The 57,671-nt window shown below is 46.1% G+C and carries 42 protein-coding genes and 2 pseudogenes (1 of these 44 cut by a window edge); 3 read left to right on the plus strand and 41 right to left on the minus strand.

The window, feature by feature from the left end; all coding sequences use genetic code 11:
* Positions 1-584 precede the first annotated feature (584 nt).
* The 8 genes and pseudogenes from PUT07_RS21360 to PUT07_RS35640 form a co-directional block, all read right to left on the minus strand.
* Positions 585-1,028, minus strand: a complete 444-nt coding sequence (locus PUT07_RS21360; RefSeq protein WP_274470462.1) for a GNAT family N-acetyltransferase — start codon at positions 1,026-1,028, stop codon at positions 585-587.
* A 217-nt stretch (positions 1,029-1,245) separates the two neighbouring features.
* The gene (locus tag PUT07_RS21365) at positions 1,246-1,554 is read right to left on the minus strand and encodes a hypothetical protein (RefSeq protein ID WP_274470463.1); all 309 of its coding nucleotides are present in this window, start codon (positions 1,552-1,554) and stop codon (positions 1,246-1,248) included.
* A gap of 96 nt (positions 1,555-1,650) precedes the next feature.
* The gene (locus tag PUT07_RS21370; RefSeq protein WP_274470464.1) at positions 1,651-1,914 is read right to left on the minus strand and encodes a hypothetical protein; all 264 of its coding nucleotides are present in this window, start codon (positions 1,912-1,914) and stop codon (positions 1,651-1,653) included.
* Positions 1,915-2,116: 202 nt separating this feature from the next.
* Positions 2,117-2,998, minus strand: a complete 882-nt coding sequence (locus tag PUT07_RS21375; protein WP_274470465.1) for a phosphotransferase family protein — start codon at positions 2,996-2,998, stop codon at positions 2,117-2,119.
* 597 nt (positions 2,999-3,595) lie between these two features.
* Complete coding sequence (locus PUT07_RS21380) at positions 3,596-9,355, minus strand: hypothetical protein (protein ID WP_274470466.1); 5,760 nt, start codon at positions 9,353-9,355, stop codon at positions 3,596-3,598.
* A gap of 281 nt (positions 9,356-9,636) precedes the next feature.
* A complete protein-coding gene (locus tag PUT07_RS35465) occupies positions 9,637-12,753 on the minus strand; it encodes a methyltransferase domain-containing protein (RefSeq protein ID WP_338000765.1) in 3,117 nt (1,038 codons plus the stop codon).
* Complete coding sequence (locus tag PUT07_RS21395) at positions 12,746-13,852, minus strand: glycosyltransferase (RefSeq protein ID WP_274470467.1); 1,107 nt, start codon at positions 13,850-13,852, stop codon at positions 12,746-12,748. The genes PUT07_RS35465 and PUT07_RS21395 overlap by 8 nt, the downstream gene beginning before the upstream one ends.
* Positions 13,853-14,206: 354 nt before the next feature.
* Positions 14,207-14,434: pseudogene (locus PUT07_RS35640) on the minus strand (DUF6882 domain-containing protein); the annotation flags it as partial.
* Between the two features lie 458 nt (positions 14,435-14,892).
* On the opposite strand from PUT07_RS35640, the gene PUT07_RS21400 reads away from it, so the two are divergent.
* Positions 14,893-15,288, plus strand: coding sequence for a DoxX family protein (locus tag PUT07_RS21400; protein ID WP_274470469.1), 396 nt, complete (start codon positions 14,893-14,895; stop codon positions 15,286-15,288).
* 196 nt (positions 15,289-15,484) lie between these two features.
* Here PUT07_RS21400 and PUT07_RS21405 read toward each other — a convergent pair whose 3' ends face one another.
* The 6 genes from PUT07_RS21405 to PUT07_RS21430 form a co-directional block, all read right to left on the minus strand.
* A complete protein-coding gene (locus PUT07_RS21405) occupies positions 15,485-18,133 on the minus strand; it encodes a glycosylhydrolase-like jelly roll fold domain-containing protein (protein ID WP_274470471.1) in 2,649 nt (882 codons plus the stop codon).
* 72 nt (positions 18,134-18,205) lie between these two features.
* Positions 18,206-19,786: an extracellular solute-binding protein gene (locus PUT07_RS21410; protein WP_274470472.1), complete on the minus strand. Its 1,581-nt coding sequence runs from the start codon at positions 19,784-19,786 to the stop codon at positions 18,206-18,208.
* A gap of 63 nt (positions 19,787-19,849) precedes the next feature.
* Positions 19,850-20,719: a carbohydrate ABC transporter permease gene (locus PUT07_RS21415; protein WP_274470474.1), complete on the minus strand. Its 870-nt coding sequence runs from the start codon at positions 20,717-20,719 to the stop codon at positions 19,850-19,852.
* 2 nt (positions 20,720-20,721) lie between these two features.
* On the minus strand, positions 20,722-21,618 hold the full coding sequence (locus tag PUT07_RS21420; RefSeq protein WP_274470921.1) for an ABC transporter permease: 897 nt from the start codon (positions 21,616-21,618) through the stop codon (positions 20,722-20,724).
* Between the two features lie 297 nt (positions 21,619-21,915).
* A complete protein-coding gene (locus PUT07_RS21425; protein ID WP_274470475.1) occupies positions 21,916-23,499 on the minus strand; it encodes a response regulator in 1,584 nt (527 codons plus the stop codon).
* Positions 23,477-25,180 (minus strand): cache domain-containing sensor histidine kinase, encoded by a 1,704-nt coding sequence (locus tag PUT07_RS21430; protein WP_338000766.1) that lies wholly within the window; start codon positions 25,178-25,180, stop codon positions 23,477-23,479. Before PUT07_RS21430 ends, PUT07_RS21425 begins: the two co-directional genes overlap by 23 nt.
* A 628-nt stretch (positions 25,181-25,808) precedes the next feature.
* Between PUT07_RS21430 and PUT07_RS21435 the strand changes: the two genes are divergently transcribed.
* Entirely contained in the window at positions 25,809-27,467 is a 1,659-nt protein-coding gene (locus tag PUT07_RS21435; protein ID WP_274470478.1) for a hypothetical protein, read from the plus strand.
* Between the two features lie 294 nt (positions 27,468-27,761).
* Here the strand turns inward: PUT07_RS21435 and PUT07_RS21440 are convergent, their stop codons facing one another.
* The 10 genes from PUT07_RS21440 to PUT07_RS21485 all read right to left on the minus strand — a co-directional run bounded on the left by PUT07_RS21440 (position 27,762) and on the right by PUT07_RS21485 (position 40,593).
* Positions 27,762-29,795 (minus strand): YjhG/YagF family D-xylonate dehydratase, encoded by a 2,034-nt coding sequence (locus PUT07_RS21440; protein ID WP_379240217.1) that lies wholly within the window; start codon positions 29,793-29,795, stop codon positions 27,762-27,764.
* Between the two features lie 24 nt (positions 29,796-29,819).
* Positions 29,820-30,605, minus strand: coding sequence for an SDR family NAD(P)-dependent oxidoreductase (locus PUT07_RS21445; protein ID WP_274470479.1), 786 nt, complete (start codon positions 30,603-30,605; stop codon positions 29,820-29,822).
* A gap of 26 nt (positions 30,606-30,631) precedes the next feature.
* Positions 30,632-31,603 carry a sugar phosphate isomerase/epimerase family protein gene (locus PUT07_RS21450; RefSeq protein WP_274470480.1) on the minus strand — a complete coding sequence of 324 codons (972 nt, stop codon included), beginning with the start codon at positions 31,601-31,603 and terminating at the stop codon, positions 30,632-30,634.
* 24 nt (positions 31,604-31,627) lie between these two features.
* Complete coding sequence (locus PUT07_RS21455; protein WP_274470481.1) at positions 31,628-32,389, minus strand: SDR family NAD(P)-dependent oxidoreductase; 762 nt, start codon at positions 32,387-32,389, stop codon at positions 31,628-31,630.
* Between the two features lie 165 nt (positions 32,390-32,554).
* The gene (locus PUT07_RS21460) at positions 32,555-34,192 is read right to left on the minus strand and encodes a response regulator (protein ID WP_274470482.1); all 1,638 of its coding nucleotides are present in this window, start codon (positions 34,190-34,192) and stop codon (positions 32,555-32,557) included.
* A 6-nt stretch (positions 34,193-34,198) separates the two neighbouring features.
* Positions 34,199-35,971 carry a sensor histidine kinase gene (locus tag PUT07_RS21465; protein WP_274470484.1) on the minus strand — a complete coding sequence of 591 codons (1,773 nt, stop codon included), beginning with the start codon at positions 35,969-35,971 and terminating at the stop codon, positions 34,199-34,201.
* Positions 35,972-36,036: 65 nt separating this feature from the next.
* Positions 36,037-37,323 (minus strand): ABC transporter substrate-binding protein, encoded by a 1,287-nt coding sequence (locus tag PUT07_RS21470; RefSeq protein ID WP_274470485.1) that lies wholly within the window; start codon positions 37,321-37,323, stop codon positions 36,037-36,039.
* Positions 37,324-37,457: 134 nt separating this feature from the next.
* Positions 37,458-38,300 (minus strand): carbohydrate ABC transporter permease, encoded by an 843-nt coding sequence (locus tag PUT07_RS21475; protein ID WP_274470487.1) that lies wholly within the window; start codon positions 38,298-38,300, stop codon positions 37,458-37,460.
* Between the two features lie 18 nt (positions 38,301-38,318).
* Complete coding sequence (locus tag PUT07_RS21480; protein WP_274470488.1) at positions 38,319-39,200, minus strand: carbohydrate ABC transporter permease; 882 nt, start codon at positions 39,198-39,200, stop codon at positions 38,319-38,321.
* A 43-nt stretch (positions 39,201-39,243) separates the two neighbouring features.
* Positions 39,244-40,593 (minus strand): ABC transporter substrate-binding protein, encoded by a 1,350-nt coding sequence (locus PUT07_RS21485; protein WP_274470489.1) that lies wholly within the window; start codon positions 40,591-40,593, stop codon positions 39,244-39,246.
* Positions 40,594-40,653: 60 nt separating this feature from the next.
* On the opposite strand from PUT07_RS21485, the gene PUT07_RS21490 reads away from it, so the two are divergent.
* Positions 40,654-40,914 carry a hypothetical protein gene (locus tag PUT07_RS21490; protein ID WP_274470490.1) on the plus strand — a complete coding sequence of 87 codons (261 nt, stop codon included), beginning with the start codon at positions 40,654-40,656 and terminating at the stop codon, positions 40,912-40,914.
* A 37-nt stretch (positions 40,915-40,951) separates the two neighbouring features.
* Here PUT07_RS21490 and PUT07_RS21495 read toward each other — a convergent pair whose 3' ends face one another.
* The 17 genes and pseudogenes from PUT07_RS21495 to PUT07_RS21570 all read right to left on the minus strand — a co-directional run.
* Positions 40,952-41,695, minus strand: a complete 744-nt coding sequence (locus PUT07_RS21495) for a glycerophosphodiester phosphodiesterase (protein ID WP_274470491.1) — start codon at positions 41,693-41,695, stop codon at positions 40,952-40,954.
* 44 nt (positions 41,696-41,739) lie between these two features.
* The gene (locus PUT07_RS21500) at positions 41,740-43,110 is read right to left on the minus strand and encodes an ABC transporter substrate-binding protein (RefSeq protein WP_274470492.1); all 1,371 of its coding nucleotides are present in this window, start codon (positions 43,108-43,110) and stop codon (positions 41,740-41,742) included.
* Positions 43,111-43,187: 77 nt separating this feature from the next.
* A complete protein-coding gene (locus PUT07_RS21505; protein WP_274470493.1) occupies positions 43,188-44,012 on the minus strand; it encodes a carbohydrate ABC transporter permease in 825 nt (274 codons plus the stop codon).
* Positions 44,009-44,938 carry a carbohydrate ABC transporter permease gene (locus tag PUT07_RS21510; protein ID WP_274470924.1) on the minus strand — a complete coding sequence of 310 codons (930 nt, stop codon included), beginning with the start codon at positions 44,936-44,938 and terminating at the stop codon, positions 44,009-44,011. The genes PUT07_RS21505 and PUT07_RS21510 overlap by 4 nt, the downstream gene beginning before the upstream one ends.
* Positions 44,939-45,308: 370 nt before the next feature.
* Entirely contained in the window at positions 45,309-45,758 is a 450-nt protein-coding gene (locus PUT07_RS21515) for a VOC family protein (protein WP_274470495.1), read from the minus strand.
* Positions 45,759-45,932: 174 nt separating this feature from the next.
* Positions 45,933-46,598, minus strand: a complete 666-nt coding sequence (locus tag PUT07_RS21520) for a YoaK family protein (RefSeq protein WP_274470496.1) — start codon at positions 46,596-46,598, stop codon at positions 45,933-45,935.
* A 46-nt stretch (positions 46,599-46,644) separates the two neighbouring features.
* The gene (locus tag PUT07_RS21525) at positions 46,645-48,258 is read right to left on the minus strand and encodes an ATP-binding protein (protein ID WP_274470497.1); all 1,614 of its coding nucleotides are present in this window, start codon (positions 48,256-48,258) and stop codon (positions 46,645-46,647) included.
* A gap of 427 nt (positions 48,259-48,685) precedes the next feature.
* Entirely contained in the window at positions 48,686-49,483 is a 798-nt protein-coding gene (locus PUT07_RS21530) for a helix-turn-helix transcriptional regulator (protein ID WP_274470498.1), read from the minus strand.
* A gap of 119 nt (positions 49,484-49,602) precedes the next feature.
* A complete protein-coding gene (locus tag PUT07_RS21535) occupies positions 49,603-51,807 on the minus strand; it encodes a hypothetical protein (protein ID WP_274470500.1) in 2,205 nt (734 codons plus the stop codon).
* A gap of 81 nt (positions 51,808-51,888) precedes the next feature.
* The gene (locus PUT07_RS21540) at positions 51,889-53,679 is read right to left on the minus strand and encodes a hypothetical protein (protein WP_274470501.1); all 1,791 of its coding nucleotides are present in this window, start codon (positions 53,677-53,679) and stop codon (positions 51,889-51,891) included.
* A 42-nt stretch (positions 53,680-53,721) separates the two neighbouring features.
* Positions 53,722-54,690, minus strand: coding sequence for a carbohydrate ABC transporter permease (locus tag PUT07_RS21545; RefSeq protein ID WP_274470502.1), 969 nt, complete (start codon positions 54,688-54,690; stop codon positions 53,722-53,724).
* On the minus strand, positions 54,687-55,610 hold the full coding sequence (locus tag PUT07_RS21550; RefSeq protein ID WP_274470503.1) for an ABC transporter permease subunit: 924 nt from the start codon (positions 55,608-55,610) through the stop codon (positions 54,687-54,689). The genes PUT07_RS21545 and PUT07_RS21550 overlap by 4 nt, the downstream gene beginning before the upstream one ends.
* Before the next feature lie 364 nt (positions 55,611-55,974).
* Positions 55,975-56,244, minus strand: coding sequence for a dockerin type I domain-containing protein (locus PUT07_RS21555; protein ID WP_274470504.1), 270 nt, complete (start codon positions 56,242-56,244; stop codon positions 55,975-55,977).
* 85 nt (positions 56,245-56,329) lie between these two features.
* Positions 56,330-56,503: pseudogene (locus PUT07_RS35645) on the minus strand (sugar-binding protein); the annotation flags it as partial.
* Positions 56,504-56,785: 282 nt separating this feature from the next.
* On the minus strand, positions 56,786-56,998 hold the full coding sequence (gene tatA / locus PUT07_RS21560; protein ID WP_274470505.1) for a twin-arginine translocase TatA/TatE family subunit: 213 nt from the start codon (positions 56,996-56,998) through the stop codon (positions 56,786-56,788).
* A 21-nt stretch (positions 56,999-57,019) separates the two neighbouring features.
* Complete coding sequence (locus tag PUT07_RS21565; protein ID WP_274470507.1) at positions 57,020-57,580, minus strand: RidA family protein; 561 nt, start codon at positions 57,578-57,580, stop codon at positions 57,020-57,022.
* Between the two features lie 20 nt (positions 57,581-57,600).
* A protein-coding gene (locus tag PUT07_RS21570) for a flavin monoamine oxidase family protein (protein ID WP_274470509.1) crosses the window boundary here: on the minus strand, positions 57,601-57,671 show its end. The gene runs 1,537 nt beyond the window's last position; 71 of the gene's 1,608 nt are visible here — the last part of the coding sequence; its start codon lies beyond the right edge, outside the window; the stop codon is at positions 57,601-57,603.

The raw sequence follows: 57,671 nt of genomic DNA on the forward strand, positions 1-57,671 counted from the left end.
ACTTCAACTATTGGATCTATTAAGCTTAACCTCCTGTTGCACACTATAAGACTTTAACAGAAGCAATTTCCTTCCCAGCCTATCCGCTGACAAGAAGATGCCAAGACTGCATGATCGATTCGACAAGCCCAAATACAGTTGTAGTTATTCCACGAATTTTATCCACAAAGCAACATTTGAGTCCTCGCAACGGTGACAATCAGTTTATGACTCTTTCCTACGTTGAATACCTAACGCATACCGCCACTTTGCGCCGATTCCCAACCCCTTCTGACTTATTGCAGCTATCTCCGTAGCGAATGGTACAGATCTGGATGCAACATTACTGCCCGGATTGATTGATGGCACGGCAATCACCGCTCCGGGTGGTCATTCGGATCGATGAACTCAGAAATGTAATTATTTTAGGCAATGCTTTTTTGGCATATTTGATATGCCTGTAAAGTCTTTCTTTCGCCTCTTTATCTACATGCCAATCGCTTGATATGGAATGGATAAATCATTAAACTTCTGTGTGCTGTCAAAAAAGATATTCAATAGTTATTTAAAAGGCTGTCGATTTCTCGACAGCCTGGACAGAAGAATTACTTCTGCTGTTCATTGTATTTCAAATGTAAAATGGGGTAAGGGCGGCCTGCTCCATCCGTCAAATCTTCACCGATTATTCCGAAGCCGCTTTTTAAGTAAAACCTTGTCGCATTCTCATTTTGTTTATTCACATCAACGGACGTGATCCCAAAACCATTGATGCATATTTGCATAATTTGTTTCCCATACCCTTTGCCAATTTTATCGGGATCGAGAAATAGTGCTTCCAAGTGATTTTCATTGATGGCGGTAAATCCAATGATAGAGTCTTCGATATACCAGAGACGTACATCAAGATGAGGAAAATACATGGGTAATTCTTTTTTGATTTCCTCTTTATCCTTAAAATTCAAAAAATGATGAGTGGCCATTACCGATCTTTCCCAAAGATTTATAATAATATCATAGTCATTATCGGTTGCTTTTCTGTTTTGTATCATTTCGTTCTGCTCCTTTTTCTTATTAATTTATCACGCTCCTTTCATCACATTTTTGAAGATGATGATCGTATATCTCCAATTGATATATGTCTTCATGCTTACCACTCTTTTCGGAATTATATTAATCGATTTACAATCGCGGCGATCTGTCCCTTGTTTTTGCACTATCGTCTCCCGATAGCGTAATGAACTCTGTCGGATGCCACTGAATCTCATTTTACAAAAATCCATCCTCGGGTTCACCAACATTAAAACCTAATACTTTTGTTGCTTCCGATTTAAAACTTTCAATCCAAGAATTCCAGTCGCTATCATTCAGCTGTGCAAAGAATGATAATCCACTTGGTTCGACTGAAGCATAAATAAATATGTCATTATCTTCTTGTCCAAACCAATAAGGAACTCCATTTTTATACCCTATCCATCCTGGCATACTTTCATATAAATTAGAAATTTTATTCCATATTTCGTCGGGTAGATAATACCAAATATTTAGATTGCAATTATGGGAGCTTTTATTAGTCAATGTTTATTCTCCCTTATTCTGAGAGTTATACTAAATTCATTCTTGCTGTTGATGTCGTAGATTATCTTGCCCTTTAGCTTAAAGCAATTGCTTTATTCAAAAATAACCTGGGGCTATTAAAGAAAGAAATATTGTTCCAATAAAAAAGTAAATTGTCGAAGCCATATACCCAAAGTTCTTTTTAAAAATTGCAACAAAAACAACTGAAAGAAGAGGTATTGCCCAAACAAAACAAATCAAGTATTTCATTCCAAAATGTGCTGCTAATGAATTAATGTACATTGGAATTCCAAGCATTAACCATAAAACAGAGAAAAAGAGTCCCACCATTATAGATGTAAGTAATTTAGGTTTTCCCACTAAATTCCCCCTCACTTCCTCTTCGTTAAAACTCTATACGATTCCATTACTTGGTAGTTGCGTTAATCTGCCCGTTACTTCAATGAAACAAGGGACAGCTACCTGGCGAGGCGATCTATCCCTTGTTTATGCACTATCGTTCATAGTTAGCGGAATGATTTAAATCAATGCAACATCAACTTCAATCGAGAGGGAACTGCCCTTACACAAGCAAACGCTCATTTAAAAATCGATTATCCCTGACGATTTTTCTTACCTTCTTCATCGTATCCGCGTGTTTGGGCACTCCAGCAATTCGGTCAAGCAACAGCCACCTCAGGCAGGCAAGCGCTTCAAAGATCCCCAACTCCGCCGTCGCCAGGGGCATTTCCTCTTGATATTTGTATAAAAACGTAAGGCTTTTGCTCTCGCTCAAATAGATACGCAGAAGCAGACAAGCCCATGACAGATCGTATCTAGGATCCCCTAATTGCCCGTTCGTCCAGTCGATCACTGTGTATTGTCCATTCTCTTCTAGAATATTCCCTAAATTGAAATCGCCGTGAATCAACCTGTCCATTTTCATATCCGCGGAAGCGACGAGCCGGATCAGTTCCTCTTTCATCGCCGGAAACGCCTCGATCCCCTGGAAGAAATACTCAACAAAATCATACCTAGCTAGCGCCCTACCCTCCAATCCTTCCGGAGATAGCCGGTGAATGTCGGCAAAGGCAGCAGCAATTTTCTTAAAAATGCTCGGGTTCACCTTCGTCACAGCAGTACCATGATAGAGGGTCAGCAGCACACTGTCCCCAGTTTTGGTCCGCCCATAGCCGATCGGCTCGGATACACTGATTCCTTGACGACGAAGAGCTTTCAAAAGGCAATATTGACGTAGGACGTCGGGTTTCGAGTGTTTGTTCCACACCTTCAGTACAAAATGCTCTTCCCCTTTTGTGATCTTAACCACATCTGCCTCAAACCCCGGTGAAAGCGGGACAAACGTCAGTTCAGCTCCTGAAATAACCAGATTGTTTAAAATTGGGTTTTGTTCATGCCATTCAATATTCGCCAATGAGTCGTATATAGTTTTTCCTGCTATCATACCTCACCTCTGGTTATTTACTCCTTCCAGGAAATTCAACATTTAGCCGCGTTATCCTGCCCGTTACTTCAATAAAACAGGGAGCAGCTGCCGGCCGTGGCAATCTACTCCCTTACTTTTGAACTAAAGTTCCCTGTTAGTTGAAAAATTATCATTTGAGTAGCGAACTGCGTAATTGTTGTTGCACCTGTCGTTTGACAAGAACATGCAGCGGCGCTGGTTCACCATCTTTCTTTTTTCGAGAAACGAATAACGGATCATTGGAGAGATATTCGCCGCACTCGGCCAGATGTTCCCGGATTGCTTTAGCCGAAACATCGCCAATTGGGATTAAGGGTCTTGTTAGTTTTTCTTCTCGCAGTGGAACGATATGGGTCCCGAATCATCCTTTTCTCATCCAGCACATCCGAGATTCGCAGCTTGAGTAGATCGCTAAATTTAATTGAAAAGAAACAGCGGCGGACTATGACTTGAGGAAATTTGCCGCCGCTGCTTTTATTGAGCTAACAGTTGCAAGGTAAGCATTTGTTGTCATCTCCAGCTTTTATCGGGCCAGAAAACAAGTATTTAAAATCCACATTACCATAAGCAGGCATGTTATGGGGTAAATGTTATAATGTTTAAATCACGATTATTGGCTGTACTTGAAGTAAGGTTGGTAGCTATCGTAAAAATGACTCTAACGGAGTACGTCGAGGTAGTAGTAGCTGGTGCAACATCTACCTGGGTACTTGCTAATGGGTATCTATGAGTCCCTGCACTTGGTTGATTTGCATTAAAAATCCTTGTATCAATTAATGTTGCATCTCGATATAATCGCAGTTCAAAACGCACTGACCAGTTCGCAGTAGTAATTATTTCAATAGATAAAGAATAATCAATTTTTAACAGCTGGTTAACCACAACACCTTGAGTAACACTTACAACTGTTACTTCTGTGTTTAATGGTGGAAAAACATTTATTGATCCTGCGTTTTCAGCAAAAGCTAAAGTTGGTGAAATACCAGTTGGACCGGTTGCACCAGTGGCTCCTGTTGCTCCCGTTGGGCCTGTTGCTCCTGTTACCCCCGTTGCTCCGGTAGCTCCAGTCGCTCCTGTTACCCCAGTTACCCCTGTTGCTCCTGTTGCTCCTGTTACTCCTGTTGCTCCGGTTGCTCCGGTTGTTCCTATTGCACCCGTTGCTCCGGTTGCACCCGTTGCTCCAGTTACTCCAGTCGCTCCTGTTGCTCCGGTAGCTCCAGTCGCTCCTGTTACCCCTGTTACACCAGTTGCTCCGGTTGCTCCTGTTGCTCCGGTTGCTCCTGTTGCTCCGGTAGCTCCAGTCGCTCCTGTTACCCCTGTTACACCAGTTGCTCCGGTTGCTCCTGTTGCTCCGGTTGCTCCAGTTGCTCCGGTTGCTCCGGTTGTTCCTATTGCACCCGTTGCTCCGGTTGCACCCGTTGCTCCAGTTACTCCAGTTGCTCCAGTCGCTCCTGTTACCCCTGTTACCCCTGTTGCTCCGGTTGCACCCGTTGCTCCGGTTGCTCCAGTTACTCCAGTTGCTCCGGTTGCACCCGTTGCTCCGGTTGCTCCAGTTACTCCGGTTGCTCCGGTTGCTCCGGTTGCACCCGTTGCTCCAGTCGCTCCTGTTACCCCTGTTACCCCTGTTGCTCCGGTTGCACCCGTTGCTCCGGTTGCACCTGTTGCTCCGGTTGCACCCGTTGCTCCAGTCGCTCCTGTTACCCCTGTTACCCCTGTTACCCCTGTTGCTCCGGTTACTCCTGTTGCACCCGTTGCTCCAGTTACTCCTGTTGTACCCGTTGCTCCGGTTGCTCCAGTTGCTCCAGTTACTCCAGTTGCCCCAGTTGCTCCTGTTGCTCCTGTTGCTCCTGTTTCACCCGTTGCTCCGGTTGCTCCAGTCGCTCCTGTTACCCCTGTTACCCCTGTTGCTCCTGTTACACCCGTTACTCCGGTTGCACCCGTTGCTCCGGTAGCTCCATTCGCTCCTGTTACCCCTGTTGCTCCTGTTACACCCGTTGCTCCGGTTGCACCCGTTTCACCAGTTGCTCCTGTTGCACCCGTTGCTCCAGTTACTCCAGTTACTCCAGTTGCTCCAGTTGCTCCAGTTGCACCCGTTGCTCCTGTTACCCCTGTTACCCCTGTTGCTCCGGTTACCCCCGTTACCCCTGTTGCTCCGGTTGCACCCGTTGCTCCAGTTACTCCAGTTGCTCCAGTCGCTCCTGTTACCCCTGTTACCCCTGTTGCTCCCGTTTCACCCGTTGCTCCGGTTACCCCCGTTGCTCCGGTTGCTCCTGTTGCTCCTGTTGCTCCAGTTACTCCAGTTGCTCCGGTTGGACCGGTTACACCCGTTGCTCCGGTTACACCCGTTGCTCCGGTAGCTCCAGTCGCTCCTGTTACACCAGTTACCCCAGTTACCCCTATTGCTCCGGTTACACCCGTTGCTCCGGTTGCACCCATTGCTCCGGTTGCTCCAGTCGCTCCGGTTGCTCCAGTCGCTCCGGTTACCCCAGTTACCCCTGTTGCTCCTGTTACACCGGTTGCACCCGTTACTCCGGTTGCACCCGTTTCACCAGTTGCTCCTGTTGCTCCTGTTGCACCCGTTGCTCCAGTTACTCCAGTTGCCCCAGTTGCCCCAGTTACTCCGGTTGCTCCAGTTACTCCTGTTGCCCCAGTTGCCCCAGTTGCTCCGGTTGCTCCTGTTGCACCCGTTTCACCCGTTGCTCCGGTTGCACCCGTTGCTCCAGTTACTCCTGTTGCTCCTGTTACCCCAGTTACCCCTGTTGCTCCCGTTTCACCCGTTGCTCCTGTTGCTCCTGTTGCACCCGTTTCACCAGTTGCTCCTGTTGTACCCGTTACTCCAGTTACTCCGGTTGCTCCGGTTGCACCCGTTACTCCGGTTGCCCCAGTTGCTCCGGTTGCACCCGCTTCTCCGGTTGCTCCCGTTACCCCCGTTGCTCCGGTTGCTCCTGTTGCACCCGTTGCTCCGGTTGCTCCTGTTGCTCCTGTTGCTCCCGTTGCCCCGGTTGCCCCAGTTGCTCCGGTTGCACCCGCTTCTCCGGTTGCTCCTGTTGCCCCGGTTGCCCCAGTTGCTCCGGTTGCACCCGCTTCTCCGGTTGCTCCTGTTGCTCCCGTTGCCCCGGTTGCTCCTGCTGCACCCGTTGCTCCGGTTGCACCGGTTGACCCGGTTGCTCCAGGTACTCCAGTTGCTCCGGTTGCACCCGCTTCTCCGGTTGCTCCCGTTACCCCCGTTGCTCCGGTTGCTCCGGTTGCACCCGTTGCTCCGGTTGCTCCTGTTGCTCCCGTTGCCCCGGTTGCTCCTGCTGCACCCGTTGCTCCGGTTGCACCGGTTGACCCGGTTGCTCCAGGTACTCCGGTTGCACCAGTTGCTCCTGTTGCACCCGTTGCTCCGGTTGCTCCTGTTGCACCCGTTGCTCCGGTTGCTCCTGTTGCACCCGTTGCTCCGGTTGCTCCGGTTGCTCCAGTTACTCCAGTTGCTCCGGTTGCACCCGCTTCTCCGGTTGCTCCCGTTACCCCCGTTGCTCCAGTTACCCCCGTTGCTCCGGTTGCTCCGGTTACACCCGTTGCCCCGGTTGCGCCCGTTTCTCCGGTTGCACCCGCTTCTCCGGTTGCTCCCGTTACCCCCGTTGCTCCGGTTGCTCCTGTTGCACCCGTTGCTCCGGTTGCTCCGGTTGACCCGGTTGCTCCAGTTACTCCGGTTGCCCCAGTTGCTCCTGTTGCCCCCGTTGCTCCGGTTGCTCCGGTTGCTCCGGTTGCACCCGTTACCCCCGTTGCTCCGGTTGCTCCGGTTGCACCCGTTACTCCAGCTGCACCCGTTACCCCAGTTGCCCCGGTTGCTCCGGTTACACCCGTTGCCCCGGTTGCTCCTGTTGCACCCGTTGCTCCGGTTGCTCCGGTTGCACCCGTTACTCCAGCTGCACCCGTTGCTCCCGTTGCACCAGTTACCCCTGTTGCTCCCGTTTCACCAGTTGCTCCGGTTGCACCCGTTACCCCCGCTGCTCCCGTTGCTCCGGTTGCACCCGTTACCCCCGTTACCCCCGTTACCCCCGTTGCTCCGGTTGCTCCGGTTACACCCGTTGCCCCGGTTGCGCCCGTTTCTCCGGTTGCACCCGCTTCTCCGGTTGCTCCCGTTACCCCCGTTGCTCCCGTTTCACCAGTTGCTCCGGTTGCTCCTGTTGCTCCTGTTGCTCCCGTTGCCCCGGTTACTCCTGCTGCACCCGTTGCTCCGGTTGCTCCGGTTGACCCGGTTGCTCCGGTTGCCCCAGTTGCTCCTGTTGCACCCGTTGCTCCGGTTGCTCCGGTTGCACCCGTTACCCCCGTTACCCCCGTTACCCCCGTTACCCCCGTTGCTCCGGTTGCTCCGGTTGCACCCGTTACTCCAGCTGCACCCGTTGCTCCGGTTGCTCCGGTTGCACCCGTTACCCCCGTTACCCCCGTTGCTCCGGTTGCTCCGGTTGCACCCGTTACTCCAGCTGCACCCGTTACCCCAGTTGCCCCGGTTGCTCCAGTCGCTCCTGTTACCCCTGTTGCTCCCGTTTCACCAGTTGCCCCGGTTGCTCCGGTTGCACCCGTTACCCCCGATGCTCCCGTTGCTCCCGTTGCTCCCGTTGCACCAGTTCCCCCTGTTGCTCCCGTTTCACCAGTTGCTCCGGTTGCACCCGTTACCCCCGTTGCTCCGGTTGCTCCGGTTGCACCCGTTACTCCAGCTGCACCCGTTACCCCAGTTGCCCCGGTTGCTCCCGTTGCACCAGTTACCCCTGTTGCTCCCGTTTCACCAGTTGCTCCGGTTGCACCCGTTACCCCCGCTGCTCCCGTTGCTCCGGTTGCACCCGTTACCCCCGTTGCTCCGGTTGCTCCAGTTACCCCCGTTGCTCCGGTTGCTCCGGTTACACCCGTTGCCCCTGTTGCACCCGTTGCTCCTGTTGCACCCGTTGCTCCAGTTACTCCGGTTGCCCCAGTTACTCCGGTTGCCCCTGTTGCTCCGGTTGCTCCAACTGCACCTGTCGCGCCAGTTGCTCCGGTTACCCCGGTTGCTCCCGTTACTCCTGTTGCCCCAGTTACTCCGGTTGCTCCTGTTGCTCCAGTCGCTCCTGTTACCCCTGTTGCTCCCGTTTCACCAGTTGCTCCGGTTGCCCCAGTTACTCCGGTTGCCCCTGTTGCTCCGGTTGCTCCAGCTGCACCCGTTACCCCAGTTGCCCCGGTTGCTCCAGTCGCTCCTGTTACCCCTGTTGCTCCCGTTTCACCCGTTGCTCCTGTTGCACCCGTTGCTCCTGTTACTCCTGTTGCCCCAGTTACTCCGGTTGCTCCTGTTGCTCCTGTTGCTCCTGCTGCACCCGTTGCTCCGGTTGCACCAGTTGACCCGGTTGCTCCGGTTGCTCCGGTTACACCCGTTGCCCCGGTTACACCCGTTGCCCCGGTTGCGCCCGTTTCTCCGGTTGCACCCGCTTCTCCGGTTGCTCCCGTTACCCCCGTTGCCCCAGTTGCTCCGGTTGCACCCGTTGCTCCTGTTACTCCGGTTGCCCCAGTTGCCCCAGTTACTCCGGTTGCTCCGGTTGCTCCAACTGCACCTGTCGCGCCAGTTGCTCCGGTTACCCCCGTTACTCCAGTTACTCCGGCTGCCCCATCTGCCCCCGTTGCTCCGGTTGCTCCAGTTTCACCCGCTGCTCCGGTTGCTCCGGTTGCACCCGTTACTCCAGCTGCACCCGTTACCCCAGTTGCCCCTGCTACACCTGTAGTTCCTCTTGCTCCTCTTGCTCCTCTTGCTCCAGTCGCACCTGTTGCACCTGTTGCACCTGTTGCACCCGTTGCTCCGGTTGCTCCGTTTACCCCCGTTGCTCCAGCTGCACCCGTTTCCCCAGTTGCCCCTGTTACACCTGTAGTTCCTCTTGCTCCTCTTGCTCCAGTCGCACCCACTGCTCCTGTTGCTCCGGTTGCACCCGTTACCCCAGTTGCCCCTGTTACACCTGTAGTTCCTCTTGCTCCTCTTGCTCCAGTCGCACCTGTTGCACCAGTCGCTCCGGTTGCACCCGCTTCTCCTGTTTCCCCCGTTGCTCCAGTCGCTCCGGTTGCACCCGCTTCTCCTGTTTCCCCCGTTGCTCCAGTCGCTCCGGTTGCACCCGCTTCTCCTGTTTCCCCCGTTGCTCCAGTTGGGCCGGTTGCCCCCGTTGCTCCCTTCGGCCCTTTTTCACCCGCAGCCCCTTTAAGACCACATGGCCCTCGTATACCCCTTGGACCTCTTATTAAGATTAAATTCCTGACCTTCTTTTTTCGTTCCCTTTTGAACTTAAATTGTACTTCAACTCTTGTTTTTTTCTTTTTTTTCTGCTTATGATACTCCATCAATATTCTTTTGCCAGGTTTCTTTTTTTTCTTATGTTTGAATTGCGAACGTTTAAGTAATCTTGTTTTCGGTTTTTTTCGTTCTTTTCTCGATTTCTTTTTTTTTTCTAAACAAAATACAGTCAATCTCCGCTCACCTCCATACAAACAAAGTATGAGGATAAACGTCGACTGGAATAGACTAATTTCTCAATCTGAAAAGAAATACATGTATATTACCATAGTAATTGCGAATAAAATGTTTAGGCTCCTTCCATTTTACTATAGCTCTATTCCCGTTTTTACTCATCTACTCTTCCTACGCTAAGGAGTAAGTAACCAGGAAACAAACTCTTCTCCTTAACTGATAGTCCCTCAAACCAGTCCCCAATCCATTTTTTCATAGGCTGTGCATCCGGAATAAAATCAAGAAAATCCAAACTATTCATAAACCCAATATCCGTCTCTTCCAATAAGGTAATTCCGCTTTCATCAAATTCTTTTTTTAAGGTCATTACAGGCTCTTCGGCGCCATACATCCAAGTGCCGTTACTTTCAGAGAAAGCTTTACCCACACGGTAAGGCAAGCATTTAGCATTAGGAACAAATACCAGAACAATCCCTCCTGGTTTCGTAACTCTAGCCATCTCCTTCAAAATTTTCACTTTCTCATTAAAAGGAAAGTGCTCCAACACCCCTGCATTCCAGGTGATATCAAAATCCCCATCAGAAACATCCATGTTACGGACATCGGATTGCACAAAACTTCCCGTTGCATCTATGTTTCGAAATGCTTCGCGGCTATTGTTTAGAGCCTTCTCTGAATAATCCACTAGCGTCACATCAGCGCCTTCTTTTGCAAAACGCAAAGAAATTTTCCCTGTACCCGAGCCGGTCTCGATAAAGCTTTTACCTTTTACTCCTCCTTCAACGCGCTCAACAATGGCTTCAAAAATGATTTGACTCAAAGAGTCCCACTCATACGAAACATTTCCTGACCACAGTTGGTCCCACACCTCTTTTTGTTGTATATCCGACATGTTTTCATCCGCTCTTTTCATTAAGGGAATTTCGATAGACTCTTGAATGCAGTGAAGCTTCGCTAATTTCTTAATTCCGTAAGCCCCATATTGATTAAATAACCCCTCTTCATTCAAAGAGAAATCCAAATGTTTATCAGCTAATGACATCCGTTGAGCCATTGTGGCATGATAAACCCACGATTGAAGATTGCATTTGGGTTTCCAGTTCATCCGGGTTCCCATATAATAATGATAACTTAAGAGCAAGCTATCATCCTCGTAGCCCTGTTTGCCTTTTAAAAACTTGATATCGTATCCCCCAACCTCATGTAATACCTTCACTTTATGAATAACTGGATGAACAAACCCTTCATAAATTTCATCTCGAGCCAACCCCTCCAATAATAAACACAAATCCGATAAATGTGCAGGAACTTCTATATGCCCTCCAATTGGCTGCATATCCCCAACTTTCGTCACAATTCCCGGTGAAATCATAGGCTCGTCGGAATGATCCAAATAATCAAGTAGCGGCATGAACCAATTTTTAGGAAAGACCATATCCACATGGATTTCAGACAAATAATCAACATTCGGGTAATGTTTCCAAATGTACTCGAAACAAATTTGCCTTGCATGGGCAATACCTATATTCTCACCTTCACCAAGAATAACAGCCGGAATATCTAATGATGATAAAATGGCTTTCCACTCGCTATTTTTCATACAACCTTGGTTATAAATGACGACAAGTTGATTCTTTGAACCGCGAAGACTTTCTAAACAAGCTAAAGCCATAGTTAAGTCATCATTTATAGATTCACCTCGAATCCATAAAGGTAATGTATGAATGATATCCAGATTCCGCTTCTTTTCTCTTTCGACCCAAGCAACCAAATTTGGATTCACATCCAAAATGGATTCATATTGTTCCCTAGAGCCATATGTCCCTTCAGGGTCGAGCTGCACATATCTCTGATATTTCGCCAATCGGTACTTAAATTTAGACCATCCTAAATGTTTAACTCGAAGCTCCGACAATCTGTGGGGAAGTTCGAAAACGTTTTCCGGGAACCTCCCACAATGCAGTGGGGTTTCTTTCCATTTATAATCGAAGTCTTTACGGTAACGCAATAAAAATGGGCGATAGGCGAAATGTGATTGCCACATAACGTCTTCTCTATAATGGATTTCATCCCAGAAGTCATAAAGCCTGAAACAAAATACATCAGCATCCTGCTGCTGTATAAGATGATGTATTTCTGTAGCAAACCGATGCTCAAACATTTCATCAGCATCCAGATTTAATATCCAATCCGGTTCAGTTGCTAGAGTTTCTAGCCACTGCTGCTTCCGTAAATTGATTTCATTGTGAAACTTTGAATGTTCATTCCTTACCAATCGAACAGGGATACCTTTCAAAGTTTCGAGGCAAACACTGACCGTATCATCGGTACTTCCATCATCGATGATGACAGCTGCATCTATATATTGCCGGTGCTCCTGAAGCACTTCTTTTAAAAATCTATTGCTTTCGTTTTTGACCACCATGGAAAGGGTTAATTTGTTTCGCATTTTGAGACTCCCCCCAGATTCTTGGAAGAAGTGCTCTACACCGTCTAAATCACTTTCTCGATAAATATGGTAAGCAGGGTAATGTGTGTCCACATATAAAGAAAAGCCCAGCGCAGCGGCTCGAATGCAGAAATGACGGTCCTCCCCCCAGAAGGAAACATTGTTAATCGGTTTAAAATTCACACCTGACAGAAGTGCACGGCGACTAATAAGCGTACAAGCCCCTAAACCACCTACCTCATAAACACCAGGTACCTTCAGTTGTGAAATAAATCGATCGGATCTAATCACGATTTCCGCCTCGCTCAATACCTCACCACGCTGTTGTTCCCACAGTGTATACTCGTCACGTAACCATACTTGAGGTTGGAGCTTAGAATCCGGCTGCCACGATGTCCAAAAGATTTCCGAAACGATATCCTTTTCAGTTTGGATGAGACATTCCAACGTATCTATATGAAGAAGTAAATCAGAATCAATCAAAAATAAATAATCGTATTCCTCATTAATTGCATGTTGAATGATCCGGTTTTTAAATTCTGCAACCTTCCATATCAGCTTTTCGTTCCAATGATGTGTAGTTTCATTTTGCTCGTAGTTGTCTCGCTGGTTTGAACGGTAGATCGTCACTTTTTTATTCGCACACGAAAACCGCTGCAGCATCTCACTAGCGAGACCATCTACGTTATCATCAATGAAGAAGAAACCTAATTCCACATCTCGATGTTTTAACCGAATCAGAGAGGTTAAAAATTCGGATAGTATATTTGGCTTTTGATGGACAGGACTTCCGATGAGCACTCGTTTCATTTTCTTAAACACGCCCTGTCTCCCCTTTGCCACTGGATTCTCGACCTAATTTGGACTCTAAGTATGACTTGTTTTGGATAATACGCTTATCATTTGGCCGGTAACGACGCGCAGCTTCATTCTGCTGATATGCTAACTCGTATTTGCCAATTCTGTCGTAACACACACATAACTGTAAGTGGGGTAGCCATGTGGAGTATACTGGGTTTACCACTCCCCAGGTTTCATTAGAAAGTTCCAATTGGGTTGCTAGTGTGTACCAGAAGATGGATGATTGTATGTCATTTCGGTCCAAAAAGTGGTACCCTATTCGACAACAAAACTCAGCACGTGGGGGCCCAAATTGAAACGATCTTAAAGAAGAGTGAAACTCGTTCTGGTGATCTCCGAGTTTATGGAAGGCATCCGCAAGTTTCCCACAAGCTGAGATATTGTCTTCTACCCAGCCCTTTCCGGTGGCTAAAAACTTTTCATAATAGCTAATCGCCTCTTCGAATCTCCGATGATCTAAAAGTTCATTTGCAAAGTAATACAAATCCCTTGGTGAAAATTGTTCACCATGGCTTAAACGATTTTCATATATGCGGAGATTTCTATCGTTATCATGATGAAGGCTACTGTGCGTAACGGCTATATCGCTATTTATAATGACCCCCCACACTTCCAGATACTCATGTACAGCACCAATCCATTGGAAATGATTGCTTCTTTTTACTAATCGATTACGTCTTAAGCTGGTGGTCAATTCACCAAATTCATCGAATGCTAGATGATAATTCATCGTAACTGAATCAATACTTGGTGCAAGTGTCTCCTTTAGAGCAGCAAACATAATGCGATCTTTTTCCATCAGAATGTCATCCGCATCTAACCAAAAAATATATTGCATACTCGCTTGATTAAATGCATAATTACGGGCAGCTGCAAAATCATCAACCCAAACAAAATCGTATATTCGTTCCGTGTATTTTCGCACAATGGCTTTCGTTTGATCGTTAGATCCGGTATCTACAATAATAATTTCATCTACAATATCACAAACGGAATTTAGGCATCTCTCGATGCTATCCTCTTCGTTTTTAACAATCATACAAAGACTTACGGTAATCAATTGGCTCACCTCGTATTAGGTATATTCGCGAGGAAATTCCTATGTGAACAGGTTCTGGCGTTAAAATGATTAATAAAAAAGAAATGCTCAACTGCGAGGCCACTGAAGAACTGTAGTTTTTCTGAACATCCTAAAAGATACGCATAAAAAAATGACCATCATCCCCAGTATTTGGGGTGATGGTCGTTCTTTCATTAGCTATAAAGGCCTTTTTAGTCGGCTTCAGGTAAATTTATGTCAAATGACAAAAATGGGAAAATCTGGTAACCTCCCCAAGGAATTTAGGAGGGTTATTTGCCATCATGAGCGCTAACGATCCGTTTTATATCTTCCTACTTCGGTTATTTTCCTTCATTAACTCAAGGTAGCCGGCTCTGAGTTAAAGGATTCCTTCGTAAAGATGCCAAACCCTGTGATGGACTCTAATTCTTTCAAAACTGAAGGCTGTACCTTGGTTGGATCCGTCATGCTGTTGTTGGCCCACACCCACATCCAAGTGTTGCTTTTACTTGACCATGAACCAATAAAAACGACGCTAAATTCAAGCATTACTTTACCATCATTTTTAAATTGAATTTTGCTTGACTTCTGGTCATTAAGTGTTCATAACAAAATTCCAAGTATTCATCGAACTGGCTATCTGTCATCGACATAAACTACACCATACTTTCATAGCCGATTTGTTATATTAATAGTTCGCCCATTGCTCGCAAACTCCTTTGATCAATCAGGGTTATTAGGAAACTGCCTCTTAATCACCGATTGCATAATACAAATCGATACCGCGATGGAAATAAAAATGAAGCTGAGTCTTCCAAGAGCTTCAGTCCGAATACCAGCACCCATGCCCGGGAAGAACTCCATCCGCCTCTGGCAGCGGATTAAACTCCGGGAAACATGACTTTTGGCATAGAGCATGTAAACTTTCACCAAAAATCATGATCGTTCTTATGTGAATATCTATCTTTTCGCAGATTTGCCTCCTTCCGTTTCTTGATAGCATAAAGGTGAAAGAAAAAACAAAACGAGGAGCTATTAAAATGAAAAATATTAAAACCATCAATTGGATTCTTGCGGGCATTGTTGCTGTATACTTCTTCATATCTGCTTTTTCAGATTTGTCTCATGCTTCCCAAGCTGTAGAGATTGTCAAGAAGTTGGGTTATCCGGAGTACTTTTTGAACATACTTGGAATCGCAAAATTTCTGGGAATTATCGCGTTGCTTGTTCCAAAATTTAATACATTAAAAGAGTGGGCGTATGCCGGTTTTACTTTTGATGCCATCTCGGCTGTCTGGTCAAACATTGCCAGCCACTACCCTTCGGAAAGCATTGCAGGTGTAATAGCGATTGTAATTCTTATTCCCTCCTACATAATGTTCCGCAAGCTGAACGGAATCCGTGTGCAACCCGCCAACAAACAGTCGTCCTTATGAGAGAAACAAGACAAGTAGAGGCCAATATTGCTCGATATGTTGGCACGGCTCAACAAGCTAGAAAGCATATCTCAAAAACACCCATTTTCTTAAAGAAGAAAATGGGTGCTTGGTTTCGTCAAGTTACGGCGCACTTACGAGCTGCCACTGCTGTATTGCTGACATAATTCAGCCTATTTCAATAGGTTGCCATACCTTACTCTTTGATGCTATTTATCCGAACAGGCCCGATAAGTCCGCTCGGTTCCTGCTGCGCGAAGGCCGATAAGAAATCATGCTGATCTTTCGCGAGCGTATTCGTTACTTCAATGACTAACTTGTTTGTGCCCCTCCGAATTAGGCCATTGATCTCCAAGCGGTAAGGCGGACAGATGCGTACTCCCGCTTGCACGCCGTTTAGCCAGACTTCCGCTGTTTCATAAACCTCGCCCAAATCTAAAAGAATATCGTTTGTTGTTTCATTCCACTCAAATTCCGTTTCATAACGAAAGGTGCCCGTAAATCGAGGCAGGCCATCAGGCTTGCTCAAATTCGTTAAAGACGTCAAGGTCCCCCATTCTTTGAAATGAGGATAATGTTCAGCCTCAGCGGTGGCTACGGTCCATTCTCCCTTCAGCTGAAATTCCGAACCTGTCTTGTACTGCGGGAACGCAGCAAATTCTGCAAGAGCCGCTCCATGAAGCAGGACGATGGATTCATACGGATGAAGCTCAAGCTGCACCGTTGTCGCATCTCCCTCCCTGATTGTATGCAGAAGAGTCAATTGATTCAGGAAAGCATTATAGGCATAAACATCGCCTTCGATGGGTAAAATAATCTCTGTGCGTACTATTTGATGCGTGTGTTCGTTAAAAAACATAAATACATCCAAACCGTCATGCACATAATGATAGTTCCGCAGATACGGTTCGTGTTGGCCCACTTTAATATCATAATGTCCGTCAGCATGAAGTTCTTCCGCCAGTTTGTCTAAAGCTACAACCTTTACATGCTGGTGATCGGCAAGACGAGACAGTTCGCTGGAAACCTCTCTCCCCTCGCTGGCTCGAAACGGCATTCCATCAACAAATCGTATGGCTAGTCCTTGGTCGGCAAGAAGGTTCAAACGCCGAATCATCTCCTCCGGAAGCGCTTCTGCATAGGGCACGATCAGGCAATCGTATGCCTCCAGATTTACATGAAGCTTGCCGTCTTTTACGAATGCCGCTTTTAGAAGAGTATCAACGGGAACCACTTCACAATCGATCTGACGTTGCATCAATTTCTTTACGGGCTTCTGAAATAACATCGCTTCCCCCGACCATTCGGCTTCGGCATGATACATAACAGCCGCAGTCGCCACATGGCTTCCACCTGAAATCAGATGACTAATCCGATTCATATACCGGTTTAAATGCTTGTAGTAACGATATTGCGGATTTTTACCGTTAGCATACAGATGCGGAGGACAATCCGGATCGAGAGCTTTCTGGGTAAACGCATGTGGGACGAAATAGTTGACTCCACGGACCAGCATATGGTCTGTAATCCATTTCATCAGCTTTAAGCCTTCCGCCCAGCCATAAGCCCCATACACTTCACACATCGTTCTTCCTTGTTTTTTGGGATCTATGTGTCCAAGCGATACGCCAAGCTTCGCGAGACCGTAGTGGAAAAATTCGCTGTCTGTATCTCCACCCGGCTTGCTGTAAGACAATTCATCGAACCCGGGGACGATTTGCCACAGTACCACGTCGAGGCCCGACATGTCTTGTCCCCACATCGAACGGAAGAAGTGGCCGGGGCCGGGGCCAAGCCTTGCATGTACGTTGTTGTCTTCGAGCACATGTCCGATATATGCTACCCCTCGTGCCCTGCACCATTCTCCGATTTGATTGCAAAAATTATCCTCGTAGAGCTTGCTGACGGTATTCATATAGGTATAACGTATGATATTGGACCTTTCTCCATCATGCCAAAGAAGATAAAGGTGCTTACGGTAGTCCTCACCCAGCGCCTCCTCAAGCAGAGTCGGCATTTCGCTGCTCCATGGCAGCGGCACCGCTTTTTTACCAGGCTTCGAATGGAAGTCAAAGGTAGTCTTATCATTGTAAAATCCGGGCTCATCCGAAAAGAATCCGGCAAATGTCTCCCCAAAATCATCCTTATATCGAGTATAAACCGCCTCATAAACCGTATCGAGCAGGATACGAACGGAATCACGATCCAACGGGTTCAGATAATCCTCCTGTTGCTGGCTGCCGCCCCCCTTATTTTCGGAAATAATAAATACTCGCCAATACCCGTCAGGTATATCCCAATAAAGGATCCCGTCTTGCACAAAGTCGGTGATATCTACACTTTCACTGAGTAGTACGCCATCAGACGGATTTCGACGGACCGCAACAACGGAAATCAGCTTATTGATGCCACTCGCGTATCGGCTATGCGAGAAGGTAGGTCGAAGCCCACTCATCAGCAGGGTATCCAGCAGCAAAGAGGTACCTTGGGCAGGACCAACGGTATCGATATAACGCTCTCCCAAAAACTTGCGATGAAGCTCTTCCGGAGCATCTTTCACCTTCCCTGCAGCATGTCCCGTCGGAAAATGATCGTCATCCAACAGCCATACTTTCATGCGGCGCTTTCGAGCTTCGTCCATAATGATGTCCATATCCGTCCACCATTTCGGACCGAGGAAATCCGGATGAGGCCGCGCCTCGACGCAAACGGCACCAATGCCGGCTTCATGAACACGGGCAATCTCTTCCCTGATTACCTGCTCCTCCTCACCATGCTGCCATAGAAAAGGAAGGATATAATTATGTTCTTGACCATCAAGTACTTCCCTAAGTCGATTGCTCATGCTAGCCTCCTATTATTGAAATATCCGCCCGTCTTCGAATCGAAGCAAGGCGGATATTTTTTGATTCATCGATTATTTTTTTAATTTCGCATACCATTCTCTCGCGCGCTTCGTTGCTTCTTCGCCGCCTGACTTGTTCCATTTGTCTACAAATTCATCGAATTTGCTGATCGGGTACTGCCCCGTAATAATCTTGCTGGCGTATTCGATATACAAGGTGCGATTTTTGATGTCCGGGAAGCCCTCATAGATGGTGGCCGGCAAGCCATCACCGGCAATAGGTTTGGCGTATTTCTGAGCTTCTTGCATGTTTTTGACGGTTTGATCAATCTCCCACATAGTGTCTGCCGATGCGGTACTCTTCAGAATGTCCATTGTAAAGTCAAGTGTCGCCAGACTTGATGACGTATTAAACAGCCCAATATTCTCTTGGGTGCTCTTGTCCTCCGGAAGCTTGACGGCTTTTCCATCTTTCATCGTATAGTGCATTCCTTCTACACCAAGGTAAAGATCCTTCCAAATCTTCTTATCGTACATATTGTTAAGCAGCTTTAAAGTAGCCATCAGTTTCGTCTGGTCCTTGTTGTTCTTAACAACCCATTGTGGATCAATCCTTCTCTTCTGCGTATAAAAGCCCTTAAATCCTTGGACTTCTGGCACGGGAAGTATAGAGAACTGGCCCTTCACACCAGTGTTCTTTTGCAATGCATCCAAGTTAAGATTAAGTGTCTCCACCCATTGAAAGTAGTTCCCAGCCTTGTCCGCGTTAACTTTGCCCTCCCACTTGGACTTGTCGTTCAGAAGTGTTTCCTTGTCCAATAATCCGTCTTTATACAATTTTGCAGCGAATTCCAAAGCAGCCTTCATATTCGGCGTTACCGCAGAATAAGTCAGTTTACCGTCGTACAAGTCCCAATCCGGATAACCTTCGAGCATGGCTACGCCGTACATAGCAAACAGATGGTCCATCCATCGCGCCTCTTGACGCCCGCCGGTCGGTTGCTCATCCTTCTGTCCGTTTCCATTGGGATCTTTATCCCGAAAAGCCTCAAGTACTTTGACATATTCCTCTTGTGTCTTTGGCATCTGTAAGCCCAGCTTATCCAGCCAATCCTGACGAATCATGCCAGCGTATCTTCCGTAGTCTACGACTAAAGGAATATAATAAACTTTCCCCTGACCAGTAGGGTCATTGGCTTTGACGACATTCCAAACATCTTGTGGAATAGCTTGCCACACATTCGGCGCATATTTGGGCAGTAGGTCGGTCAGATCGGCGATAGCCCCGTTTTGAGCCAAGGTGCTTTCTGTGCCCCCATAAGGTAGAAACAAATCAGGCGTTTCGCCGGCTGCGATCTTCAGGTTCAACTGGTTTAAGTAGTTTGTGCCTCCCCCCCATTCCACATACGGGTTAATCACGCCAACTCCAAGCTTCTGCTTAAGAAATTCATACGTCTTGCTGTCTTTGGTGATCGGTTTAAAACCGACATTGGTTCCCCATACTTCAATATCAACAGACTCATTCCCACTAGTGGTTTGGTTCTGAACGGAAGAAGACGGACTTGCTGATGAGTTCGCATTCCCGCTACACCCTGCAGCAGTAATCGCAAGGGCGCCTACCACTGACAATAACCCCATCTTTTTAATATTCATGTATGATTTCCCCCTCAAAATAATATGTTTAAGGCTGTTTGCCTATAAACCGGTAATGACGTTTCACCCTTTTACAGAACCAATCATGGCTCCTTTAACAAAGTACTTCTGCAAGAAAGGATATACCAAAACAACTGGAATAATAGCAAAGATAACCGTCGCAGCTCTCAATGTACGTTCGTTATAGTTCAAATCCCCTATTGTAACGGGCCCCGCCATAATCACGTTATCGTCGGTGATGAACTGCCGGATCTTGATCTGCAGCGGGAACCAATCCGGATTTTGCAAGAAGAAGAGCGGGTGTTGGAACTGATTCCATAACACGACACCGTAAAATAGCGCGAGTGTCGCCAGTACCGCTTTGGACAGCGGAATAACGAATTGGAACAACATTCGGAAGTATCCACTGCCCTCAAGGAAAGCTGCCTCCTCCAATTCCTTAGGAAATTGCTTAAAGAAAGTTCTCATGATGATCAAATTAAATGGATTCAATATGTGCGGTACGATCAAGACCAGCGGGTTATTATAAAGCCCGATGCCCCGGACCGTCAGAAAGTAAGGAACAATAGGCGCCTTGAAAATCATCGCGACCACCACTCCGATCATAATGACGGGTCCCCAGCTGAACTCCGTCTTCGATAACGGGTACGCTAGCAAAGCGGTCATCAGCAACGCAAGTATCGTGCCGATTACCGTCGAACCGAGCGTTAAGAAGAACGCCTTCCATAGGTCGGGACGATCGATCATATGTCCCCAGGAGGCTAACGTAAATTGCTTCGGCCAAATCGTTACCAGATTCATATCGACAGCGCTCTTGGAGCTAAACGATGTAGAGATCACGGACAGCAGCGGTATGAGAGCAATGATTGACAACAGGATGAGAATAATCGTTATGGCTGCGGCGAATGCTTTTTCCCCTCTCGATTCAAACATGTCTACCAGAGCCCCCCATCCGAAAACTTCTTCGATAGCTTATTGAAGATGAATACAAGAATAAAACCGATCACCGATTGAAACAGGCCTACCGCGGTAGCGAAGCTATACTGAGCCTGCTGAATGCCTGCTCGGAACACATACGTATCGATGATATCTCCAACGTTGTAAGTCATCGGCGTGAGAAGATTAAAAACTTGATCGAAGCCTAGATCCATGAAGTTACCGATCTCCAATAAGAATAGAACCAGCACGGTAGGCAGCAGAAGAGGTAACGTAACGTGTCGAATTTGTTTGAACTTGGACGCGCCGTCAATCATAGCTGATTCATAAAGCTGAGGGTCGATAGAGCTGATCGCGGCCATATATACCACGGTGCCCCAACCTGCATCTCTCCAAACAGATGTAATCACGTAGATAGGCCTGAAGTATGCGCTTTCCTGCATGGCAAGCACAGGATCAACACCAAACCACCCCATAACAATATTGAACAATCCACTGGTAGAAAAGATGTCGAAGACGATGCCTGCAACAATCACCCAAGACAAAAAGTGCGGAATGTAGAGTGCAGTCTGGATTCCTTTCTTCAGCGCAGATCTTCGAATTTCATTGATCATCAGCGCCAACAGAACCGGCACTGGGAAGACCATAACAATCTTAAGAAATCCTAGCATCAGTGTGTTGCCAAACACCCGGACGAAGTCGGGGTGGTGAAGCAGGGTCTTAAAATGTTTGAGTCCTACCCATGGACTATCAATAAAACCTTTGAAAACCGAATAATCCTTAAAGGCGATAACGGCACCTGCCAAGGGTATATATTTAAAAATTAAGAGAAAAATCACCCCCGGAATCGCCATGACATACAGCGGCCAATATACCTTCATTCGATGTAAAGCCATTGCTTTCAACTTGTTCCCCCCAGTATCTAGTTGCTGAATTCGCTTACACAGTTACTATACATTCTGGTGGAAAAGCTCTCAACGGGTCAAAAATGTGTAAAAACAGGTCATTTTTAAGGTCCACTTAATAACCACTCCTCTTGGAGTGTCCAGATTGCCCATTTGACCCCAAGATTATCCAGATAATGAGCGTTGGCATTTTTAATGACAAATAAAAAGATTGCTACTATTCGGCTTTCTAGCCGATGGTTGCAATCTTTACATGTTTTAAGCGATGGTTGTCATCTGCAAAGACATTTATATTTTAGGAAGATTTTTACGGTATTCACTCGGTTTGCACCCTGTCAGCCTCTCAAACAATCGGGCAAAATGCTGTGAATCGGAGTAGCCTACCATATGACTGATCTCGTACACTTTCAAATCGGTATTCTCAAGCAATTCTTTCGCTTTGTCGATACGAATCCCCGCCAAAAAATTCACATAAGTATCCCCCGTTTTTTGTTTGAAAAACTGGCTTAAATAATGGGGACTGATGAAAAATCTTGCGGCCAAATCGGCAAGGCTGATCGGCTCATTGTAATGAGTCGAAACGTATTCCTTAATCTCGGCGATGATGATCTTTTTCTTAGGAATATTATGCTTCAATTTGAACGAAATTATTCCCCGGATCACCTCTACCATCCATTCCTCCAAATGCTCCAGCGTCCGAAACCGCGAGATGCCCTCTAAAGACAGGATATGGCGGCTGAGGAAATCGTTTTGCTGCAGCTGCTGGAAAGACATCTTGCGTACGCTCGATAAAAGGATGTTTAAGCAATGAAGTTGGAGATCTGCCGGACTTATGTCAGCCTGCGCTTCCATCCGACGAAAAACCTCTCGGATAATGTCCACGCAACCCACTTCGTCCATGTTTTCGAGACAAGCCTCCAGTTTGGCTATCATCTCTTCAGGAACAAAGTGACTCCGTCCAGTCAGAGTCACGATCTCTTGAAACGGGATCACGGCACCGGCTCCCTTGACAATTTTGTAGCTTAATGCATGACGTGCTTCATCAAAGGATAGGCCGACTTCGAATGCCTGCTTCTTAGGCGCACCAATTCCTACGGTCATAGATAGGTTTAACTCCTGGTATACTTTTGCCTTCATAACCGATATCGCCCGGATCAGTTCTTCGTACTTGATGGATCCCTCATGAGCAATCACCACGGCCACCTGAGCTCCTGTGTAACGAAACCGGTACACTTTTCGGTATTGACTCAAGGCACTGTCTATTTGATAAAAGACGGGTTGAAGTCCAAATTCCTTCAAGGCATCCACATTACCGTCAAATTCAAGCAAGAAACAAGCAAAGCTTGTTCCTTCCGTTGGGATTTGAGCAATCTGAAGAAGCTCTTCCACAAGGTCCGTAAGATCGCTTCCGAGATCAAGAATGTCCCGCAATGCGTTCTCCTGTATCCGGCTGTGAACCTCTTGCTTCAAATCGTCAACCTCTCGAAGCTTCTCCCTCTCCCTATGAATCGACTCCATAACCTGATGAACGCAGTCACGCAGCTGCTTCTCATTCACAGGTTTGTTAATATAGAATTGCACGCCGAGCTGCATGCCTCTTCGAGCGTACTCAAAATCGGCATATCCGCTTAAGATAATGAATTTAGTCAGGCTGCCCGCGTCCTTCAACATTTTGATCATGTCGAGACCGTCTGCTTGCGGCATTCGAATATCCGTAATGACAATATCCGGCTGCAGTTTTTGAATGAATTGGAACCCTTCCAAACCGTTATAAGCCGCACCAACAACCTCGACTTCCGGAATAGAGCGACCGATCATTTTTTTGAGCCCGTTTACAATGCCTTTCTCATCATCCACCAAGATCAATCTCATCCCACAGCACCTCATTTCTATTTTCGCACCCTACATCCCCCTGAATCTTGGGGATTAAAATCTCAACCATCGTTCCGCGGTCAACGCCAGAACGAATCGTCAAATAATATCGATCTCCATATTGAAGTTTTATGCGTTCAGCGATATTTTTGAGGCCTAACCCTTGACTTCCTGGCTCATCGATCTCCCCGAGCTTGTATTTGTCCGACTGTGCATTCTCTAGAGAAGTCAACAGCTGGGCTTGCTTGTGTAAAGACATACCGCTCCCGTCGTCTGTAATCCGGATAAGGATATCCCATTCTTCGGTCCAGACACCCTCAATGTCAATATGCATTTGCCGACTGTAGTCCAGGAATCCATGATTGATGCTATTCTCCACAATAGGCTGAATGACAAGGGGGATGATATGGCAATTCAGCATCTCCTCGGGCACTCTGATGTTCAGTTGAAACATATTGTCAAATCGGATATTTTGAAGCTGCAAATAATTAGCCGTATATTCCAATTCATGCTTCACCGAATGGTGGCTGCCTTCCTTGCCTAAAGCAAGCCGAAACATGCTGGCCAAAATCGCTATCATATCGGCTGCTTCTTCGTCATCATTGACCAGCGCTCTCATACGAATCGATTCGAGCGTATTGTAAAGCATATGCGGGTTGATCTGATTCTGGAGCGCAATGAATTTGGCTTGGCGCTGTTTGATCTCCGCGATATAAACGTCTTTAATCAAGGAGCGAATCGTTAAAATCATATTGTTGTAACTGTGTACCAGACTTCCGATCTCGTCACCCGCCTGCTCTTTCTCTATGGGCACATATTGGCCTGCTTCCGCCTGCTTCATGCTTCTACGTAGCGCTTTTATAGGTCTTGTGATCGTAAAGCTTAATCCAAATGAGATGAGCGTTAGGATCAGACTGCTCAATAGAATGACGATCACGGTCATTCCTTTGATCTGGTTAATTTTCTGCAGCAGCTTTGCGCGCGGGATCTCCGTTTTAATTAACAAATTTCCATGATCGGTACTTCCGGATAAAATAATCCGATCTTCGACTCCATTATTCTTGAAGTCTTCGAAGCCGGGTTCGAGAACCTGCTTCCATGACAACTGGCCGCTGGCCGCACCGGAATGATAAACGACTTCTCCTTGACGATTACTTATGATGACACTCATCCCATATTTATCCCGGGCCAAGACGAATTCGTGATCAAGCTGCAGCAATGCGAATGGATCCAAGTCAATGAGAAGGAGGCCCGCATACGCTCCTCCCGAGCTGTACAACACCCTTCCTACCGTCACGACGGCTCCTGATCCTTTATCCTCATAATAGGATCGGTCATGCAACCCGGTAATAAAAAACGGCTCGGCTGAATTGCGAAGTTGCTTGTACCACTCCTGGGATAATAGTGCTTCCCTATTCACTCTGCTCGTTGCCGTCGTATATTGATAGACGCTGTCATCTCGGCTGACCAGCATCACGGTACTGATTTCCGATTTGAGCAAGGTAACCCTCATCAGCATGCTCTGAACAGCAACACTTTGGTTAACCAACTCGTTCATGGATAAACTTTGTTTATCTCCGAGACTGTAAATCAATTTGTTATCGACCAGAACCGACTTCGTGACCTTATCATATTCTTTCACAAAGTCATTTAAGGAAGTTTTAATTTGTGACGTGTACAAAGCAGCGAATTCTTGTGAGGAATTCTCCAGACTAGCTGCCGATTGGTGAAATATAATGGCGCTTACACAGAGGAGAGGGAGTAGACAAGCCAGAAGATAGCCTGCCATTAGTTTGTTTTGGAACTTCATATTCCTTATTATTAAAATTGCCCGTCGTCTCCAACTATTTCCCATCCTATTCGACCCTTCCTTTGCTGCGTCTTCTCTTGTTATTGTACATATCTAGAAGTAACGACGCTACCGAAGAAACTTATGTAAAAGGTGGATACTCATTTGTTCCTGAGTTTCAATACAGATATAAAGCAGCACCTTTTGTATTCGCTTACACAAAATATACTTTAATACTCTTTATATATCAAAGGGGCATTTGTACGTTTCTGCCCCGTCATTTTTATGATTTTTTCGATTTTATCTTAAAAATGACTATGGAAAAACGTAAAAAAGACCTGTTGAGGTTTCTACTGAAAGTAATATATTGTTAATTGTAAGCGGATACAAACGCTCATGTTCAAGTCCTTCATGCCTGCATAACTAAAAGGAGGGTGGTGATACAAAATGAGGAAGAGTTAAGTTCTCTGGCTAGATTCATTGTAATTTGGGATAGAATCACTAAATTGGAGGCGAAACTATGAAAAAAGGTCTGATTTTCATTTTAACTATTCTGTGTCTTTTGTTGTCAATGGTAACACCGGTATTTGCTTCAGATGGCGTCTCCGACACTGCTAGATCGGAAACCAGCAATGCTGAAATCGGAAGAATAAACATAAGCACCATCCCCTTACCATCTTTTGCAAATAAAAACCTTTCTGGCACCTATACATACTCTGGAAAAGTACTCGTGTCTTATAAAACAGATAACGATCTCAACATATCCGATTTTTATAATATGGCTGTTCTCAACGATGATGGAACTGATTTCCAAGTTATATATTCTGGTGTAATACCGACAAAGCGCATCCGATATATGCCATTTCAGGATAATAAACGAGTCTTATTGGGTGATTATGTACTGGAGTGCATACCTAATATTGACAAATGCAACAAAACCAACCTAATCCCCATCATTTACCCTTCGGCCATTACAGATAATCCAGAAACCTATTGGTCAGAAATAATTATTGCACCTGACAACAAACATATGAGTTGGACTATACTCATGCCTGGTTGGAATGCTGCATCCCTTATTGGTGTCTTGGAACGTAAAAAGGATAATTATGTTCTCGAAAACGTGCAAATCATTAGTTCTGTGCAAAGTTTTAAAAATGACCCGAATAATCCGGGATTTATTATTCCACTTGCAGTGCGAGGTGGTGAAGTTAAACAATTTGTAAATGGAGGAAATGCAATATCCATTGCAGGAGCAAGGGATTTTAGTACAACGGATTCGATTTTGCAGGATTTGAATACAGGGAATGTTAATCAAATCACAAGAACACCTGGATATGATGAAACAACTATATTCTCTCCAGATGAACGTTTGGGAATCGTAATGAGCACGAGATTTTCAAAACATACAGACCCCGCCATATTTGGACTCTTGCCACGGCCGTACGGCGTAAAGACCTCCGCTGTTCCTAACGGGATTCTATACCAATATGCAGTAGATGGTATACGCAAGTTCAGGCATGGCAACATTGGACCGGTATTAATTGATATTAACCGTTCAATGCAACAACCGGGATATCAAGGAGTACAACTCACAACTGATGAAAATTGGGTGTACTACTCCCCAATGTCTTGGCATCCGGACGGAAAACGTGCCATGTGGGGGGAGGGTTTTAGGGGGAGTAACGATTTACAAATGAGGCTTCAGAAAGTGGATCTTCTGGATTATAAGCCAGGGAAGCCTATACCTATTAAAAAAACGACTGATAACATTCCTTATGGCATCAAAGACCTGTCTGTATTAAATTCTAATGATTCCCCTGTAGAAGGGAAAATTGCAGGAAAATATTCTGGATATATTTCTATACTTAATCATAGTTCCCCGAATTTCACAGGATATTCAGACACACAGTATGTAAACTTTAGTGATGATGGCGTCAATTTCTACAATGGGTACGAGAAGGCAAATTATAATTATTTAGGTGAAAGCCGATATGAAGCGAACATTCAATTGACCGGCGAAAAGCAGGGGGTAATGAATTTTAGGGCAACCTTCGGAGTAGCTTTTGGATCCAATCCTGCTAAGCTGTTATTTGGACCAGATGTTGACGGCAAGCCTAAGAGTTACGGATATGCTACCTATAACGGCGTCATGTTAAATATCGAGGACTTGTACGAATAGGACAAATAGGGCGCCTACAGTTTAGCCTATGATCAATGTCCTCATTTTTGATCGCTATTTTTCATGCCCCTTTGTCTATGATGGCAAAACTTAGCTGGCTTTCATACGACTATGGAGCTCTGCTTCCTTAATTAATAAAAATATAATAGGCGTTCACCCAATAGAGTGAACGCCTAATTTTACTTTCGCTAGTTTCTACTAGGAGGAACAGCATTATCAAGGATATATTAAATGAAGAAAGGAGTCCCAAACTCATCTATGACTTTGGGACAGCCACATTCTGGTTTATTGCCGCTATGTGCCAAGATGCTCCATATGGCTGTTACCGCCTCCGCTATTTTTCCGCTCGCGTTCCAGCATGTCCAAATACGTATGTCCGGCATTTAGTACTTCAATAATGCGATCGACATCGTAAACGCTCCCCCGCCACGTCCCCCCGCTTGCCGCTTGCAGCGCTGCCCATAGACGAGTATCATCCGGCAGCTTAGGATCAGGCGAGAGCTCAGGGTGGGACGAACGTTTGGCCAGTATGGCAGCTCCCTCCTCAGGACTAAAACGCTCTTCTCCTTGACCGATAAAGTGGACGGTTCCTTCCAGCCGGGTTATATCGATTTTCACTTCTAGTAAATCCCCGTTACACAGCTTTCCGATCGGTCCGCCCGCCAGCGCTTCAGGACCTATATGGCCAATGCATGCCCCCGTCGATACGCCGGAAAACCGGGCATCCGTAAGCAATGTGACATATTTGCCGAAGGGCAGATGTTTTAATGCCGAGGTAAGCTGATACGTCTCTTCCATGCCTGTACCGGACGGCCCTCTGCCGATTAGCACCATAATATCGCCTTCGGAAATGCGGCCGTCTTTTATCGCTTTAACTGCCGATTTCTCCGTTGTAAATACTTTCGCGCGTCCGGTATGGTGATATACACCGTCTTCTCCTACAACTTCAGGGTCAATGGCGGTCGATTTAATGACTGAGCCCTCAGGAGCAATATTTCCGATAGGAAATGTCACTGTGGACGTAAGCCCCCTGCTCTTGGCCTTGGCTGAGCTCATAATAATATCATCCGCATCAATACCGTCCGTTTCCTTCAAATGCCGGCGTATCTGATGACGCCGCTCCGAGGATTCCCACCAATCCAAGAGGACGCCGAGGCTCTCGCCAGCCACCGTTGTCACCGATTCATCAAGCAGCCCCAGCTTCCTTAAGTGAAGCATGACTTCCGGCACGCCTCCAGCCATAAATACGCGAACCGTCGGGTGATATTCCGGACCGTTCGGCAGCACGCTTACGAGGCGCGGCACACTTTTGTTGATTCGGTTCCAATCGGTCACGTCCGGGATGCGGCATTTTGCCGCATGGGCAACTGCCGGGATGTGAAGCAGCAAATTGGTTGAACCGCCGAACGCAGCATGAACGACCATTGCGTTGTTGATGGCCGCATCGGTTAGGATATGGCTCATATGGATGCCTTTCGCCTGCATCCAATAGATGGCTCTCGCGGACTGTCTGGCGATATTGCGCCAGAGCGCCTGCCCTGACGGGGCCAGCGCTGAATGCGGTAAAGACATGCCCAGCGCCTCCGCCACGACCTGCGCGGTCGCTGCCGTTCCAAGGAACTGACAGCCGCCGCCTGGGGTGGCGCAGGTACGGCAGCCCATATCCGCCGCTTCCTGCAGCGAAATCTGCCCTTGCGAATAGCGGGCGCCAATCGTTTGAATCTTGGCGGCATCTTCACCGTTGGTGGGGGGCAAAGTTACACCCCCAGGGACGATAATGCCCGGCAAATCATGAATACCGGCAAGAGCGATCATGGTAGCAGGAAGCCCTTTGTCGCAAGTCGCGATGCCGATCACACCGCTGCGTGTCGGCAAGGATCGCACGAGCCTCCGGTACACGATAGCGGCATCGTTGCGATACGGCAGCGAATCGAACATCCCCGTCGTGCCTTGCGAACGCCCGTCGCAAGGATCGCTCACATAGCCTGCGAACGGAACTCCGCCAAGTTCGGTAATCTCTAGCGCCGCCTCTTTCGTGAGAAGGCCGACTTCCCAGTGGCCGGTATGATATCCAAGGGCGATAGGCGTACCGTCCTCTGCGCGTAAACCGCCTTGTGTGCTGAGAATGAGCACTTGCTTCCCGTTCAAACGGTCCGGCTGCCAACCCATGCCGACGTTCTGGCTCAAGCCGAACAAATCGCCGCTCGGCCAGTTGAGCAGCATGTCGCTCGTCAACGGCAGCGAGCCTTGGGGACCCGCTGCATGGGTTTGCAATCGGTAGCTTTCGTGATCTTCCTGACCCATAATATATGTCCATGCATCGCTCAACGCAATCCCCCCTCGCTCAACGCATTATTTCCAACAAACAATCGTCTCGCCCGTTAACGCATCGGATTGCGGGCCGCACAGGAACATTACGATATCCGACATATCCTCAGGCTGGGCAACTTTCTGCAAGCGCGAGCGGTCATCTTGCTCTGTGACCGTTCGCGTCGCCAGAAAACGAGCTGTGTAGGTCGGAGCTGGAGATATACAGTTAACGTTCACGTCGTACGGCCGCAGCTGCTCAGCTAAACTGCGCGTATATTGCGAGATGCCCATTTTGGCTGCTGCATAAATGATCCCCTCGCGAACGGGAAGATGACCGGCAATCGAGCCAACGTTCACAATTTTACCGCAGCGGCGTTCACGCATATGGAGACCTGCGAATTTACACGCATACATGGTTGACAGTAAATTACGATCTACGACGGAACGAATATCCTCCACAGAAATATCCAACGCATCATTGGGATCCGGACGCGGCGTACGCATGCCGATGTCTCCCCCGGCATTGTTCACTAAAATATCCAGCGAGCCGAGCGCTGCAATAGATTGCTCTATGAGCGCTTTGACTTGCTCCGGATCGGACAATTCCGCCGCGATAAAGTGTGCCTTCACGCCATGCTTAGAAGCGATTTCCTGCGCTACGGCACTGCCGGACGGCGCCTCATTAAAGCGCGCCGCTGCCGCTTCATTCACATCATGAATAATGACATTAGCGCCCGCACGCGCTAAATCAACAGCGTATTGCCTTCCAAGACCTCTGCTGGAACCGGTTACAAGAGCATTTTTACCTGTCAGATCGATCCATGTCATCCTGATCACCTCATGGGATTAGTGCGTTATGCATAACGCTTGATGATGCTCGATAAATAAGTTATGCCGGCATTCAATTCTTCCAACTCGTATGCGGCGATGACATCAGCCGGTGCGCCCTTCTCGAAAGGTGTTTGCCAATCCCCATTATTTCTCGCATGATTCTTGACAAACCGCAGCAGGCCAGTGAGCTGACGTGCCGAACGTTCCGGGTATTCGTTCCAGAAATCTTCCTGCAGCACACGTACATGCCTCGCTTCCAAAGCACCGTGTTCGACCGACATCGTAACCTGCGGATTCACTTCGTCAAAAATTCCCAGCAATTCGGGAAAGTTGATAACCCCTTGCCCTAACGGCTTCCTCACTAAGCGGTATCCTTCTTCGGAGGAATAAATGGCATATTCCTTGAGATGGACATTCTTCACATAGGGGGCTACCCGGCGAAAAAATTCGACCGGCTCCTCGGCCGTGGCCAGCGGATTGCCTGTATCGAGCGTGATGCCAAATTTCTTCGAACTGATGTTTTCGCATAACCAAAGCAATTCCTCAGAAGCCAAATCCTGGTGGTTCTCCACAGCCAAATTAGCGCCTGCCGGGTTTGCAGAATCCATCACTTCCTGGAAAGAACGAAGGATAGATTGCAAGAAAGGCTGCCAGGAGCCAACCATATGTCTGCGGTCCCCGCCGAACTTCGCCCCGCCCACAACCGTTCTCACCGTAAGGGCGCCAACCCGGTCAGCCATCTGCAGCGCATCCTTGAGGTGGCCGGGATCAAATCCTCCGGTGGCAACGTTTATGAACAGCCCTTTGTCACGTGCATATTCGGCCGCTTCGTCGGCATCGGTGCTTTGCAAAATATCGTACGGAATTTCGCTGCCCTGAAGCCCGTATGACTCGGCCATCTGCAGCAGCTCTTTCGCCGTAATGCGTTTCCGGTCGGCTGCCGGGTGAATGCCCATCGCATAAACAGTTCCGTAAGCCGTAAGTCCGAATCTCATATGCATATGCCTCCTTTTGGATCCTTATTCAGATGTCCAACCGCCGTCAATCACGATCGCCGAGCCCGTCATGAAGCTGGACAGATCTGAGGCCAGATATACCATCAGCCCTGTTAACTCCTTAGGCTCCCCCCAACGCTTGATTGGCAGGTGATCCAAGAAAAATCGATTTGCATCCGGATTGTTAATGACAGCTTGGTTGATGTCCGTAGCAAAAGGCCCCGGGCAAACGGCGTTGGCCGTTATGTTATGCTCAGCCCACTCAAGCGCCATGACCTTCGTCAATTGGATCAATCCGCCTTTGCTGGAGCAATAAGCGGACCGTTCAGGGAGGGCCACCGTCCCCAGCATGGAGGCAATATTTATAATTCTTCCGAATTTTTGTTTGATCATTTGCGGAACGACCGCTTTGGCGCACAAAAAAGGCGCTTTCAAATTCGTCGTCTGAACAAGATCCCAGCTCTGTTCGTCATAATCGAGAATCGGTTTGCGCACATTAACTCCGGCATTATTAATCAAAATATCCAAACGCCCGAAGGTGTTCACGATTGTGTGAGTTATAGCTTCCATTTGCCGAAAGTCCGTCACATCTGCGGCAAGCCCCAGCGTGTCTCTGCCTGTTTCCTTGCGAATCGCATCCGCTGCCGATTGCGCTTTGCGCTCATCCCGGCTTGTCACAACGACACTTGCGCCTGCATCCGCTAACGCACGAGAGAACTCCAGCCCAAGTCCCTGGCAGCCGCCAGTAATGAGTGCAACCTTCCCATTCAGCTTGAAATCACTCATAGGTTTATACATCCCCCTCACATACGTATTTCTTCTCGTTTTTAATTATAATCACGCGGGGATTGAGACTGAATGGAATATTTTTGGGCACATCCGTAAATTTTTTTGAATCCATACAATAAGAAAAACCCTTGCCTTCCTCCTGGAAGTTAAGGGCTTTGTTCGTCATGGTTGAATGATTTTGCTTGGGACGATTTGAAACTTCTTTTTGAAGCACTTGCTAAAATAGTAGGGATCCGAGTAGCCTACGCTTTGCGAGACGTCGACAATTTTAAGCGAGACCAGCCCTTCGGGCGGCACATCTCTCAGCATCTCCATAGCGCGATCCAGCCGCAAATCGGATAAATATTCCGTAAACGATTTTCCTGTTTCCTTTTTGAAAATATGGCTTAGATAGCTCGGGTTGGCGCATATACTGCGAGCTGCTTGCTGTAACGTCAACGACTCCTCGGCAAAGTGCTCTTCAATATACGCAATGGCTTTACTTACGATATCGGAACCTTTGAAATTCGCCAAATAGTTATCCAGCTCTGTAAACACAATTTGTTTAAAAAAGAGCTGGAGCCACTGCTGCAACCCGGAGATGGTTTCCAGGCTATGCATCTGCCTAAACAACGGATGACGGTCCGTCATCCATCCGCTCGGCAGCGTGCCCCCACGTTCCAGAATGACGGCGCTGCCGAGCGAAACACACTCCATCAAGACGAATACAGCGATCTCTTTGCTCGCCTGACTGATGACGAGTCTTGAACAAACTTTGTCGATTTTTTCGGCAATCGCTTCCCGATTCTTATTACGAATGGCCGTTATCCATTCCGTTCGATCTATTGGAAGAGAGAAGACGGCTTCTACCGGTTCTTCTTGATTTTGCGCGTATGTGATAACCCGGTTGCCGCCTTTCGTAAATTTATATTTTAAGACATACACCGCCTCCGAATACGAGAGGTGCACTTGGCTTAAACTTTCATACGTTTGCCCCAAAGCGAGCGTAACGCCAAGATGCATTCTTTGATCGATGAAGCTGCGGGCTTGGTCGCAAAGCTCAATTAACGCTTGGTCCTGAGCATGGCTGTGCCCGACCAACATTGCAATCTTTTTGTCCTCTCCGTCGATCACCGCGCAATAAATACCCGACGCTTCGAAGGTATCCTGTAAAATGTTCTTAACCACAAATCGCCACAGCTGCCGCTCTTGTTCCTTGGTATAACGAACATTTAGCTCATCGATTTCGACGACAAAGGCGGCATATCCTTGCGCATGCTGCGGAATGTCATAATACTGGGCATGCCGATACAGCGTCTCCGGACTGTCTGACGGCTCATAAAGCAGAAGTTGACGGACAAAATGGTCTCTTAACAAGGGCTTCGATCGTTCTACTTGTTCCTTCAGATCTTTAACGTTAAGAGAGGATTGCATGTCCTGTAAATGCTCTTGGCGAATTTCCGTTAAAGCTTGGCTAAGCTCATCTTCATCGACGGGCTTTAGCAAATAGTAAGACGCCCCTAACGTTATCGCAGCCTGTGCATACTCGAATATATCGTAGCTTGTTATAAATATCACTTTTGTCGCAATATGCGAAGATCTTAATGCTTCTACGAAATCTAATCCAGTCATGCCCGGCATGTTAATATCAGCGAGGATCAAATCATATTGCTCTTGTCGCGCAAGCTCCAGAGCTTGGGAACCGTTCTCTGCTTCTTGCTCGATGGTGTACCCGAGAGCCTCCCAATCAATCAAATTGATCAGAAGCTTACGGAAATAATATTCATCATCAACGATCAATACGCGTAATTTCGGGTTCATAGAGAGCTACCGCCTCTCCTCAAGCTCAGATTTTTCGAAGAAAACAGGAATCCGCAGCTGTACTTCGACACCTTCTCCCGGTTGCGAGATCATCGTGATACCGAATGGCTGCCCGTAACGAAGCCTGATACGTTCCTGTATGTTGTTGATGCCAAAGCTGGACAAACCATGATGGGATGGCTCGTGCCGCCAAATTCGCTGGAGTTTCTCCTCGTTCATGCCGTTCCCGTTATCCTTCACCTTGAAACATAGGACCTTCAAGCCATTCGTCTCTTCCATGCCACCGGTAATCTCACAGAGAGCGCCATTCTGCTTTTCTCTCAGTCCGTGGTAGATCGCATTTTCCACAAGCGGCTGCAGCAGCATATTCGGAATCCAGCATCCCTCGATTCTGCTATCGAATTCAATCCTGTACTGCATATGCTGGTATCGGATGGTTTGGATATAGAGATAGCTTTCGAGATGCTTCCTCTCCTGAGACACCGGAATGATCTCTTGCCCTCGATTAAGCGACATCCGGTAAAAATCGCCGAGCGATTTGACGACCTTGCCGATATCATGAGCTTGTTTCATTAAGGCCATAGATCGAATCATTTCTAAAGTGTTGTATAGAAAATGCGGTTTAATCTGCGAATATGATAATTGGAGCTCCAGCTTTCGCTTTTGCTTCTCTTCATGATTAATGGTGTGCATCAGGTCTTGAATCCGGCTTACCATTTCATTAAATTTATAAGCCAAACGGCCGACTTCATCGTTCGAAGCAACAATTGTCCGCGTATGCAGCTTGCCGTCTCCAACCGCTGTCATTGCTCTGCTTAGCTGCATAATCGGATTAGTGAGCCACTTGGAAAAAATAGTGGAAAGGATGAGCGCCAAAAGCAATCCTGTCAGGCCAAACCCTAAAATAAACAAGGTGATTTCCCACTGATCTTTCATCAATTCCTTGGTTGGAACCACATAGACGGCTCTCCACCCGTTCTTATCCATAGCTTTAGAAGAAACAAGCAGATTCGTCTTTCCATTATTGAAAATCGTTGAGCCGTTTCGATCCACAATCATCCGGCCAAACAAGTCATGCGTAGACTGGTAAACGATATCAGCATCATTAGCCGAAAGGATCTTACCTTCGGCGTTGACGATCATAATATTGCTCCTTAGGTCGTCATTGCTGTAAATATGGGATAACTTTCGCTCGTCGATGTTGATATAGATATAGCCCATGAGGAGCCCATTATCAATATTGATAATTCGTCTGCCTATAGACAGTAAGCTCTTATGCTGATCATTCACAAGAAACGTACTCTCGAAGGTTTCAATCCAGACTGCTGTGCCTTTCGCATCGATCAGCTGTTCTTTAGGATAGTCATTCATCGAGGAACCGGTCACATTCGACATATTGTCCGAATAGAAAACTTTTTCACCACTCGTCGATTGAATGACAACGGAGTCAATGTAAGGGTTGGATTCAACCATTGAATTCAAGCTTGCATACATCGATTGTATGTCGTCGAGCTTCTGAAGCTCGCTGTTCACATCATTCGTGTCCATCAATACGGATTGGTACGTTTTATTGATCATTGAGAGCTTTGAGAAATTTTCAATATCATTAAATAAGGTGTTAATCGTGTTCGTTATGTGTCCAATCTTTTGTTCCGAGCTGCGAAGAGCCCGCTCCTCTGCTTGATGCAGCGTCATTTGATAAAGCGTTATGGTCAGAAAAACGATACTGGGTAAAATGATGATCACATTAATGAGCTGAATTTTTTTGCGAATGGGCATGTCTTGAAAATATCGGAGCGCTTTAATACCTATCCCCTCCAGAAAAATCGCGGTGAACCCTCCGCTTACGGCTTCCTCATAATTTGCTCCATACTTTCTGTATACTGCGAAGATGACAATGTTCCCGTATACAATTTCTGGTTCAAATCCCGATACTCTTCCCCTTTAGACGTTGTCATTGTACTATACCAATACGATTGGATGAATTTGAAGTTTTTGAAATCCTTCACATACTCCGCATAAGCATCGTTGATTTTTCCTTCTGTTTTCGCTTCCGATTCTGCATAAGGAGCTTGACCAAGCTTGACGAGTTCGTGATTGATTTTCAGCGAATACCGGATTGCGAATTCCTTAGCTTGCGGCAAATGCGGGGAATGGACATTGACGAACAGCCCGTAAGGCGAGCTGCTTCGCTCCCCGGTGTTCGTAGAGAATGGATCCGCTGCCGCTCCTGTCTGGGGAAACTTGATATATCCCAAATCGTCGCCTAAGCTTGAGATGGCTTTATTGAAAATCCAAGAGCCGTTGATAAGCATTAGCGCTTTACCTTTGTAAAACAGATCGCGAGCTTCAAGATCGCTATGATTTAAAAATCCTTGCTGAAACGCGTCTGCCTGCACCAACTTAATGACTTTGTCGGCGGCATCTACAAATGGCTTATCGGTGAATTTGATCTCATGTTGAAGCGCTCGGTTGAAAGCATTCGGATCCTCGCGCAGCACTAATGTATTGTAGATGATATCTCCCGGCCAGCGGTCTTTGCCGCCTAAGGCGATCGGAACCACTCCGTTGCGGTTCGCAGCATGAATCACGGCAAGAAGTTCATCCCATGTTTTCGGTGGCTGAATGCCGAGACTAGCCATAAGCTTCTTATTATAGACAACGACTTGCGAATGCTCGGGACGGTAAGGTACGGAATAAATGCTCCCGTTCCCCGATTGAATCAAACTCCCTTGAGCAAATTTGGATTCCAGCCCTGTTGAGGCCAACACATCATTTAACGGAGCCGCCACATTGGCATTCAGAATTAATTCCCGTTCCGATTTACCTAAGTATTGCGAGAATACATCAGGCAGCTCGTTTGCCGAAATAGCTACTTTGATTTTGGTCTTATACCGTTCGGGATTAATAAATTCATAGTTCAGCTTAATGTTCATCTCTTCGGCTACCTCTTCGGCAGCCGGCTTCAAATAAATATCCGTATTAAACATCCATAAGGTCAAAGCTCCGCCTTTATTCGTTTCGTTCGCAGCTCCTAGAGCCTGATTGACGGAATCGCCATTACCACAACCAGACAAAAATACAAGACCAATCATCAACAAAGAGAAGAGACTTTGCTTCTTATGATTCATGTAAAATCCCCCAGAGATGTTGTATTGTGGTACTGCTTCATATAGCTATATTATAAGCTCATATTTCAGAGAATCATAGAGAAAAAGGTCAGCCGGATTACTCCGGATGACCTGACGTACAGGAACCCTATAGCTTAGTATTTAGCGCCTCCGTCAGTAAGTCCGCCGATGACAAAGGTTTGGGCGCCGAGATACAAAATTAAAGCAGGGATTGATGCGATCACCGAAGAACTCATGAGCAATCCCCAAATGAAGGAATCGGAGAATTTAAAACCTGCAATACCAACCATCGCCGTCAGCTGGCTTGGACTCGTCGTAACAACGAGCGCATACAAGAACTCATTCCAAGACATGGTGAAGGCGAAGGTCGCCACCACAGCTATACCTGGAGCAGCAATGGGGAAAATAATCTTCCATAACGTTTGCATTCGTGTGCATCCGTCGATCAGTGCCGCTTCTTCCAAAGAACCTGGAATGGCTTTGAAGTAACTAAGGAGCATGTAGCAGCAATAGGGGACAATAAAAGTCGGATAAATGATCAGCAAACCATACTTGTTGTCTGCAAAGCCGAGCTTGCTGACCAGTACATACATCGGGATAAACAGCACCGCTGCCGGCATCAGATAGCATATAATAATGCTTCTCGTAATAAATTTCCTACCGCGAAACTTAAGGCGGGTCAGGCTGTAAGAAGCGAAAATACTAATGAGCAGCGAGATCAACGTGGCAAGCAGGGAAACGATTAAGCTGTTTTTCAGGTTGGTCATAAACTCCGTTTGGCTAAATAGATCCTTATAATGCTTCGTGGTTACCTCGGTCGGGATCAAGGAAGGTTTGGCATCGTACATAAGCGCGTCGGGGGTGAACGATGTTTTGACCATCCAATAGACCGGAAACAATGTCCAAATTAAGCCGATAACGACGATTGCATAGATCAACACTTTTTTACGAACGGCACGTACGGTGGATGCTCTCATCCTCGCTGCCTCCTCCTCTCAATCTTCCTTGGCCAGCTTTCGGGTCATAAAGAACATCAGCACCAGCAAGATCGGAATGATGGATCCGGCCACACTGAGCGATTTGCCCATATCATTTTGGAGAAAGGCGGTTTCATACGTATAGACAGAAATAACCGCCGAATTATACAAAGGTCCCCCTCCAGTAATCAAATAAATATTTTCGAAATCATTAAACGTCCAAATGGAAGATAGCATGGTCGTAATGACGAGCACCGAACTGATAGAAGGGATCGTGACCGAAAAAAACTGGCGAATAGGACCCGCTCCATCAATTTTTGCAGCTTCGTACATCTGCTTGTCAATCGTCTGCAAACCACCCAGGATGCTGAATAAGAAGAAAGGAATCCCTCGCCAAATGTTAACGATAATGACGGAGACTAATGCTATTTTAGGTCCGCTTAACCAAGCGACCGGATTTTCAATCAAACCTGTATCGAGCAGCAATTGATTGATGATTCCGTAAGAATCGTTGTACATCCACTTCCACGTCAGCGCCGACACCAGTCCGGAAATGGCCCACGGTACAAGGAACAACACCCGTACAATGGATCTGCCGAAAAACGCCTGATTCAGCGTCAAGGCAAAAATCATCCCGATCACCAGTTTAAAGAACACATCCGTCATAAAGTAAATGAACGTATTTTTGAGGACCTTCCAATACACCGGATCTGTGAATATTTCGCGATAGTTCGCAAAGCCTATAAAATGCGCTTCGGCTCCTACGGTTTTATCGGTTAAGCTTAGGTATAGCGCATTGATAAAAGGAATGCCGATCACCACGAAAATAACGATGATAACCGGCATGACCGACGTATACCCCAAAACCATTTCACTTCTTCGATTGGATGTTTGCAGCATGGTTTCACCTTCCTATGGGAAAGTACGCCTTTAATTTCATCTCTTATTTTTTCTCGTAAACTCGCTTGTAGTTTTTCTCGATTTCATCCAGCGCTTTTTTCGGATCTGTATTATTAACGACGATGCTTTGAACGGCCTTAGGAAGAATGTATTCGCTGATTACTTGGGAAGCGCGCGCATCCGGAGGTCCCGGGTCACCCAGCGGAACAATATTTTTTGAGGCGTCGAACCAGCCTTTGTTTTCCGGCTTCTGCCAAAATTCCGTATTTTCAAATCCGTTCAATACCGGCACAGCCAATCCATTCAACTTCTCGATCAGCTTTCCATAGAAATCTTTGTTGAAGAAATAATCAATGTATTTTTTAGCGTTATCAAGGTTTTTGCCTTTATTGAACATGACGAACACGGTTCCGCCGCCTGAACCAAATTGTCTCTTTGGACCAGCTGGCCAAGGCATGACCTGCGTATTGTTAAGCAGCTCCGGCTTCTCTTTTCTCATCGCCGCATACACGCTGCTGGAGTTAAAAATGATTCCTACTTGACCGTTCAAATAAGCCGTATTGTTCCATGAATCATCGCCTGTTACCGCGCCTGGCGGCGTCAATTTCTCAGTGAAGAAGCTGGTGTCAAATTTGATGGCTTCCAAAGCCTCCGCTGTATTGACCGTAACTTTGCCGTCCTTATCTACCAAATCCGTGCCGTACGTTCGAATTAAGTTTTCGATACGACCATTCGAATCTCCGCCGCCTCCAAGCTGGAATCCAAGCCCATAGAAATTATTTTTCGGATCGTTTATCGCAAGTGCCACTTTTTTTACATCATCCCATGTTTTCGGAAGCTCAAGCTTCTTTTCGGCTACTTTATCTTTTCGCACATACATAACGTTCGGATTATGATAAACCGGAACCTCATACCAACCCTCTAATGCATAGGCGTATTTCTTGGAATCTTCCCTGAAATCATATTTCTTCAAAATATCCGAAATTTCCACCAATTGATTGTTGCCGACGAATTGCTTCGCGACAAAATCGTCAGCCAGCAGCAAGTCCGGCGGGTTCCCCGCTTCCACTGCCGCAAGCAGCTTCGTTTTTAAATCAGCCGGCGGAATCGCGACATACTCCACATCGACATTGAATTCCTTGGAGAATTGCGCCACTCTCTCTTTTTGCGAGTCATTGTATTCCTTCACATATTCCGATTTGTCCCAAAAAACCAATTTCGTCTTTTTGGTACTGCTCTGCTCCCCCGCATTTTGTGTAGTTGGAGCCGTCGTGCTGCCGCTCGCTGGAGTCGCACTCGAACTGGCACTGTTACTCGGACTGCTGCAGCCTGCGGCTGCAAAAACGAGTGAGAAAATAACCGGCAATGACATCGCTTTTTTTAATTTGGACATGTAGCTCCTCCTTAATGAATCCGTTTACATTTCTGATTATAGCCTGATGGGGGAGGCTGGATGAATGGATTATTTTTGGGCGCACCCGTAAATATTTTGTGGAAGAGCCACACTGGTATTCAGATTCATGAAATTATTTGCAAAAATCCCCTCCATTTTATATGGGCTGAACCGAAAATGTTGCATGGTGTAAACTTATATGGAAATGGATTTTCTTTAATAGGAAGGCAGAACAAATGGAGTCGAATTCAATTGGGGGTTGACGCTCCAAAACAAGAAGGCTCATTTCAGGTCCCCATTTCTCCAGATAATGAAAAGTAAAACCCCGGGGAACCGGGGCTTTACGCATAGAAAGTTATTATAGGGAATCCCGGTCTTGCAGCAAAGCTTTCAGCCTGCCAGGGAAATCCGTAATGATGCCCGAGACCCCCATATCAGTTAACTTCAGCAGATCTATTTCTTCGTTGGCCGTATAAGGGTAGACATAAAGCCCGTTCTCTTTCGCCTTCAGCACATCTTCGGCATCCAGCATTTGAAAGTAAGGATGAAGCGAGTACACATCCACATCAAAACTTCGTGCATAAGCGGTTGGATCCAGTAAATTGGATTGATACAAAAGCCCAATCTTGACTTCCGAATCCATTTGTTTGATCCTTCTGACACACTTATGGTCAAAAGATGAAACGATAACATGATTCAAACGCTTACGTCTTCGCAGAAATTCAACTAATTTACGCTCCATTCTGCCTTCGTATGCGTATTTTACTTCCACGTTAATCATAATGCTCTCGGGTACTAGATCAAAGACTTCGTCCAAAGTAGGCACGGTCTCCCCTTTGAACTCGTCGCCAATCCAGAGACCAGCATCATAGGTTTTGATTTCCGATAAGCTTTTCTCCACGATCAGACCTTTCCCGTTTGTAGTCCGGTCTAATGTCATATCATGGCAAACGACGATTTCCTCATCAGCGGTCAAATGAACGTCAAGCTCAATCCCTTCGCATCCCTGGCTTAACCCAAGCCGGAAAGCAGCGAGCGTATTTTCTGGGGCCATTCCTTTAGCCCCACGGTGTGCAATAATCATCGGTTTGTTAATAAGCATAACTGTTTCCTTTCCGGCTACTGAACTGGAGCCTTCTCACATCATTATTTGACTGTTTTGTTGTATGTTTGAATTTTTGAAGTGATTTCTTTTTCCGCTGCATCCAAAGCTTCCTTCGGAGTCTTCTTGTTGTTGAGCACTTCTTCGATTGAGACTTCAACAATTTGTCTTGCTTCAGGGAATACACCCATTACCGCACCCTGTGTTGCCGTGTTCAACTTCGTTTGGTGTAGTTGATCAATCGCCGTCTGGAACTGAGGGAACTTTTTCAGGTTTTCTTTTACAATGTCTTCGTCATAGGCTTTTTTGGTAATCGGGAAGTATCCCGTGTTGACGTGCCAGTAAGCCTGTTCCTTAGGTGTAGTCAAAAATTTGATGAAATCCCAAGTGGATTTCTGCTCATCATCTGGGCGGTTATTCATAACCCACAAGCTGGCTCCGCCGACAATAACACCGCCTTCTTTCGCATCTGCCGGCTTAGGTAAGGTGCTGGTCCCAACTTCGAATTTACCGCTTGCACTGTCAACTAGCCCCTTAAGCGCTGCTGTAGATTCCAGAATCATACCTACCTGACCTGCAGAAAATGCTTTTTTGGAATCGTCCGTTTTGCGTCCCAGATTGTTAGCCGCTTTGGTGTCGATAAGATCCTTCCACCAAGTCAGTACCTTCACACCTGGCTCCGTATTCACCAGCGATTGGGTTGCAAGAGAGGTCCGACCGTTTCCGTTGTTTACATATTCAGCACCTTGATTAGCAAAGAGCTGCTCCATGAACCAACCATAGATCGCAAAGTTTGCCCCCGTCGCTTTACCTGATTTGGTAATTGCATCTGCTGCAGTTTTCAATTCCTCGAAAGTTTTTGGAGGCTTCGCAGGATCAAGACCGGCTGCTTTAAACAAATCTTTGTTATAATAAAGGACCGGATTCGACGTGTTGAACGGCATTGAGTAAAGTTTACCGCCCAGTGTATAATAACCAGCAATGTTCGGTTCCAGCTGTGAAGAATCCCACTTATCCGAATCAATGAAGTTTTGCATCGGTGTAATTGCTTTGGAATCGATCATGAAGCGGCTCCCGATCTCATACATTTGGACAACCGAGGGGCCTTCTGTTGTACCCATCGACGCTTTCAGTTTGCTAAGCAAGTCGTCGTAGCTTCCTTGATACACCGCTTCTACTTTGATTTTATTCTGAGAAGCGTTATAATCTGCGACTAGTTGATCAACAACTTTCGTATTTGCTCCACCCATCGCATGCCAGAAAACGACTTTCTTAGGTCCGCTTGCCTCAGCTGCTCCAGATTTCGTTGCCTCTGGCTTCTTACTTTCTGTACTTTCCCCCATATTTACGCTGCATGCCGAAAGGAAAACCATTGTTGCCGCTAAAACTAAACCTGTTAATCTTTTTTTCCCCATTGTTTCTATCTCTCCTCGCTCAATGTAGATAAATATATATGATAAGCCTGTTAGGTAACAGACGGATCATCGCTCGCTTAACCTTTTACAGCGCCTGCGGTAATTCCACGTACTAATTGTTTCACACCTAAAGCCAATAAAAAGAAAGAAGGAAGCAGAACTATCGTAACTCCCGCCAAAATCAAATTCCACGACATAACTTCAGCATGCTGCAGCATAGAAACTCCGATTTGCACCGTTCTCATGGACGCCCTATTTGTTATTAATAGAGGCCATAAATAGTGGTTCCAGTGCGTAAGAAAGACATAAACCGCCAAAGTAGAAAGCGCAGGACGGGATAGCGGAAGTACAATCGAGTAAAAATTCCGGAGATGTCCGCATCCGTCAATTTTTGCCGCATCAAACAGCTCATTAGGTAGCTGAAGGAAAAACTGGCGAAGCAGGAAAACTCCGAAGGCCCCAGCCATAAAGGGAACGATCAGCCCCTGGTAACTGTCCATCCATCCCCAATTTTTGATGGTCAAATAATTAGGAATAATGGTGACTTCCCACGGAATCATCATGGTCGAAAGAAAGATGGCGAACAATACTTTCTTTCCTTTGAAATTCAGGAACGAAAAAGCGTAAGCGGCCAAACTGGACGTGATAACCTGACTTACCGTAATCCCCGAAGATACAATAAAGCTGTTCAGGATAAAGCGCACGATTGGAAAGCCCGAAATTGCGTTCTTGAAGTTTTCAAGATACAACTGAGAAGGAAATAATGGCGGTGGGAAGTTAGAAACTTCCTTCTCTGTCATGAACGACGAAGATACCGTAAATAACAGCGGATACAAAACGACAAGTGCCAGCACAATTAGCAGCAAGTAATTCAGGGTGGGTGCGATCCTTTTCGCAATCATTGATAATGCACCTTCTTTTCCAAAACTTTAAACTGCACCACAGTCAAGATCATGATAATCACAAAGAGAACCAAAGCCTGTGCACTGCCGATTCCGAAACGGAAATTAACAAAAGCGTCCTGATAGATGGAATAAACGATCACATTGGTTGAATTCATCGGACCACCCTTTGTCAAAATATGAATTTGTCCAAAGGCTTGGAAAGCGCCGATTACAGACACGATAAGGGCAAAAAATATCGTGGGCGACAGAAGCGGCAGAACGATTTGGATAAATGTCCGCGTCGGGCTTGAACCATCAATTTTAGCGCTTTCATAAATTTCTTCTGGGACCCCTTGAAGACCGCTGGACAGCACAATGAACAGAAACCCCATATTCATCCATATCGTCAACAGCGAGATCGAAACCAGCGCCCACGAAGGACTCGTTAACCAAGGGATCGGATCAATATGTGCAATGCTTAAAAAGTAATTCAGCATGCCTGCTGTCGGATGGAACAGCAAAAACCAGATAATCGACCCCGTACCTACCGAAATTACGATAGGCAGAGAAAATATGAACTGGAATACTTTCATGCCCCGCAGTTTGTTGTGGGTGATCGCTGCCAAAAACAGGGACCATACGATTGAAGTAGGTACCGTAAACAAGATAAACAGCAACGTCACTTTTAAATTCGAATAAAACTGTCCCGAGGCAAGTAAATCGCTAAAATTATCAAGCCCGACAAATTCAACGACCCTACCGCGAGGGTCAGTAAGCGTCATGCTCAGGTATACAGATTTGACCATCGGATAAAAAAGGAACGTAGCAAACAAGACTAAGGAAGGTGCAAGAAATAAATAGGCTAATATGTTCTCCTCCCACTTCTTTTTCCTTACTGATACACTTTCAGGTGTCCCCAGGTTTAAAGCGCTTTCATTTACCATCAAATAGCATACCCCTCTCTTTAAAAAGTTACATTTTCACGCTAAGGGCATTCGGTTTCCCTGTATCGCTTTTGGTAACTCGTTATTTTCCGTCTCGCTCATTTGGAGGAAACGGGTGAAAAGAGCGAAAAAAAATCACATAAATTGCCATGCCCGTTGACATGCAATCTACGTGAATCTCCTTGTCTCCATCACAATTATTAACTTGTTCATATCATACATGCTAGTAACGGATACTGTCAACCAAGATTTTCCACGAGTAATAATTTATTCAATTAGAGCAACCGTCGTGGCGTCTAAAGTTGACACTACCTATCCGTTCGCAATTCGGGACGTATGGAACGTAAATACTTCAGGCTTCTGCCCTCGATTACTTGAGCTGCTCGCTCAATCCGACAATGATGCCTTCGGGACCGCGGATGTAGGCGAGTCGATTCGTGTCCCCATATTGCACCACTTCGCCGACCAGTTCGGCGCCATGTGCCAGCAGGCGCGCGACCACGTCATCGATGTCATCGACGGCGAACATGATGCGGCGAATCCCGAGTTCGTTCACCGGAGCCTTCTCCGGTCCAGTTCTAATCGCATCCGGCGTGTGGAACTTGTCCAGCTCGATCCGTCCTTGGCCGTCCGGAGTGCGCATAAACACGAGGGTAGCATGGACGTTCTGAAGGCCAATGAGACGATCTACGGAGGAGCCCTCGACGGTCGTTTCGCCCTCCAACTCGAACCCGAGTTGGAGAAAGAAGGCTTTAACGGCTTCGAGATCGTCAACGACGATAAGGACGTTGTCCATTCGTAGTAATTTATTTTTTGCCATAGTTTTATCTCCTTGATGAAGAACAAGACTAGCAGCCAGTTAAGGCTGGCCGGAAAGGTGATTCATTGTGAAACAATCACTAGCGCAATCGCAGGAAAAATGAATAAATATGATTTTGGCCCTAGCAATTTTGTCTTCTTCATGCATACTCCTTTTGTATGAGTTCTACTATTTTTAACGGAAGCGAATTGCCGCCATTGTCACAAGTCCGACCAACAGACCGACCGGTATCCATATGGAAGCAAATAGCGCGTGCGGTTCCAAAATAGCGGTAATTACCGCACCCAGGCAATAGATCTCTACCGCCCATGTGCGTAACCATGCGTCTGCAGTAAATGGGGTGACTCCGCGAAAATGGGCAATCGTATCCTCGATGACATTCGCGAGGTTATTGGTCAAAACGGTCGTTGAAATCCCAGCCACTTTCAAATGCCTGGCGACTGTCGTTTGCATGCCCATCCCCACGCTCAATAATAGAATGAGTATATATAAATACCTGTCGCTGTCTCCCGCATAGGAGAGCAACGCTGCAATAAATAGCAGAAGACCTTCGATGCCTAATGCAATCGTTGCGCCTCTGGACCAAAGCTGATCTTCCCGATCTCGCTTCACAATCACAGTTGCGAGCGCAATACCAGCGATAAAACCAATAAACGCAAGAATTGATCGAAGCACAGCCAGCGGTTTTGCTTGTCCAATCGCGATTCCGATTAGCACAAGATTTCCTGTCATATTAGCAGTGAATACATGTCCCAGTCCCAAATATCCAATCACATCAACGATGCCTGCTATCAGGCAAAGTACCAGGACTGATCTGTTAAGGTGTGTACGTGTGGGCAAAATACATCAATCCTCCCATCTATTAATATGGCTAGGATCTGTTAATTCATGCTTGAAGTAACGGCAGACGAATTTCTACTAAAGTCCCTTCATTCATTTTGCTTGAATAGGTAATATTTCCTTCATGCTGTTTAATAATCTTCTTGCAAATCATTAAACCAAGTCCAGTTCCCTTCTCTTTTAAACTATAAAAAGGCTCCCCTAACTTCGGCAATAGCTCCTCCGGAATCCCGCAACCGTGATCTTTAATGGATATCACACCATGATTCTCCCCGTCTTTGCGCAGACAAATTTGAATCTCTCCGCCTTCCGGCATCGACTCCATAGCATTCTTGATAATATTCAGAAACATCTGTTTTAACTGATTCTTTTCCCCGGTGATCGGGAAGTGTGTCGCTTCGTAACTCAATTGGATTTCAATATTTTTAAGAAGTGCTTCAGGGGATAAAATCTTAGTCGTGTATTCCACCAGATCACGCAGGTCTGTGACTGTAAGTTGTGTCAATTGAGGTTTGGCTAATGAAAGAAACTCGCTGGTAATGGCTTCAATCCGTTCGAGTTCGGATAACAGCAAATCATTGTGTTTTCTCGAGTAATTTCCTTCTTTGTATACTTGTAGGAATCCTTTTATTGTCGTTAAAGGATTTCGAATTTCATGCGCAATCCCTGCCGCGAGCTCTCCGACAATTGAAAGCTTTTCTGACTGTAATAGAATTTCTTCCGCTTTCTTGCGTTCGGAGATATCGCGGCTGATGACGATGACATAACTGCTACCTTTGACGGGCTGGCAGCGCGATTCAAATTCCTTCCAATGTCCATCTTTATGTTTGAGGCGAATTTCCAATGAATAGCCTTCCTGCCCCCCAAGCAACTTCGAGATCGTTTGATTAAAAATTTCCAAGTCCTTCGGGTGCACTAGCCTGTACAATAGATTTCCTTCTAATTCATGGTGTTCAAACCCTAACACAAGTTCATGAGAGGGAGAAAAATAACTCACCGTATGGTTTTGCTCCATAACCATGATCAAGTCAGAAGTATGATTAGCGATCAGCTTGTAATTCGATTCGCTTTTTTCCAGCGTCGCTTCCATATATTTATTTTGCTTATTAATTCTTAAAAGTCGATCATTTGATTCAATCAGCAAACCGCCCAAAATGACGCCTAACATGACAAACAGGACATATTGCAAATGAAATAACGGCTCGTTCAACAAAATATGAAATGATAAAATCGTTATCAAATATCCCGCCACATAAGCCATGAAAAGTGAACCAGTTTTTCTGGTTTGTGAGCTGCGAGCCATATACTTATATACAACACACAAAATGGTCATATTGATCAGCCAACCAATGATTGCCGGGGCCCAATTACCGCCCGAAATAAGGCGTGTAAGCAGCGAGAATAACCCGGTTATCACCCCAGGGATCGGCCCAAAATAAGCAAAAACAAGGATAACGGGCGCATATCTAATATCGTAGGAATACCCCTGCTGCTTGATAGACAGAATGACGAGAATAACCGAAACAACCCCAGCATAAAGGCTCGCCCACAAACTAAAATACTTGATCGGCGTTTGGTGAATAAATGAGCGGATGACTAGAGGCGTACTGACAAGCAGTGAAAATATAGCAATATTGACTATGAAGTCAAATAAAATCATAACACCCTCACTTGTGTTAAATTCTTAAACTTGTTTGTGTATACTTCATATATTAAACCAAATTTGGAGCTTCTACCAGTAAAATAACAAGTTATGGGATTCATGTTTATTCACACGAAAAAGCCCATGAGCAAATCATGCTCATGGGCTTTAATCCAGTTTCATTCTGCTAGTGATATAAGGTAAAGTAAACGCCTTGCAGGACGACGACCAACCACCACCACCACAGGATTTACGTTCTTCTGTTCGGAGTCCCGGTCCTCACTACCCAACCTCGCTCAACTTCCCGTCCCGAAAATACACAACCCGCTTCGCCTGCTGCGCAATCGCCAGGTCGTGCGTAATCAACACAACCGTCCTTCCTTGCTCGTTTAACCGCTTGAATATATTTAAAATCTCTTCGCCCGTCTTGATAAATATCCCCTTTTCAAGTTTTAGCCCCACTCTTAACAGACACACTTTCCATCTGCTTGTGAAACTTTCTTGGCGTAATGCCCGTAATCTGCTTGAATTGACGGCAAAAGTGCTCCACGTTGTTATACCCACAGCGTAAAGAGACCTCCGCGATGGATAGTGAACCATGCAACAAATATTCCTTAGCCTGGCGGATGCGACTTGTAATCACGTCATCCATACAAGAAATCCCGAAAGTCTTCTTGTAAATTGCCTGTAAATACCCAGGACTGATGCGAATAGAGTCGGCCATTCTCGGAACCGCCCAATCCTGGCTAGGATTACTATAAATGGCGGTCCGAAGCGTCAACAAATTGTAGTATTGAGGCGTAATTACTTCTTGAAAGTAAGATTCCAGAAGCTTGTTAAACAGGATCCTTAGTAAGCAGTCAATGGATGATTCTTTATAATTTTTTTGAAAAGAGTGTTCGCTGACAAGGAGTTGGAAAATTTTATGGATATATTCAGGGTCATTTAACGAAAAGGGCACTCCGAATGGAAGCGAAGTTTCCATTACGTATGATTCTTTGGATTCAAAACGAATCCAGTCGTTCTTATACTGTTCCGCACATGCCCGGTAATAAATTTTTTGGTGAGGATGGAATAGAACCCCACTATGCGCTGGGTACTCCTTCAATTCTCCATTAACCCAAAACAGGGCAGGTGTATGGGTCACGACGAGCAGCCAACAATGATGGCCCTCTGGGATATCGAACACAAAATTGCTTGCGTGAGCGGCATCATACTCAACATAAAAAATGTTGGTCATCATGATCCTCCAGTATCCAAAAAATAACATTGCATCAATTATTTATTAGCATATATTACTGATTGAAAACAGTCAACGAAGCAAAGTAACGACGCTTGATCGGCGCTGTTCTGGTCAATGTGTCAAGAAAGAACGCCCCTTGTATAGGTATCATAGATGCGGTTTTTCTTCACCCGCTCCTCTGTACTGAGCTTTTGCGCATCTGCAATTTCGTAACCTCCGAAGGTGTCATACAACCTCGATGAGGGATCGACTTCCACATAGGTACACCACGGTAGCCAGTGGTAGTGGCTTTGCAGGGTTTGAGTCGTAAAGTTGCCGCTTTCATGACCCAAGCCGGGCATGACGTATCCGGCGCTGCCATCCACGTCGCTCGACTGCCTGGTATTTTTATGGATGAACTCGGCGAAGTCGAGATAATGTTCATCACCTGTAATGACATACAACCTGTAATAGGTGTATGAGCAAGCGGCCATATATACGTCGGCCCCCCCTCCGATCGTGATAATGCTTTGACCGCTGATCGAATAGTGGTTGAACGGATGTTTCGGCCAGAGTGTGCGTACTGGGAATGACCAGGCATAGGTCCACGTCTCGGTATAATCAGCGGCGCCAATCGTTCCTTCCAGCCACTTCTCCTCGCCGGTCAGGTCGTATAGGGCAAGGAATCCGAATAAAGCATAAATGCCAGCCTCTTTATCCTGAATGTCGGAGTTGTCGCAGGTACCACCCCGATACTCCATATTTCTGTAATTACAATCAAAAGACCAATTTCCGGCACGGATCGCTGCGGCCTTATATCTCTCATCTCCGGACACAAGGTAGAATTGGACCAGGAAACGAATCACGCTGGGCGTATTGGCCTTCGAGTCCATACGGATGGAACTGTCGGTATGATAAGCCCGGTAATAGCTGCCGTCTTCGTTCTGTATTTGCACAAGCCAATCGGCCGTTTTTCTGCAAAATTCCAGCCAAGACGGTCGCAGGTCTCCTTTTCCGCGCAGGTAGAGAAAGGCGTCCAGGATCGGCTCGATCCCATCGGCCAGCATCCGGATGTAGTGGGGATACGGCTCAAATCCGTTGATGTTCGGGTTATAGCACATTTGCGGCAGGCCCGAATCCGTCATAGCCGTTCGCACCCAGAAGTCGATTACATTCACGCCTTTCTCAAACGCCTCAGGCACGCCATCTTTATCACCATAACGAAGCAACTGATATCCGATCCCGGGCTGCTGCCCAACGAAGCCGAACTGGAAAGAAACGCTAGAGATATCCATGTTGGGTAATTGGCAGGAAAAAGGCAAACCATACGAATCCCCGTATTGACGCGTAAATTCAGTCAGAATATTCATGCAATTATGGAAATGCAGTTTATTATCTACCTCGAATAACTTGTCGCGCAGCCGGGAATAGGTGTCCCGCCAAATTTCCCTCATCATCGACTGGAAGCTGCCATAATGGCCAAATTGAATGCCGATGGCGTAATTTTGTTCAAAGCCAACCTCTACGGGATGGTTAATGCGTTGAAACCTCTTCGTTTTCTGACTGTAGTCCAGACCCTCATATTGATTTTTTCTAGGCATCTCGCCATCGCAGCCCGGATACACATAATCGATCGAAAGGCCGTCAATCTCTATCTCTAACGCCTTGCGTACACCAAAACCGTAATACAAATAGTTCAGTGTCTTGCTCTCCGGCTTGCTCATTCCAATGGCTCCGATGGTACACTTCGGGTCCGTGTTATTCTCGGACCTCACGATGTCCGAAGACTGCATGGTTACGTCCGCAGCCCAGCGAGAGAGAGCCGCAGCTTCTCCTGAAGCGATGTGTTGCATCGCGAACAACGGCAAGGCATAATTGGTTTCCATCCGCCAGAAATATTCGTTGTTCAGGTCTTTGCCCATTGCGTAATCAGGCGCGAATTCGTTCTGCTTATACCACACACCGGGTGCGAAACAGTGATAGTCATGAACGTCATCCGATTCCGCAATCGTCAAAGAAATCTTGGTAGAAAAGCCAAGGTCGTCTCCCGCTTTCAACACCTTGACGTTCCTGCTTACCTTGAACCCTGTGTTGACCACTTCATATACGTCAGAGAAAAAGAATTCTGAGCCCGTCGGGACAATTAACGTACCTTCAGCCACGATTTTATCACCGTAAGCGGTGATTTTGGCGTATGCTTGGTCGTAAAACTCGTTGATGGCAAAGGCGGTCTTTACCGTTACGAACATCGGCCGCTTGTTATAATAGAGCCGCTTGCCATTTTTCTGAACCTCAACGCCACCCTCTTTGGAGATCAGGATATAGTTGCCGAATTCCAGCTTCATGAAACTTCCTCCTTAGAATTAGAAAATGAATAAGGGATATATAAGATCCTACATATCCCTCACTCATTAAAATTAGTTTTTTTACTTTTTAGCTAGTGCTTCAGCACGCATTTTAATAATCTTTTGTGCTTTTTCCGTATCTGAGGCAAAAACATCATTCCAACCTAGACCTATTACATCTTTCTTCATCATTTCCCAAAGTTTATCGAACTCTGCTTGATTCTTCGCAAATACCATTTTCCAAGATGTATTCTTTACATAGTCAGAAATCTGGCTGCGTTTGTTTTTAATTTCGGATGAATCGCTGCCCAGACTTGTATTGATATTGGGGACGATATCGATCATCTTATTTTTCAGGTAGTAGTCCGTTGCGTTTTCTGCTTTATAGGTGTTTTGCCACTCTGTCGTTAGCGCTGTCTTATTCGCTTCAATTGTTGCAGCCCAGTAATTGCTATTATAAAACTCCCCTGTCAATGGATCTTTGGCAAAATCGCTGATGATCATTGTATTGAGCTTGCTTTGTCCGTCCTGATATCCGCCTCCTCCGTACTGATCCGGAACAGGTGTATTTTTCTGGAATGCGGTTTGACCTACTTCGGTCAGCTTAAATTTGCCATCTGCCGTCTTTTCGTAATTGAAGCCTTCAAATCCGTTCACATAGTAGCGCAAGCCTTCAGGAGAGGCCAGCCAATCCATGAATTCCATGATCCGATCGGGATCATTGGCTTTGGAACCGATAGCAAACGCTCTTCCGTTACCGTAATAGGCATCGCTTGATTGAATGATGTGCGTGTCAGCGATCGGAATAGCAACATTCCCGTCACCCTTTTTACCTCTTTCAATCGTATTGTAGAACCCTGTTTCCCACGAGTACCACAAAAGAAATACCTGCTTGTTGGTTAGCTTTTCCGATACTTTGTTCCAATCCTGGGTCGGCGAGTCAGGGTCAACCAACCCCATCTGATTGGCCTTAAAATAGAATTGCAGAATTTTCTTGTACATACTGTTGTCATCGATGAGGGGAACGACGTCGCCTTTTGCATTCAACTGCATGGTCGTGGTTCCTTCAGGCTGCTCATAACCGTACCAATTGCTCAACCAGCGTGCATTTTCCATAGTGCCTCTGCTGTCCCAATCCTTCCACAACGTGATTGGAGCGATCGCTTTACCGTCCGGAGTCTTCGGATATTTCTCATGCATTTGTTTCAGTACATTCAAAAGGTCATCCAAATTGTTCAGCTTGGGAGCCCCGACGCCCTTATAATAATCCCATGGCATTATTGGGCTTGAGTAAGGGATTTGTTCCGAGTATGTCGTTGGTGAAGTATCAGCCTCAAAGGTCGGCAAAGCATAAATCTTGCCACTAGGATTTACCTTTTGGAATGCTTCATTGAAAGGTTTGAAATGATTGTCCACATATTTGGACAGGTTCGGCGTACTCTTGATCTTATCCGAGAGGTCCATAATCAGACCGGCTGGAATTAATTCTTCCAGCTGATTGTTGTTGACGATCAGGAGGTCGCCCAAATTACCTGCTGCCGATCTTGTCTTGTATAGCTGATCGCCGGCAATCTGCGGAGCAAGAATGTTCAGAGTGATATTGAACTTATCCTTAATAAGCTTTCCGTACCACCCTTTCTGCTCTCCTTGATAATTTGCTGCATTGTCAAAAACAGTGATGGTCAGCGGTTTACTGTGATCTAATGCCTTGGATGCAGCTTGAGTACCGGAGTTCGGTGACTTACTTGGTTCCGTTGATGCAGTCTTATTGCTAGATTCATCTCCACAGCCGGTCAATGCGATCGATACCATGAAAAGGCTAGCAAACAATAACAACGCCGATTTTTTTATTGCTTTACCACGTTTACGCATACTCAACCCCCATAATTTTTCAATTTATTAATCCGGTGCAAATTATCCTTTCACTGCACCGATCATAATCCCCTTGACAAAAAACCTTTGGAAAATCGGATATACCAACAAAATAGGCGCTACAACAATAACAGTCACCGTCATTCGAATGGAAGTCGTGGTTTGCTTCGTTGCCAGACTTGACATCGCTGTCGAACCGGCATTCTGCAGGTTTACCATGCTGGATAAGGAACTTGCCTGATTCATATAGTTATAAAGAATAAACTGTAAGCTATAAAGTTTGCTCTCCGTGACTAACAACAACGTGTCCTGGAAGGAATTCCACTGATCCACCGCTGCGAATATAGCAACTGTAGCTAATATGGGTTTACAAATAGGCAACATGATTTTGAAAAAAACGGTCATGGTCCCGGCACCATCGATACTTGCCGCGTCCTGCAATTCCTTCGGCGTTGACTCCACGAAAGTCTTTACAAGAATAATGAAAAATGGCGCTACGATTGTCGGCAGAATATAGGCCAAGAAATTGTTAGTCAGATGCAACGACCTCATTGTCAAATACCACGGAATAACCCCGGCATTAAAAAACATGGTTAAAACGGTATAGCGATACCATAACTTCCTCTTCCACATGTCCTCCTGGGTAAACATGAATCCCAGAAAGGCGGATGCCCCTACCGTCAAAGCGGTTCCGATCACGGTTCTTGCTACAGATACAACGGCTGCATCCAACAGTCCCGGTATTTTAAATGCATCCACGTAGTTATGGAATTGGACTTGCACCGGGTAGAAGATAACATCTCCTTTGGCACTGATATCGTTTGCGCTTATGGTATTAATAATGATGGAGTAAAATGGGTATACACAAACAAAAGCATATAAGGAAAACAACACATAGATTAAAATAGTAATCATTTTATCTGTTGGACTGACCTTGACTTTGATTTTCCTAGTGAGATGGCGGCCAGGCACTTTATCATTCTGCACCAGCCCTGCTGCTGTATCACTCATACAATACTCTCTCCCCTTAGTCTTTTTGATAGTCCGTTCACAGAAAAGAGAAGTACAACACTAATCAAGCTCTTAAGCACACTGATCGCTACGGAAACGGAATAGCTGCCGCCTCCCATTGCAAGGTTGTACACGTATAAGTCTAAAACCTGTATGGAATCCTTGTTAAATGCATTTTGAAATACAAAGTATTGTTCCAAGCCATTATTCAAAAAACTCGCAATTTGCAGCATCAACAAAACGAAATAGGTCGGCACCATACTCGGCAATATGACATGCCAGATTACCCTCATCCTTGTCGCGCCGTCTACATAGGCCGCTTCATATAGCGAATCATCTATGCCCATAATGGCTGCTATATACAATATGGCTGACCAACCCAACGTTTTCCATGTTGTCCATATCCACATCATCATCCAAACATGGTCGGAATTTTGAAGAAGTAATATCGGGGAATCAATCAATCCAAGTTGTTTCAAAAGGCCATTAACTATACCTTCACTAGAGAACATTGAAAATGCCAGTGAATAAACCAATACCCAGCTGATAAAGTTCGGCAAGGTTGTTACCGTCTGTACAAACCTTCGGAACCGTACGGATTTGATCTCCGTCAGGAATATGGCAAAAATCATTGGAAGCCAGGAGAATAGCAGATTTAAGCCACTCATTCCAAATGTATTTTTGAGTATTTGAAGGGTTTGATCGATCTTTACTTGGTTTTCGACCAAGGTATGAAACCACTTCAAACCGACAAACGGCGATTGGGATAGCGGAATCGGCGGCGTATAGTCAAAGAATGCATAAACCCAACCATATAGCGGGTAATAGGCAAAGATACCAAGCAAAATCATAAAAGGGAGTATATATAGAAATTTTCTTATTGAACTGCTGGTCAGGCTGTTTTTTTGTACTTGCACCATGCAACACTCCCTTATTAATGATATATTCAACGTAATTATTGACACATTACGATATCTATAAATATATATGGAATGCCGAAATGGCAATTTCCTCTACTGTAGTGCAACAGGTCAGAGCGCAACAGGTCAATCGGTAGATTAAAGGATGCGCCTTCTGTTGACAGCGTTTTCATTCCGTTTCGTTAAAGCAATTATAAAATATCAATTTTTTCAAAACAATGACTTATCCTCATCGATTATTGATCTATTCTCATATAGCTCGGATTAGGGCTTCCACAACAAGCACAAAAAAAAGAAATGGCGGTCCAAAGTTAACTTCAACTAAGGCCACCATTTCTTTTTTACCTGTTATTAATTCAGAATTTTACGAGCCAAGAATCGAGATATCAACGATGTTAATTGTGCCGCCGCCACTCAAATCCACCGCCTTGTACTGATTCCAATCTGAATCTTCTTTCTTTTTACCATAAGCAGAAGCAATAATCGCAAGGTCACCAATACTTACTTTATTATCGTTATTGAAATCTCCATCGATAGCTTTAATTCTTGAATCATTAAAGCTTTGCAGTGCCGCATTCAGGCTCAGGATCGCCTCTTCAATTTCAGCCTGGCTTACTCCCTGAGTCGATGCCACAACTTGAGCGGCATTGATTGCTGCCTGCAGGGTTGCTTTCGAACCTGATGGATATTGGCCAGGATATGTGCCTTCAGTTGCCGCATCATGCGCACTTTGCGCTTCCGCGATCAGCCGCAGTAAGCCGCACAGGGTCTTTTACACGCACCAGTACATACAGGTTATTATTGACCCATAACACTTTACCTGAGCCGTCTGTCGGACCGTTCGCCATTTTGTTATCTTCTGATTTGCTACATCGCGTACAACGGAGAGCAGCACTGCACCAACAAGTATAAGTCGAATATGCCCCACTATTTTACTTAAATCCTCCACGTAGCCCATGATAGCTCTCCAATCGAATGAATTATTACTTTAATAATTCCCACGCTGATTGAATTGCATTCATTGAACTAACGCCCTTTGGTTCCCATTCAAACAAAAAGAAGCCCCGCACCGGGGCTTCCTCTCTTTTTTCGATCATTTATTCACATTGGAGTTATACAAATTGACCGTATTAACGAGAATCAAAGGTACAGGTTTGTGTCATTCAACCATCCAATTAGGCTTTCGCCTTGTCAAGACGCTTATCATCCGGCTCCATATGGTCAGCCGATTCTTTGCCATCGGAAACTAGTTCCCTGGCTGAGCTCTTGAATTCGTGCAGCGTGCGGCCTACAGCGCGACCCAGCTCCGGAAGCTTGGATGGACCAAACAACACCAGAACAACCACTAAGATTAACATGAGACCTGGGAAGCCAATATTTTGCAGCATATGATCATCAACTCCGTTTCATTAGTTTTGGTTATGATGCTTCGGATATACCGCCACAGCTTCGATTTCAATCAGCCAGTCAGAGCTGACGAGACCTGCAACGCCAACCGTGGAACGCGCCGGTTTAACGGGGTTCGCTTCCGTTCCGAAAAATTGGGCATAGGCATCAAACCAACCTTGAAAGTCGAACTTATTGTCTTTGGCTGCATCCGCCGTTACATACACACGAAGATAAGCGACATCGGCAAGCGTTAAGCCTTTCTCCATTAATTGCTTCTCAATTTCCTTCAAAATACCGATACCTTGCGTCTTGGTATCCCCATAGCGCTCATAAACCGTTTTGCCTTCTTTATTAATGACAGGCGGCACGGTTCCGCTTGTGAACAAATAAGAGGATCCCGAAGGGACGGATACGCCTGCAGCAATCGAGGAGGAAGGGTTTCCATAGAACTCGACTTCATTAATCGGCTCTGATGCATATTTGTTCGTCTTTTCGGTTCCCGCAGCATAAGCGCTAACACAAATGAGGCATGAACCTATGGTGGCAGCTGCTATTGTTTTCACTTTTTTAGTTAAGATCATCGTTCATCGCTCCTCTTTGTCTACTCTTTCATGACGCGCTCATGAATCTCGGTGACTACTTTTCTTGCAGACTCAATAGCACCTGCCTGCC

The sequence above is a fragment of the Paenibacillus sp. MAHUQ-63 genome (assembly GCF_028765165.1).
GTDB lineage: Bacteria > Bacillota > Bacilli > Paenibacillales > NBRC-103111 > Paenibacillus_E.

Excerpts from the sequence above, each read along its gene's own strand:
- PUT07_RS21515 (WP_274470495.1), bottom strand. The coding sequence starts at position 45,758 with ATGGCAAAAAATAAATTACTACGAATGGACAACGTCCTTATCGTCGTT.
- PUT07_RS21530 (WP_274470498.1), bottom strand. The coding sequence starts at position 49,483 with ATGATGACCAACATTTTTTATGTTGAGTATGATGCCGCTCACGCAAGC.
- PUT07_RS21495 (WP_274470491.1), bottom strand. The coding sequence starts at position 41,695 with ATGCTTATTAACAAACCGATGATTATTGCACACCGTGGGGCTAAAGGA.
- PUT07_RS21490 (WP_274470490.1), top strand. The coding sequence starts at position 40,654 with ATGAATGGATTATTTTTGGGCGCACCCGTAAATATTTTGTGGAAGAGC.
- PUT07_RS21360 (WP_274470462.1), bottom strand. The coding sequence starts at position 1,028 with ATGATACAAAACAGAAAAGCAACCGATAATGACTATGATATTATTATA.
- PUT07_RS21535 (WP_274470500.1), bottom strand. The coding sequence starts at position 51,807 with ATGAAGCTGGAATTCGGCAACTATATCCTGATCTCCAAAGAGGGTGGC.
- PUT07_RS21485 (WP_274470489.1), bottom strand. The coding sequence starts at position 40,593 with ATGTCCAAATTAAAAAAAGCGATGTCATTGCCGGTTATTTTCTCACTC.
- PUT07_RS21545 (WP_274470502.1), bottom strand. The coding sequence starts at position 54,690 with ATGAGTGATACAGCAGCAGGGCTGGTGCAGAATGATAAAGTGCCTGGC.
- PUT07_RS21480 (WP_274470488.1), bottom strand. The coding sequence starts at position 39,200 with ATGCTGCAAACATCCAATCGAAGAAGTGAAATGGTTTTGGGGTATACG.
- tatA (WP_274470505.1), bottom strand. The coding sequence starts at position 56,998 with ATGCTGCAAAATATTGGCTTCCCAGGTCTCATGTTAATCTTAGTGGTT.
- PUT07_RS21405 (WP_274470471.1), bottom strand. The coding sequence starts at position 18,133 with ATGAGCAATCGACTTAGGGAAGTACTTGATGGTCAAGAACATAATTAT.
- PUT07_RS21400 (WP_274470469.1), top strand. The coding sequence starts at position 14,893 with ATGAAAAATATTAAAACCATCAATTGGATTCTTGCGGGCATTGTTGCT.
- PUT07_RS21415 (WP_274470474.1), bottom strand. The coding sequence starts at position 20,719 with ATGTTTGAATCGAGAGGGGAAAAAGCATTCGCCGCAGCCATAACGATT.
- PUT07_RS21375 (WP_274470465.1), bottom strand. The coding sequence starts at position 2,998 with ATGATAGCAGGAAAAACTATATACGACTCATTGGCGAATATTGAATGG.
- PUT07_RS21565 (WP_274470507.1), bottom strand. The coding sequence starts at position 57,580 with ATGATCTTAACTAAAAAAGTGAAAACAATAGCAGCTGCCACCATAGGT.
- PUT07_RS21510 (WP_274470924.1), bottom strand. The coding sequence starts at position 44,938 with ATGGTAAATGAAAGCGCTTTAAACCTGGGGACACCTGAAAGTGTATCA.
- PUT07_RS21505 (WP_274470493.1), bottom strand. The coding sequence starts at position 44,012 with ATGATTGCGAAAAGGATCGCACCCACCCTGAATTACTTGCTGCTAATT.
- PUT07_RS21445 (WP_274470479.1), bottom strand. The coding sequence starts at position 30,605 with ATGACATGGATCGATCTGACAGGTAAAAATGCTCTTGTAACCGGTTCC.
- PUT07_RS21500 (WP_274470492.1), bottom strand. The coding sequence starts at position 43,110 with ATGGGGAAAAAAAGATTAACAGGTTTAGTTTTAGCGGCAACAATGGTT.
- PUT07_RS21410 (WP_274470472.1), bottom strand. The coding sequence starts at position 19,786 with ATGAATATTAAAAAGATGGGGTTATTGTCAGTGGTAGGCGCCCTTGCG.
- PUT07_RS21465 (WP_274470484.1), bottom strand. The coding sequence starts at position 35,971 with ATGCCCATTCGCAAAAAAATTCAGCTCATTAATGTGATCATCATTTTA.
- PUT07_RS21420 (WP_274470921.1), bottom strand. The coding sequence starts at position 21,618 with ATGGCTTTACATCGAATGAAGGTATATTGGCCGCTGTATGTCATGGCG.
- PUT07_RS21550 (WP_274470503.1), bottom strand. The coding sequence starts at position 55,610 with ATGGTGCAAGTACAAAAAAACAGCCTGACCAGCAGTTCAATAAGAAAA.
- PUT07_RS21455 (WP_274470481.1), bottom strand. The coding sequence starts at position 32,389 with ATGAGTGATTTCAAGCTGAATGGGAAGGTTGCACTCATTACTGGCGGC.
- PUT07_RS21525 (WP_274470497.1), bottom strand. The coding sequence starts at position 48,258 with ATGATTTTATTTGACTTCATAGTCAATATTGCTATATTTTCACTGCTT.
- PUT07_RS21380 (WP_274470466.1), bottom strand. The coding sequence starts at position 9,355 with ATGGAGTATCATAAGCAGAAAAAAAAGAAAAAAACAAGAGTTGAAGTA.
- PUT07_RS21540 (WP_274470501.1), bottom strand. The coding sequence starts at position 53,679 with ATGCGTAAACGTGGTAAAGCAATAAAAAAATCGGCGTTGTTATTGTTT.
- PUT07_RS21460 (WP_274470482.1), bottom strand. The coding sequence starts at position 34,192 with ATGAACCCGAAATTACGCGTATTGATCGTTGATGATGAATATTATTTC.
- PUT07_RS21450 (WP_274470480.1), bottom strand. The coding sequence starts at position 31,603 with ATGAGATTCGGACTTACGGCTTACGGAACTGTTTATGCGATGGGCATT.
- PUT07_RS21475 (WP_274470487.1), bottom strand. The coding sequence starts at position 38,300 with ATGAGAGCATCCACCGTACGTGCCGTTCGTAAAAAAGTGTTGATCTAT.
- PUT07_RS21435 (WP_274470478.1), top strand. The coding sequence starts at position 25,809 with ATGAAAAAAGGTCTGATTTTCATTTTAACTATTCTGTGTCTTTTGTTG.
- PUT07_RS21470 (WP_274470485.1), bottom strand. The coding sequence starts at position 37,323 with ATGAATCATAAGAAGCAAAGTCTCTTCTCTTTGTTGATGATTGGTCTT.
- PUT07_RS21425 (WP_274470475.1), bottom strand. The coding sequence starts at position 23,499 with ATGAGATTGATCTTGGTGGATGATGAGAAAGGCATTGTAAACGGGCTC.